Origin of the sequence: Citrobacter sp. 50677481, assembly GCF_001463265.1 — a bacterium.
In the GTDB taxonomy this organism is placed as follows: Bacteria; Pseudomonadota; Gammaproteobacteria; order Enterobacterales; family Enterobacteriaceae; genus Citrobacter_A; species Citrobacter_A sedlakii.
The window spans coordinates 1-57,671 of the sequence record NZ_LNHZ01000036.1 but is presented as its reverse complement, the minus strand read 5'-3'; the positions used below and the strand labels follow the sequence as shown (position 1 = coordinate 57,671).

50 protein-coding genes (1 of these 50 running past the window's edge) are annotated in these 57,671 nt (G+C 56.5%); 27 read left to right on the top strand and 23 right to left on the bottom strand.

The window, feature by feature from the left end:
- The 3 genes from potI to rlmC all read left to right on the top strand — a co-directional run.
- Positions 1-335, top strand: partial view of a putrescine ABC transporter permease PotI gene (gene potI / locus APU02_RS09120; RefSeq protein ID WP_060569881.1) — the end only. It extends 511 nt beyond the left edge of the window; 335 of the gene's 846 nt are visible here — the last part of the coding sequence; its start codon lies beyond the left edge, outside the window; the stop codon is at positions 333-335.
- A gap of 17 nt (positions 336-352) precedes the next feature.
- Entirely contained in the window at positions 353-874 is a 522-nt protein-coding gene (locus APU02_RS09115; protein ID WP_120714883.1) for a YbjO family protein, read from the top strand.
- A gap of 77 nt (positions 875-951) precedes the next feature.
- Positions 952-2,082, top strand: coding sequence for a 23S rRNA (uracil(747)-C(5))-methyltransferase RlmC (gene rlmC / locus APU02_RS09110; RefSeq protein ID WP_060569880.1), 1,131 nt, complete (start codon positions 952-954; stop codon positions 2,080-2,082).
- Between the two features lie 30 nt (positions 2,083-2,112).
- Here the strand turns inward: rlmC and artJ are convergent, their stop codons facing one another.
- From artJ to APU02_RS09080, 6 genes are all read right to left on the bottom strand, one after another.
- A complete protein-coding gene (gene artJ / locus APU02_RS09105; RefSeq protein ID WP_060569879.1) occupies positions 2,113-2,844 on the bottom strand; it encodes an arginine ABC transporter substrate-binding protein ArtJ in 732 nt (243 codons plus the stop codon).
- 172 nt (positions 2,845-3,016) lie between these two features.
- Positions 3,017-3,685, bottom strand: coding sequence for an arginine ABC transporter permease ArtM (artM, locus tag APU02_RS09100; protein WP_060569878.1), 669 nt, complete (start codon positions 3,683-3,685; stop codon positions 3,017-3,019).
- Positions 3,685-4,401, bottom strand: a complete 717-nt coding sequence (artQ, locus tag APU02_RS09095) for an arginine ABC transporter permease ArtQ (protein WP_042284934.1) — start codon at positions 4,399-4,401, stop codon at positions 3,685-3,687. Before artQ ends, artM begins: the two co-directional genes overlap by 1 nt.
- 6 nt (positions 4,402-4,407) lie before the next feature.
- Positions 4,408-5,139 (bottom strand): arginine ABC transporter substrate-binding protein ArtI, encoded by a 732-nt coding sequence (gene artI / locus APU02_RS09090; protein ID WP_060569877.1) that lies wholly within the window; start codon positions 5,137-5,139, stop codon positions 4,408-4,410.
- 17 nt (positions 5,140-5,156) lie between these two features.
- Entirely contained in the window at positions 5,157-5,885 is a 729-nt protein-coding gene (gene artP / locus APU02_RS09085; protein ID WP_042284928.1) for an arginine ABC transporter ATP-binding protein ArtP, read from the bottom strand.
- Positions 5,886-6,159: 274 nt separating this feature from the next.
- Complete coding sequence (locus tag APU02_RS09080) at positions 6,160-6,675, bottom strand: lipoprotein (RefSeq protein ID WP_060569876.1); 516 nt, start codon at positions 6,673-6,675, stop codon at positions 6,160-6,162.
- A gap of 155 nt (positions 6,676-6,830) precedes the next feature.
- Here APU02_RS09080 and APU02_RS09075 point away from each other — a divergent pair, with 155 nt between their 5' ends.
- From APU02_RS09075 to APU02_RS09065, 3 genes are all read left to right on the top strand, one after another.
- On the top strand, positions 6,831-7,154 hold the full coding sequence (locus APU02_RS09075; RefSeq protein ID WP_042284921.1) for a heavy metal-binding domain-containing protein: 324 nt from the start codon (positions 6,831-6,833) through the stop codon (positions 7,152-7,154).
- Positions 7,151-7,981, top strand: a complete 831-nt coding sequence (locus tag APU02_RS09070; RefSeq protein WP_060569875.1) for an N-acetylmuramoyl-L-alanine amidase — start codon at positions 7,151-7,153, stop codon at positions 7,979-7,981. Before APU02_RS09075 ends, APU02_RS09070 begins: the two co-directional genes overlap by 4 nt.
- 281 nt (positions 7,982-8,262) lie before the next feature.
- Positions 8,263-8,886, top strand: coding sequence for a helix-turn-helix domain-containing protein (locus APU02_RS09065; protein WP_042284916.1), 624 nt, complete (start codon positions 8,263-8,265; stop codon positions 8,884-8,886).
- Positions 8,887-8,972: 86 nt separating this feature from the next.
- Here the strand turns inward: APU02_RS09065 and APU02_RS09060 are convergent, their stop codons facing one another.
- Together APU02_RS09060 and APU02_RS09055 are read right to left on the bottom strand one after the other, a co-directional pair.
- Positions 8,973-9,566, bottom strand: coding sequence for a hypothetical protein (locus APU02_RS09060; protein ID WP_072197094.1), 594 nt, complete (start codon positions 9,564-9,566; stop codon positions 8,973-8,975).
- Positions 9,566-11,143, bottom strand: coding sequence for an ExeA family protein (locus APU02_RS09055; RefSeq protein WP_060569874.1), 1,578 nt, complete (start codon positions 11,141-11,143; stop codon positions 9,566-9,568). The genes APU02_RS09060 and APU02_RS09055 overlap by 1 nt, the downstream gene beginning before the upstream one ends.
- Before the next feature lie 302 nt (positions 11,144-11,445).
- Here APU02_RS09055 and gspC point away from each other — a divergent pair, with 302 nt between their 5' ends.
- From gspC to APU02_RS08980, 15 genes are all read left to right on the top strand, one after another.
- Positions 11,446-12,177, top strand: coding sequence for a type II secretion system protein GspC (gspC, locus tag APU02_RS09050; protein WP_042286188.1), 732 nt, complete (start codon positions 11,446-11,448; stop codon positions 12,175-12,177).
- Between the two features lie 13 nt (positions 12,178-12,190).
- A complete protein-coding gene (gene gspD, locus APU02_RS09045; RefSeq protein ID WP_060569873.1) occupies positions 12,191-14,119 on the top strand; it encodes a type II secretion system secretin GspD in 1,929 nt (642 codons plus the stop codon).
- A 12-nt stretch (positions 14,120-14,131) separates the two neighbouring features.
- Positions 14,132-15,610 carry a type II secretion system ATPase GspE gene (gspE, locus tag APU02_RS09040; protein WP_060569872.1) on the top strand — a complete coding sequence of 493 codons (1,479 nt, stop codon included), beginning with the start codon at positions 14,132-14,134 and terminating at the stop codon, positions 15,608-15,610.
- Entirely contained in the window at positions 15,610-16,818 is a 1,209-nt protein-coding gene (gene gspF, locus APU02_RS09035) for a type II secretion system inner membrane protein GspF (RefSeq protein ID WP_060569871.1), read from the top strand. Before gspE ends, gspF begins: the two co-directional genes overlap by 1 nt.
- A 2-nt stretch (positions 16,819-16,820) precedes the next feature.
- The gene (gene gspG / locus APU02_RS09030) at positions 16,821-17,270 is read left to right on the top strand and encodes a type II secretion system major pseudopilin GspG (RefSeq protein WP_082636807.1); all 450 of its coding nucleotides are present in this window, start codon (positions 16,821-16,823) and stop codon (positions 17,268-17,270) included.
- On the top strand, positions 17,270-17,755 hold the full coding sequence (gene gspH / locus APU02_RS09025; RefSeq protein ID WP_042284895.1) for a type II secretion system minor pseudopilin GspH: 486 nt from the start codon (positions 17,270-17,272) through the stop codon (positions 17,753-17,755). Before gspG ends, gspH begins: the two co-directional genes overlap by 1 nt.
- The gene (gspI, locus tag APU02_RS09020; RefSeq protein WP_060569869.1) at positions 17,748-18,128 is read left to right on the top strand and encodes a type II secretion system minor pseudopilin GspI; all 381 of its coding nucleotides are present in this window, start codon (positions 17,748-17,750) and stop codon (positions 18,126-18,128) included. The genes gspH and gspI overlap by 8 nt, the downstream gene beginning before the upstream one ends.
- On the top strand, positions 18,125-18,802 hold the full coding sequence (locus tag APU02_RS09015) for a type II secretion system protein GspJ (RefSeq protein WP_042284891.1): 678 nt from the start codon (positions 18,125-18,127) through the stop codon (positions 18,800-18,802). The genes gspI and APU02_RS09015 overlap by 4 nt, the downstream gene beginning before the upstream one ends.
- Positions 18,799-19,806, top strand: a complete 1,008-nt coding sequence (gene gspK / locus APU02_RS09010; RefSeq protein WP_060569868.1) for a type II secretion system minor pseudopilin GspK — start codon at positions 18,799-18,801, stop codon at positions 19,804-19,806. The genes APU02_RS09015 and gspK overlap by 4 nt, the downstream gene beginning before the upstream one ends.
- A gap of 15 nt (positions 19,807-19,821) precedes the next feature.
- The gene (gspL, locus tag APU02_RS09005; protein WP_060569867.1) at positions 19,822-20,958 is read left to right on the top strand and encodes a type II secretion system protein GspL; all 1,137 of its coding nucleotides are present in this window, start codon (positions 19,822-19,824) and stop codon (positions 20,956-20,958) included.
- On the top strand, positions 20,955-21,440 hold the full coding sequence (locus APU02_RS09000) for a type II secretion system protein M (RefSeq protein WP_042284884.1): 486 nt from the start codon (positions 20,955-20,957) through the stop codon (positions 21,438-21,440). Before gspL ends, APU02_RS09000 begins: the two co-directional genes overlap by 4 nt.
- Positions 21,437-22,234 carry an A24 family peptidase gene (locus APU02_RS08995; RefSeq protein ID WP_042284882.1) on the top strand — a complete coding sequence of 266 codons (798 nt, stop codon included), beginning with the start codon at positions 21,437-21,439 and terminating at the stop codon, positions 22,232-22,234. The genes APU02_RS09000 and APU02_RS08995 overlap by 4 nt, the downstream gene beginning before the upstream one ends.
- Positions 22,235-22,490: 256 nt before the next feature.
- A complete protein-coding gene (locus tag APU02_RS08990; RefSeq protein ID WP_060569866.1) occupies positions 22,491-25,211 on the top strand; it encodes a glycosyl hydrolase family 18 protein in 2,721 nt (906 codons plus the stop codon).
- A 124-nt stretch (positions 25,212-25,335) separates the two neighbouring features.
- Positions 25,336-25,776, top strand: a complete 441-nt coding sequence (gene iagB / locus APU02_RS08985; protein WP_060569865.1) for a type III secretion system invasion protein IagB — start codon at positions 25,336-25,338, stop codon at positions 25,774-25,776.
- Between the two features lie 133 nt (positions 25,777-25,909).
- Positions 25,910-27,751 carry a chitinase gene (locus APU02_RS08980; RefSeq protein WP_042284873.1) on the top strand — a complete coding sequence of 614 codons (1,842 nt, stop codon included), beginning with the start codon at positions 25,910-25,912 and terminating at the stop codon, positions 27,749-27,751.
- 83 nt (positions 27,752-27,834) lie between these two features.
- Here the strand turns inward: APU02_RS08980 and APU02_RS08975 are convergent, their stop codons facing one another.
- From APU02_RS08975 to aqpZ, 8 genes are all read right to left on the bottom strand, one after another.
- On the bottom strand, positions 27,835-28,848 hold the full coding sequence (locus tag APU02_RS08975; RefSeq protein WP_060569864.1) for an NAD(P)-dependent oxidoreductase: 1,014 nt from the start codon (positions 28,846-28,848) through the stop codon (positions 27,835-27,837).
- 91 nt (positions 28,849-28,939) lie between these two features.
- Positions 28,940-30,376 carry an SDR family oxidoreductase gene (locus APU02_RS08970; RefSeq protein ID WP_060569863.1) on the bottom strand — a complete coding sequence of 479 codons (1,437 nt, stop codon included), beginning with the start codon at positions 30,374-30,376 and terminating at the stop codon, positions 28,940-28,942.
- Between the two features lie 10 nt (positions 30,377-30,386).
- The gene (ltaE, locus tag APU02_RS08965) at positions 30,387-31,388 is read right to left on the bottom strand and encodes a low-specificity L-threonine aldolase (protein WP_060569862.1); all 1,002 of its coding nucleotides are present in this window, start codon (positions 31,386-31,388) and stop codon (positions 30,387-30,389) included.
- A gap of 38 nt (positions 31,389-31,426) precedes the next feature.
- The gene (gene poxB, locus APU02_RS08960; RefSeq protein WP_042284864.1) at positions 31,427-33,145 is read right to left on the bottom strand and encodes a ubiquinone-dependent pyruvate dehydrogenase; all 1,719 of its coding nucleotides are present in this window, start codon (positions 33,143-33,145) and stop codon (positions 31,427-31,429) included.
- Positions 33,146-33,276: 131 nt separating this feature from the next.
- Positions 33,277-34,245: an NADH oxidoreductase gene (gene hcr / locus APU02_RS08955; protein WP_060569861.1), complete on the bottom strand. Its 969-nt coding sequence runs from the start codon at positions 34,243-34,245 to the stop codon at positions 33,277-33,279.
- Between the two features lie 10 nt (positions 34,246-34,255).
- On the bottom strand, positions 34,256-35,908 hold the full coding sequence (gene hcp, locus APU02_RS08950; RefSeq protein ID WP_060569944.1) for a hydroxylamine reductase: 1,653 nt from the start codon (positions 35,906-35,908) through the stop codon (positions 34,256-34,258).
- Between the two features lie 142 nt (positions 35,909-36,050).
- Positions 36,051-36,950 (bottom strand): lysine exporter LysO family protein, encoded by a 900-nt coding sequence (locus tag APU02_RS08945; protein WP_060569860.1) that lies wholly within the window; start codon positions 36,948-36,950, stop codon positions 36,051-36,053.
- Positions 36,951-37,117: 167 nt separating this feature from the next.
- A complete protein-coding gene (aqpZ, locus tag APU02_RS08940; RefSeq protein ID WP_060569859.1) occupies positions 37,118-37,813 on the bottom strand; it encodes an aquaporin Z in 696 nt (231 codons plus the stop codon).
- Between the two features lie 403 nt (positions 37,814-38,216).
- Here aqpZ and APU02_RS08935 point away from each other — a divergent pair, with 403 nt between their 5' ends.
- Complete coding sequence (locus APU02_RS08935) at positions 38,217-39,875, top strand: ATP-dependent endonuclease (protein ID WP_060569858.1); 1,659 nt, start codon at positions 38,217-38,219, stop codon at positions 39,873-39,875.
- Here APU02_RS08935 and APU02_RS08930 read toward each other — a convergent pair.
- Positions 39,872-40,822 carry a VirK/YbjX family protein gene (locus APU02_RS08930; protein WP_042284854.1) on the bottom strand — a complete coding sequence of 317 codons (951 nt, stop codon included), beginning with the start codon at positions 40,820-40,822 and terminating at the stop codon, positions 39,872-39,874. The genes APU02_RS08935 and APU02_RS08930 overlap by 4 nt on opposite strands.
- Positions 40,823-40,967: 145 nt before the next feature.
- On the opposite strand from APU02_RS08930, the gene macA reads away from it, so the two are divergent.
- Both macA and macB read left to right on the top strand, forming a co-directional pair.
- Positions 40,968-42,086: a macrolide transporter subunit MacA gene (macA, locus tag APU02_RS08925; protein WP_060569857.1), complete on the top strand. Its 1,119-nt coding sequence runs from the start codon at positions 40,968-40,970 to the stop codon at positions 42,084-42,086.
- A complete protein-coding gene (macB, locus tag APU02_RS08920) occupies positions 42,083-44,029 on the top strand; it encodes a macrolide ABC transporter ATP-binding protein/permease MacB (RefSeq protein WP_042284850.1) in 1,947 nt (648 codons plus the stop codon). The genes macA and macB overlap by 4 nt, the downstream gene beginning before the upstream one ends.
- A 106-nt stretch (positions 44,030-44,135) precedes the next feature.
- Here macB and cspD read toward each other — a convergent pair whose 3' ends face one another.
- Positions 44,136-44,357 (bottom strand): cold shock-like protein CspD, encoded by a 222-nt coding sequence (gene cspD, locus APU02_RS08915; RefSeq protein ID WP_042284847.1) that lies wholly within the window; start codon positions 44,355-44,357, stop codon positions 44,136-44,138.
- 149 nt (positions 44,358-44,506) lie between these two features.
- Here cspD and APU02_RS26900 point away from each other — a divergent pair, with 149 nt between their 5' ends.
- From APU02_RS26900 to clpA, 3 genes are all read left to right on the top strand, one after another.
- The gene (locus APU02_RS26900; RefSeq protein ID WP_217968143.1) at positions 44,507-44,581 is read left to right on the top strand and encodes a hypothetical protein; all 75 of its coding nucleotides are present in this window, start codon (positions 44,507-44,509) and stop codon (positions 44,579-44,581) included.
- Between the two features lie 98 nt (positions 44,582-44,679).
- The gene (clpS, locus tag APU02_RS08910; protein ID WP_042284844.1) at positions 44,680-45,000 is read left to right on the top strand and encodes an ATP-dependent Clp protease adapter ClpS; all 321 of its coding nucleotides are present in this window, start codon (positions 44,680-44,682) and stop codon (positions 44,998-45,000) included.
- A gap of 30 nt (positions 45,001-45,030) precedes the next feature.
- Positions 45,031-47,307 (top strand): ATP-dependent Clp protease ATP-binding subunit ClpA, encoded by a 2,277-nt coding sequence (gene clpA / locus APU02_RS08905; protein WP_042284842.1) that lies wholly within the window; start codon positions 45,031-45,033, stop codon positions 47,305-47,307.
- Between the two features lie 72 nt (positions 47,308-47,379).
- Here the strand turns inward: clpA and APU02_RS08900 are convergent, their stop codons facing one another.
- The 5 genes from APU02_RS08900 to APU02_RS08880 form a co-directional block, all read right to left on the bottom strand.
- The gene (locus tag APU02_RS08900; RefSeq protein WP_060569856.1) at positions 47,380-48,564 is read right to left on the bottom strand and encodes an HlyD family type I secretion periplasmic adaptor subunit; all 1,185 of its coding nucleotides are present in this window, start codon (positions 48,562-48,564) and stop codon (positions 47,380-47,382) included.
- Entirely contained in the window at positions 48,564-50,738 is a 2,175-nt protein-coding gene (locus APU02_RS08895; RefSeq protein WP_060569855.1) for a type I secretion system permease/ATPase, read from the bottom strand. Before APU02_RS08895 ends, APU02_RS08900 begins: the two co-directional genes overlap by 1 nt.
- A 2-nt stretch (positions 50,739-50,740) precedes the next feature.
- Positions 50,741-52,198 carry a TolC family protein gene (locus APU02_RS08890; protein WP_239692859.1) on the bottom strand — a complete coding sequence of 486 codons (1,458 nt, stop codon included), beginning with the start codon at positions 52,196-52,198 and terminating at the stop codon, positions 50,741-50,743.
- Positions 52,199-52,305: 107 nt separating this feature from the next.
- Positions 52,306-55,251, bottom strand: a complete 2,946-nt coding sequence (locus tag APU02_RS08885) for a VCBS domain-containing protein (protein WP_060569853.1) — start codon at positions 55,249-55,251, stop codon at positions 52,306-52,308.
- 60 nt (positions 55,252-55,311) lie between these two features.
- The coding region (locus APU02_RS08880) for a BapA/Bap/LapF family large adhesin (protein ID WP_239692858.1) at positions 55,312-57,671 on the bottom strand (2,360 nt) is incomplete at its 5' end.

Below are 57,671 nucleotides of genomic sequence, written 5' to 3'. Positions count from 1 at the left end.
AAGAGGCGGCGATGGATCTCGGCGCGACGCCGCTGAAGGTGTTCTTCGTGATCACCTTACCGATGATCATGCCTGCCATCGTCTCCGGCTGGCTGTTGGCGTTTACGCTGTCGCTTGACGATCTGGTGATCGCCAGCTTTGTTTCCGGTCCCGGCGCGACGACCTTGCCGATGCTGGTGTTCTCCAGCGTGCGCATGGGAGTGAACCCGGAAATCAACGCTCTGGCTACGTTGATCCTCGGGGTGGTCGGAATTGTCGGATTTATCGCCTGGTATCTGATGGCGCGCACGGAAAAACAGCGAACCCGCGATATCCAGCGTGCAAGACGCGGCTGAAGCAATTAAAATTTCCAGTGAAGTGCCGCGCATGTCGCGGCACTGTTTTTCAGGGAAGTCACACATTGGGATTCTTCAAAAAAACGTCCTCATCACACGCCCGTTTAAATGTGCCCGCGCTGGTGCAGGTGGCGGCGCTCGCCATTATAATGATCCGTTGCCTCGACGTGCTGATGATATTCAATACGCTCGGCATTCGGGGGCTTGGCGAATTTATCCATCGCAGCGTGCAAACATGGAGTCTGACTCTGGTTTTTTTGAGCAGCCTGGTGCTGGTGTTTATTGAGATCTGGTGCGCATTTTCGCTGGTAAAAGGGCGCAACTGGGCGCGCTGGATTTATTTACTGACCCAGGTGACCGCCGCGGGCTATTTATGGGCAGCCTCATTAGGCTACGGGTATCCGGAGTTATTCAGCATCGCCGGTGAGTCAAAACGGGAAATTCTGCATACCCTGGTGATGCAAAAGCTGCCGGACATGTTGGTGCTTTGCCTGCTGTTTGTTCCGGCCACCAGCCGCCGGTTCTTCCAGCTCCAGTAAAAACGGCGTCCTGGCGCGACCTACAAATGCCCGAATAATGTGTATAATCGTCGCCCCGAACATCTGAAGGTTTCCGTATGTATTGCGCACTTTATGACGCCGGCCGCTGCCGCTCCTGCCCGTGGATCACGCAGCCGGTTGACGTTCAACTCTCCGCCAAAACAGCCGATCTCAACAATCTGCTTGCCGGTTTCCCGGTGGGGGAGTGGCGCGCGCCAGTCAGCGGGCCGGAACAAGGCTTTCGCAATAAAGCCAAGATGGTGGTCAGCGGCAGCGTGGAAAAACCGCTGCTCGGGATGCTACACCGCGACGGCACGCCGGAAGATCTCTGCGACTGTCCGCTTTATCCGCCGTCGTTTGCTGCCGTTTTCGCCGCCCTCAAGCCGTTTATTGCCCGGGCGGGCTTAACGCCCTACAACGTGGCGCGTAAGCGTGGCGAGCTGAAATATATATTGCTTACCGAAAGCCAGTACGATGGCGGCATGATGCTGCGCTTTGTGCTGCGTTCAGAAACCAAGCTGGCGCAACTGCGCGCCGCGTTGCCCTCGCTGCAGGCGCAACTGCCGCAGCTTAAGGTCATCAGCGTCAACCTGCAGCCTGTGCACATGGCGATTATGGAAGGGGAGACGGAGATCTTCCTGACTGAAACGTCGTCGCTGGCGGAGCGTTTCAACGACGTTCCGCTGTGGATCCGTCCACAAAGTTTTTTCCAGACCAACCCGACGGTGGCAAGCCTGCTCTATGCTACCGCCCGTGACTGGGTGCGTCAGCTCCCGGTAAACCATATGTGGGATCTGTTCTGCGGCGTCGGCGGCTTTGGGCTGCACTGCGCCACGCCTGAGATGCGGCTAACCGGGATTGAAATCTCCCCAGAGGCGATTGCCTGCGCGAAGCAGTCGGCGAAAGAGCTCGGTTTAACGAATCTGCATTTTCAGGCGCTGGACTCCACGCAGTTCGCTACCGCTCAGGAGAGCGCCCCGCAACTGGTGCTGGTGAATCCGCCGCGTCGCGGGATTGGCAAAGCGCTATGCGATTATCTCAGCGAGATGGCCCCGCCGTTTATCATCTACTCAAGTTGTAACGCCCGTACGATGGCAAAAGACATTGCGGATTTACCGGGTTATCGTCCCGAACGCGTGCAGCTTTTCGATATGTTCCCTCACACCGCCCATTATGAAGTGCTGACGCTGCTGGTGCGGAATGCATAAATAACGGCCCGCATTGCGGGCCGTAAATCATTATTGCGGGAACCACTGGTCGTTGATTTTCTGCCAGGTGCCGTCCGCCTTAATGGCGGTCAGCGCGGCGTTCAGTTTCTCTAACAGGGCTTTATTATCCGGGCGAACGGCGATGCCCAGACCGGTGCCGAAATACTGGGGATCGGTCACTTTTTCTGTTCCTGGCCCTAACTGCGGGTTGCTCTTCAGCCATTCGTTGACCACAGCGGTATCGCCGAATACGCCGTCGATACGGCCATTTTTCAGGTCGATAATCGCGTTCTGGTAGCTGTCATAGGCGACAGTTTTGACTTCCGGGTGCTTGTCCTGAAGGTATTTCTGATGCGTGGTGCCGTTTTCCATACCAATACGTTTGCCTTTCAGGTCGGCAAAGGTTTTATACGCATCTTTCCTGGCAATCACCAGCGCGGAGTTGGCGTAGTAAGGTTGGGTAAAGGCGACCTGTTTGCTCCGCTCCGGCGTAATATCCATACCGGAAATGACGGCATCATATTTTCTGAATTTCAGCGCCGGGATCAGGCTGTCAAAGGCATGATTGGTAAAGGTACATTCTGCCTGCATCTGCTTACATAAGGCTTTTGCCAGATCGAGATCGAAGCCGACAATTTGGTTATTGGCGTCCATGGATTCAAACGGGGGATAGGTGGCGGAAACCCCGAAGCTGATTTTTTCTGCGGCAGACGCGCCGACAGCGAAAGAGGCAAGCAATGCGGCCAGAATTAACTTTTTCATGGTTGAACTCCCGTTATGATGAAGCGCCGTTTCTGCGGCATGGAATTACAATGCCAGCATTTGAATTTGTATGCAATATAAATGATTAAATATTTTATACGGAAATAAAAAAAACGGACAGGTTAGCAACTTGTCCGTTTTCTGTATTCAGATTTATGCACTTTCTGAACGGTTAATTCCGGCGTTCAAACGCCAGCGCTTTACGTTCGATCAAGCGCATCATCAGCGTCAAAAGGCCATTAACGATGAGGTAAATGACGCCTGCCGCGCCAAATACCATCACGTCGTAGGTGCGCCCGTACATGAGCTGGCTGTAACCCATCACCTCCATCAGCGTAATGGTGTAAGCCAGCGAGGTGCTCTTAAACACCAGCACCACTTCGTTAGAATACGAGGAGAGGGCGCGTTTAAAGGCATAAGGCAGCAGAATCGCCAGCGTGTCTTTTTTGCTCATCCCCAGCGCGCCGCAGGACTGCCACTGGCCTTCCGGGATTGCGCGAATCGCACCGTAAAACAGCTGCGTGGTGTAAGCGGCGCTGTTCAGCGATAGCGCAATCAGCGCGCACAGCCACGGCTCGGACAGCAGATGCCAGAGAACCGGAAACTCCTGCAAAGACGGAAACTGCCCCGGTCCATAGTAGATCAGGAAGATCTGCACCAGCAGCGGCGTGCCGGTAAACAGCGTGATATAACCGCGCACCAGCCAGACCACCCCCGGCGTTTTCAGCGTCAGAACGATGGTGAAAATCAGCGACAGGAGCAGCGCAACGACAATGGATGCCACCGTCAGCGTCAGGCTGGTATGCAGCCCTTTTAACAGTTCAGGTAAATACTCAAACATCAGCCCGGTCTCCGCTCAAAACGTGTCGCGCGCAGGTCAATGCGTTTGAGAATGTACTGACTTATCAGGGTGATCACCAGATAGATCGCCGCGGCAATAATATACCAGTTAAACGGCTCCTGGGTGCGTGTCGCAATGCTCTTGGTTTGCAGCATCAGGTCATTGACGCTGATCAGACTGACCAGCGCGGTGTCCTTCAGCAGCACCAACCACTGGTTACCCAGACCAGGCAGGGCATGACGCCACATTTGCGGCATCACCAGGCGGAAGAAGATCGCCGCTTTCGACAGCCCCAGCGCCTGGCCGGACTCCCACTGCCCAATCGGTACCGCTTTCAGCGCGCCGCGCAGGGTTTGCGAAGCATACGCCGCATACAGCAGCGAAAGGGCAATTACGCCACACAGGAACGGGCTGACGTCGAAGTTTTCGATCTCCATTTGTATCGGGATCTGCACGACGCCCAGATTAACGGTAAAGCCGTCCGAGAGCGTCAGCAGCAGTTGAGAGGAGCCGAAATAAATAAACAGCACCACCAGAATTTCCGGCAGGCCGCGTAAAATCGTCACCAGCGCTGAGCCGGTCCACGCGACCGGACGCCATTTAACTGACTCCCAGACGGCGAAAAACATCGCCAACGCAAGGCCGAGGATCAGCGCGCAAACGGCAAGGCCGACGGTCATCCCGGCGGCGCTTGCTAACGGAAAAAATTCGTTCATCAAGGCTTACTTCTGGAACCATTTGTTATAGATGGTTTCGTAAGTGCCATCTTTTTTCACTTTTTCCAGCGCAGCGTTAAATTTCTGCTGCAGCTCGGTGTTGCCCTGACGGACAGCGATGCCGAGGCCGGTGCCGAAGTAATCTTTATCCGTCACTTTGTCGCCAACCGCCGCCAGCTTCGGATTATCCTTCAGCCATTCGGTAACCACCGCGGTGTCGCCGAATACGCCGTCAATACGTCCGTTTTGCAGATCCAGCTTCGCGTTCTGATAGCTGTCGTAAGGAACGGTCGTAATTTCCGGGTGCTTATCCATAATGAACTTCTGGTGAGTGGTGCCGTTCTGCACGCCCACTTTTTTGCCTTTCAACTGATCCACGCTGGAGAATTTACCCTGCTGGCCAATAAACAGCGCGGAGTTGTCATAATACGGCGTGGTGAACAGCACCTGTTTTTCGCGCTCCGGCGTGATGTCCATCCCGGCCATAACCGCATCGAAGCGGCGGAACTTCAGACTGGGGATCAGGCTGTCAAACGCCTGGTTGGTGAATGTACAGGTGGCGTCAATCTCTTTACACAGCGCATTGGCCAGGTCGACGTCGAAACCGACGATTTTGTTATTCGCATCCATCGACTCGAACGGAGGGTAGGATGCTTCGGTCGCAAAACGAATGGTCTGTGCTGCTGTTGCAGAAAGGCTAAAGCCAGCGATAAGCGCGGCAATCAGAACTTTTTTCATTGTCGTTGTCCCGAATCTTAGTGAGAGAGATAGTTTTTAAACGCATCGGTCTGCGGGTTGGCGAAGCACCCCGCATCACCCAGCTCGACGATGTGACCGTTTTCCATATACACCACGCGGCTGGCGGTTTTCCGCGCCACTTCCACTTCGTGCGTCACGATCACCTGAGTAATGTTCGTTTCCGCCAGTTCACGAATGATACTGACGATTTGCGCGGTGATTTCCGGATCCAGCGCGGCTGTGGGTTCGTCAAACAGCAACACCTGCGGTTCCATCATCAGCGCGCGGGCGATGGCGACGCGCTGTTGCTGGCCGCCAGAAAGGTGCAAGGGATAACGATCGCTGTAGGGCTTCAGACGCAGGCGTTCCAGCAGCTTCTCCGCACGGGCTAAGGCCTGATCTTTCGTCAGCCCGAGCACGCGGCAGGGCGCTTCGATAAGGTTCTGCTGTACGGTCAGATGCGGCCACAGATTGTACTGCTGAAAGACCATGCCGACATTCTGGCGCAGATCGCGAATGGCTTTGTCTGACGGCGTCTTGCGGAAGTCGAAATGGTTGCCCGCAATGTCCAGCGTACCGGACCGCGGCATCTCCAGAAGGTTGAGTACGCGCAGCAGCGAGCTTTTACCCGCCCCGCTTGGGCCAAGCAACACCAGCGTTTCGCCCTGCGGGCAATCCAGCGTGATATCGAACAGCGCCTGATGCGCGCCGTAGAAGCAGTTAATGCCGTTTAATTGAATACTCATTGATACTCGTATACTGGCCGTCTGATAGCTATTGAAGCCGCAGATAGTACCTTTGGCAGAATAGTTATGCAATATTTATGCTTTAAAAGTTAAATATAGCGCGCATTTCCCCTTAAACATAGCACAAAATAGCGGCGGCAAGATGGCGCAAGCACGATTGTCGGCATTCTGTGAGGAATGCCAGACAATTTACGCGAGAAAGGAAAAAATGATGTGGGACTGCGTGTAGGCCGGATAAAACAATGCGCAGCCATCCGGCCTGTAACGTCAAAAATTAACGGTTCTCAACCGACTGGCGCAGGGTTCCGGCTGGCGCATGGACGCTGCCGCCGAGGTAGCGCACATCGTCAATCACCCAGCACTGACCTTGGTGAATCATCAATACTTCATCCTGCCAGCGCTGCTCGCCCTGTTTCAGCTCTACGCGCAGCGGAATATTGCGCGCGTCCCGGTTCGGAATGGTCGACGCGCTGGCGACGTTTGCGCTGTCCGGCGGCGTTGTGCGGCTGGAGAAGGGATCGCTGCTCAAAAGCTGACGATGCTGGCCGTCGCGGCTGGCGTCAGACAGCAGTTTCGCCAGGTTATCGCTCAGGTATGGGCGCAGGGCGGTAAGGTCATTGCTGCGGTGCTGAATGCGATAGTCATAGAATTGTTGAGCCACATCGTCCGGGCCTCCCTCCACGCAGGCGCCTGCACGCGGTCCGTTATCTTTGTAGGCCGGCGTGACGGTGGTGCAGGCACTGAGAAGCAGCGCGCAGGGGATAAGCAGGGAGAGTTTCGAATAGCGCATAGTGATTTCCTTATAAGCTTCTGCTAATAGTCTTCTACATTATTCAGTTATAACCTTTCAATAATAGTGTATCGGTCTGATAATGCTTTTGCGATCGTGCGCTTATGCCCCGATCCCTTATGATTTTGCCAATGGCTGAGTAAAGGAGCGTAATTATGCAGTTTTCAACCACCCCCACTCTGGAAGGACAAAGCATCGTGGAATACTGCGGTGTGGTCACGGGCGAAGCCATTTTAGGCGCAAACATCTTCCGTGATTTTTTTGCCGGTATCCGCGATATCGTTGGCGGACGTTCCGGCGCTTATGAAAAAGAGCTGCGAAAAGCGCGGGAAATCGCCTTTGAAGAGCTGGGGGATCAGGCAAAAGCGCTGGGCGCCGATGCGGTGGTCGGTATTGATATCGACTATGAAACCGTGGGCAAAGACGGCAGTATGCTGATGGTCAGCGTGAGCGGCACGGCGGTAAAAACGCGTCGATGAGAGCGTTACTGTCGCTGGCGGCCGCCGCGCTGCTGCTGACCGGCTGCGCGAGCGAAAAAGGGATTGTCGACAAAGAAGGATACCAGCTCGACACGCGCCATCAGGCGCAGGCGGCTTATCCACGCATCAAGGTGCTGGTGATCCACTACACAGCGGATGACTTTGACGCCTCGCTGGCGACGCTGACGGACAAAAATGTCAGCTCGCATTACCTGATCCCGTCGGCGCCACCGCGGTACCGGGGGAAGCCGCGTATCTGGCAACTGGTGCCGGAACAGGAGTTGGCCTGGCATGCAGGCGTCAGTTTCTGGCGCGGCGCGACGCGCATCAACGACACCTCAATCGGTATCGAGCTGGAAAACCGCGGCTGGCGGATGTCGGCGGGCGAGAAATACTTTGCGCCATTTGAACCGGCGCAGATACAGGCGCTGATACCGCTGGCGAAAGAGATCGTCGCCCGTTACGACATTAAGCCGCAGAACGTGGTGGCGCACGCGGATATCGCGCCGCAGCGTAAGGACGATCCTGGCCCGCTGTTTCCCTGGCAGCAGCTTGCGGAGCAAGGGATAGGCGCCTGGCCGGACCCGCAGCGAGTGGAATTTTATCTTGCCGGACGTGCGCCGCATACGCCTGTCGATCCCGCAAGCGTGCTGGACCTACTGGCGCGCTATGGTTACGAAGTCACGCCTGATATGACCGGGCGCGAGCAGCGGCGGGTGATCATGGCCTTTCAGATGCATTTCCGCCCGTCGCTATGGAATGGCGTCGCGGATGCCCAAACCCAGGCGATTGCCGAGGCGCTGTTAGAGAAATACGGGCAGGGATAGGCGCAGACTGCGCGACAGAGCCGCCCCTCCTGGTTTTTCTGATGGGATTAATCCTAAGTTAAAAGTCAATTAATCTATGATTAATTGACTTTATATTGGTCTCATTTATGATTGATTTCGTCTTCAGGATGCTTTTCAAAATATTATAAATCTATTATTTCTTCTCTTTTTTATTTCTTTTACTTGCCTTTTTGGAACCAGGAACGATTCAGTTGTTTATAAGCCGCATTTCTGCGGTGGTTAAGCACACGTATTATCAATATTCTGCGTAAGGTATAACAATGTTAAGTATATACGGTAAAAAAACACGCCCCCATACCGAAATGGGGTGCATTATTTCCGCCACTGAAGGGTATGAAGAAAGAAAACTGAAAAAATGGCAGAAAATTACTACCGACGATCCGGATTATATTCATATTATTATTAGCGGGCAGGTTGAATTTCGCCGGGTCTCGGACGAACTGTGTATGTTTACGTTGCAGGGACAGTGCATTTTTGGCCTTTCCGCGATGTTCTATCAGTCTCCCCACATGTATGGTCTGGCGCGCTCTAACACGGTTGTTCGCTCCATCAGGAAAGAGGCGTTCTTCCAGCTTTTGACCGAAAATAATTTATGGCCAGAATTGACGAAAGTCTTATCCTGGTACATTTGTCTGTTAAGCAAACGCGATGATATGCTGGTCGCCCGCAATGCGTATTCCGTCATCCGTGAGTTCCTGATTGAAATCAATGCGCTGATCACCCACCATGATTATGATATTAACGTTTATGATTATATTCAGGAATACACCAACTTTGCCCGTAGCACGATCATCAAAATACTCTCCGATCTGAAAAAAGGTAATTATATTGTTATAGAAAAGGGACGCTTAATTACAATGAAAGCGTTGCCTGAAAAATACTAATATCCTCCCTGGAGTCTCCCTTCATGAAACGGAAGTGGAGGCTTTTTTAGTCCTTCTGCACTGTAAATCATTCATCATATCAATCATCAGGCGTCGTCAGGCAGCGGTTGGCCCCGGGCATTTTGGGGTGTCTGCGGCATCCTGCGCGTTTTCTGCATGGCGTCATAGTCGTTCAGCGTCTCATCCTCGGGGGGAGGCGGTACCTTTCCCTGCTGATAGTCCGCTTTTTGTTCCTGTAGCGCTTGCAGGAAGCGTTCCTGCAAAGACGACGTCTGGTTTTCTGTACCCGGCAGCGCCACAGCGGATAATTCGCCGTCAGGCGCCTGCCGCCAGTCGTCATCGGCTTGCCACAACGTATCGTCCTGAACAGGAGGACGTGCCTGCGCCGCCGGAAGCGGTTCAGGTTTTGGCGGTGGGAACGGCTTCGAAACGTACACATAATGCATATCAGACGGGTGTACGTCGGGGTTAACCACTTTCACTGGCTTTGGCGGCGGCGCAGGGTGTCGGCACTGCCAGTAAATATGCGCATACAGTCCGGCAACGACAAAAGCGAACAGCGTCATGAGCCAGAACAGGGTCTGAAAGACTTTTTTCCGGATAGTGGGCAGGCGGTAGGAAAAATAGACCGCCTCGCCGGTCGCAAAGCTGCGTTGAGCAGCAAGACAAATGGTGGACATTATTGCGGCTTCCCTTGCGTTTTCGCTGGCGGATTTACCGTTGCGGTTTGCGTCACGACGCCTGGCGTACTGTTGGCGGCACGCATCAGCTGCATCAGCGTCTCTTCGCCGACGATGCCGTCAACGTGCAGTCCCGTTTTCCCCTGAAATTCGCGGGTACGTCTGGCGAGATCGGCAGTCCAGCCCTGCGCGTGGGTGACGGGCTCGTGCAGCAACTGACTCAGTTCCTGATCCAGCCAGTTCAAATCCGTTTTGCCGCTGGCGGCGGTGATTTCATCTTTCCCCTGCGGCGTTAAGCGGTGCAGCAGGGTGTAATTGCCGGTGGCATGCTGATTAAACCAGCGTTTGCTCACCTGCCAGGTACGGTTGTTGACCAGCAGATCGAGAGTGTCTTTTTCTACCCGCGCCACGACGGCATAGTTCAGGTGATCGCCGGTTTTGAGCTCGCCGATCCACGGATATCCCGCTTTCTCCAGCGCCGCCAGCGACGCATTTCCCTGCCGGCACATCAGGTTTACCCGTCCGGCGTTCTGGCATAACGCATCGTTTGCCGAGGCGTCATATCCCCACATGGTGTACAGCTGATGCATGGCGTCCGGCAGATTCACCACATCGCGTTCAATCGTCGGTTCCCGGGGGCCGTCTGTCTTCGGTTGCGTTTTATGCCAGGCGACAGGCACCGGCAGGGGGACGGGAAGATGCGCCGTCAGCGCGGAAGAGAAATACCCGGCGCAGCAGGCGAACGCCACCGAGGTCAGCAGACCCATGGCGGCGAACCGGCGACCGCGCGGCCTGGCGGGAATGATTTCGCCTGCGGCTAAACGTAAATGACGCGGTGAAACGGTGGCCGCGCGTTCGGTCCAGGCCGCGAGCATCGCCAGGTGCGCCAGCTTGTTCAACTGGCTCACCTGGCCTCTGGTCAGCGCGTGCATCCGTCGCACACGGGCGGGCGTCAACGGCGACGTCTCCGCCTGATGCGCTTCGGTCTGCGCCTCGACGTAGGCATGGAATTCGCCGCAGGTTAGCGGGCGCAGCGTATGGCAGGTATGAACCCGTGAGCGCAGCCCGGAGTGGTTGAGCAGGCGTGACTCTTGTTCGGGGCTGCCGGTCAGCAGGATGGTCAGCGGGAAGCCGGACTCTTCGGCACGCACCAGCAGCATCGCCAGCACGTCCCAGCAGTTGTCCTTGATCGCTTCCGCCGTGGAGATCATCAGCAGCTTGCCTTTCTGGCGTCGCGAAGGCGATTCTTCCTGCCAGAGACGCAGCACAGCATCCACGGCGTGTAATTTATTCTTGCTCGTTTGCGTGGCCGGATTGAGCTTGTACAGCAGGGTATTGCCGCTCAGCTTCGGAAAGGCGTTGAGGGTTTGTGCGCACGGGTGCTGTTCGCGCAAATTTTCAATGAACGCACTGAGCAATTCCGGCTCGGCGGAAAACAGGCCCATCATGCCCGGAGTCTTTATTTTCGCCAGCAACAGACCAAAAATATCCTGGAGATACGGAATTAAAAACATCCCCGGACGTCGGGTCACGCTGCCATACGGCTGGCTGGTAAATTTAAAATGGTTCAGATACATGATGACTCACGGCGCACTTGGCTTTCAAAAACGTTGGCGAAAAAATAAAGGAAGGGCGATGGCTGAGCAAACTCTGTACAGGAGAAAATGAACCTCATTTTTTTCGGGTTAGCATCAACCTAAAAAAGCGTCAACGATTTTTTCCTGTAAAGTTGCTGATATTGCAGATGGTCGCTGTTCAATCTTCTCAGTAGTATTCATTTCACATATTGGCGCAGCCCGATGCTGCGAAATTCAGTGTTATTTAAGGCAGTTGAAGAATGAGGATGCAACTTTATTCCAGACTGATTGCACCCTGCGTGATGTTTCTCTTGCTAATATTTAGCGGGCATCAGGGGTATGTCGTCTATAAAGATTATAGAAAAGTTACGAATAAGTTAGATGCCGCCAAAAATAAAGTGCGGAATACGCGTGACACAGAAAAGGAATTTGCCCTGTTTCAGCCTGCCGTCTGGCAAGCGAATTCTCCCGTGGCAGTAAAAACCCCGTTGTCCGCAGAAATTGAGGGCATCGTCAGTAGCGATGAAAAATGGCTCTCTTTTGCCGTTATCAAAACACCGGCAGGACAAAAAAGTTATCGCGAAGGTGAAACGCTGGTGGGCTTTAATGATGCGTACCTTGAGGAAATTAACAATGATAATGTGGTGGTTAATTACGAAGGTACTACGCAAGTACTGGCGCTAAAAAAGCCGGACTACTTTAAAGGCGGCGTAGAGAGCGGACCGGTGGCAAAACCTACCGCGGACGCAGGCGCGGAAAGCCTGCATCTTAACGATCGGTTGGTGTTGAAACCGCATATTGAAAAAGGTCAGCTGGAAGGCTACGAAATTAATCCCCGCGACGCCTCGCCCTTTTTTCACGACATGGGGCTAAAAAAGGGCGATGTGGTTGTAAGAGTTAATTCTGTTGACATGACTCAGGCCGCACAGGCCAAAAGTATTATCGCCAACTGGTCAACAATGAAACAGGCGGCAATAGTGGTGAAACGGAATACGCACCTGGAAAATATTCAGGTTAATGTTTTAAATAATTAACAAGTGAACGATCATGAAGAAATTTCCCTGGGCGTGTATGACGCTGACAACCCTGGCTTTATACTCCGGATCGCTATTTGCTGCGAATTTTAGCGCCAGTTTTAAAAACACCGATATCCGTGAGTTTATCGATACGGTAGGTCGTAATCTGAATAAAACGATTCTTGTCGATCCTTCCGTACAGGGAAATGTATCGGTCCGTACGTATAACGTATTAACGGAAGAAGAATACTATCAGTTCTTTCTTAGCGTCCTGGACCTGTATGGCCTTTCCGTTATTCCGATGGATAACGGCATGATAAAAGTGGTGCGGTCTGCGGTGGCAAGAACCGCAGGCGCGCCGATTGCCGACAGCCAAAATCCGGGCAAAGGCGATGAAATAATTACCCGCGTTGTGCGCATGGAAAACGTGCCGGTACGCGAACTGGCGCCGCTGCTTCGCCAGCTTAATGATGCCACCGGGATCGGCAACGTGGTGCATTTCGAACCCTCTAACGTGCTGCTGCTGACCGGTAAAGCTTCGGTAGTGAACCGGCTGGTGGATCTGGTGCAGCGCGTGGATCGTTCCGGCGTGCAGCGCCGCGAAATCGTTCCGCTGCACTATGCTTCCGCCAAAGAACTTTCGGACATGTTGAATAACCTCAACAACGAAGAACAAAAAGGGCAGAACGCGCCGCAGCTGGCTACCAAAGTGGTCTCTGATGATGAAACCAACAGCCTGGTGATCAGCGGCAGCGAAGAGGCGCGCACGCGTACGCGCGCGCTGATCGCCCAGTTGGATCGCGAGCAAAGTAACGAAGGCAATACCCGTGTCTTTTATCTCAAATATGCTAACGCCGCGAAGGTGGTGCCTGTGCTCACCGGCATTGGCGAGCAGTTGAAGGACAAGCCGGGGGCCACGAAAAGTAAAACGGCCACCGCCAATAACGAACTGAACATTACCGCCGACGAGTCCACCAACTCGCTGGTGATTACCGCCCAGCCTAACGTAATGAACTCGCTGGAAAAAGTGATCGACAAGCTGGACATCCGCCGTCCACAGGTGCTGGTGGAAGCGATCATCGCCGAAGTGCAGGATGGCGCGGGAACCGATCTCGGCGTGCAGTGGACAGGGAAACACGGCGGGGTACAGTTTGGCGCAACCGGCCTGCCAATCAGTCAAATTAAAGACGGCAGTATGAAAGGGGTGAACTTCACCGGGATGGCGACCGGCTTCTTCAACGGCGATTTTGGCGCGCTGATGACCGCGCTGCCCACCAACGGTAAAAACGACATTCTGTCTACGCCGAGCGTGGTGACGCTGGATAACAAAGAAGCGTCATTTAACGTTGGACAGGACGTGCCGGTGCTGTCGGGATCGCAGACCACCACGGGTGACAATGTGTTTAACACCGTTGAGCGTAAAACCGTCGGTACCAAACTCAAGATCCTGCCGCAGATTAACGACGGCGACATGATTCACATGAAGATTGAGCAAGAAGTCTCCAGTGTGGATGCCAGCTCTACCGAGGATTCTTCGTTAGGCCCAACGTTTAATACCCGCACTATCAATAACGAAGTGATGGTGCACAGCGGACAAACAGTGGTACTGGGCGGCCTTATTGAGAACGTCACCAAGCAGAACGTTTCGAAGGTGCCGCTGCTGGGCGACATTCCGCTGGTTGGACAACTGTTCCGCTATACCTCCCAGGATACCTCTAAGCGTAACCTGATGGTGTTTATCCATACCACCGTGTTGCGCGACGACGACAACTACAGCGCGGCGTCGAAAGAGAAATACGACCAGGTTCGCGCCCGTCAGCTGCAGCGTATGGAAGAGAAAAAACTGGGTATTCTGGAGCCGGGCGACAACGCCGTTTTACCCGCGTTTCCGACTCCCGACGCCGCGCCAGTGAAAACCCGCGCCATGCCGTCCACCTCCCGCAACCCGTTTAAAGAATAAGGCGGAGGCGGCATGGACGAACTCAGCAAACAGTTATGCAGCAGCAGCTTCGCCAAAGATAACGGCGTGCTGATCCATAACAACACAGTGTATATCCGTGAAAACGCGCCTGCGTTTGCGTTGCTGGAAATGCGGCGGGCGCTGGGCCATGCCTTCACCCCAACGGTGGTGACGGCAGAGGCGTTCGACGAAATGTTGGCGAAAATCTGGCAGCAGAACAGCGGCGTGTCGCAGCAGTTGGTTGATGATATGGACGCGGATATCGATCTGATGGCGCTCACCGAGGAGATCCCGGACAACGAAGATCTGCTTGATAATGATGAAAATTCACCGGTGATCCGTCTGATCAACGCCATTCTTGGCGAAGCGGTGAAAGACGGCGCGTCGGATATCCATATCGAAACCTTCGAACGCACATTGAGCATCCGGTTTCGCGTCGACGGCGTCCTGCGCCCGGTGTTACAGCCCGCGCGCAAGCTGGCGCCGCTGCTGGTGTCACGTATCAAAGTCATGTCAAAGCTCGATATCGCCGAGAAACGTCTGCCGCAGGATGGCCGTATCTCTTTGCGGATCGGGCGTAAAGCGGTGGATGTGCGTGTTTCCACCATTCCATCGCAGTACGGCGAGCGCGTGGTGATGCGTTTGCTGGACAAAAGCAATCTTAAGCCGGATATCAACAAACTCGGGCTGATCGAGGAGGAACTGGTCAGGCTGAAAGGGCTGATCGCGCGTCCGCACGGCATTATCCTGGTCACCGGGCCGACGGGGTCCGGTAAAAGCACCACGTTGTACGCCATTTTGTCGGCGCTCAACGGTCATGAACGCAACATTCTGACCGTCGAAGACCCGATCGAATACGAGCTGGAAGGGGTGGGGCAGACCCAGGTCAACCCGCGCGTGGACATGACCTTTGCCCGCGGCCTGCGCGCAATCCTGCGTCAGGATCCGGATGTGGTGATGATCGGGGAAATTCGTGACGGCGAAACCGCGCAGATCGCGGTGCAGGCGTCGCTGACCGGTCATCTGGTCATGTCTACGCTGCACACCAACAGCGCGGCGGGGGCGATTACCCGTTTGCGCGATATGGGGCTGGAGTCGTTTTTAATTGGTTCATCGCTTCTTGGCGTCATTGCCCAGCGTCTGGTTCGTCGGTTGTGCCCCCACTGCCGGCAAAGCAGTCCGCTGGAAGACAATGAAAAAGCGCTGTTCACGTTTATGGAAAAACCACCGAAGGCGATTTATCGCGCAGTGGGCTGTGAACAGTGCCGCCAGAGCGGTTACCAGGGACGCGCCGGGATCCATGAATTTCTGGTGGTCGACAGCGCCATGCGTCGCGCTATCCACGAAGACCAGGATGAAATGTCCATCGAGACGCAGATGTTTAAAGAGGCCTGGAGTCTGCGCGAGAACGGTCTGCTGAAGGTGATTTCCGGCGTCACATCGCTGGAAGAGGTGATGCGCGTCACCGCCGAGCGCGGAGGAGACGAATAATGGCATGGTATGCCTGGACCGCCACCGACGCCGCCGGGAAAACCCGGCGCGGCACGCTGCAGGCCGACGGACCGAAACAGGTTCGCCAGACCCTGCGTGAGCAAAAGCTGATGCCGGTGACCATCGCCGTTACCCGCGAACAGGCAGCCGGGAATAGCGCCCGAAAAGGGGTGAAACTCGCCACGCCGGTGCTGTCGATGTTTACCCGTCAACTGTCGACGCTGGTGAACGCCGCGCTACCGCTGGAAAGCGCGTTGAAGGCGATTGCCAGGCAGACGGAAGACAAAAAGCTGGCGGCGATGGTCACTGACATCCGCGAAAAGGTGGTGGAAGGGCACACCTTGTTCGACGCGTTTAGCCAGTATTCCCGCACCTTTGACAAGCTTTACTGCACCCTGGTGATGGCGGGCGAAAAAACCGGCCATCTGGGTGATGTGCTGGAAAAGCTGGCGGAGTACAACGAACAACGACAAAAAATGAAAAGCAAGTTGTCGCAGGCAATGGTGTATCCCATCACCCTGACGGTGGTGGCGATTGCGGTCATCTCCATACTGCTGGTGGCGGTAGTGCCGCAGGTGATCGAACAGTTTGTCCACATGAAACAGCAATTGCCGATCACCACCCGCACGCTGATCGCGGTGAGCGACTTTTTGCAGGCTTACGGCATGGCGATCGGCGGCGGCTTGGTGGGCGGGGGTGTCGGTTTTAAGGCCTGGCTTAAAAAAGAGAGCAACCGCTTTGTTTATCACCGCTGGCTGGTGAACGGCTCGCCGCTGAAAAAACTGGTCTGCGCCATTAACAGCGCCCGCTACATCCGCACGCTGAGCATCCTTCAGGCCAGCAGCGTCCCGCTGCTGGAAGGGATGTATATCGCGATGGACGGGATTGAAAACCTGTATGCCCGGCAGGCGCTGGAGCAGGCGGCGGACACGGTACGCCAGGGCGCGTCGTTATATAACGCGCTGGAACAGGCGAAATTATTTCCGCCAACCATGTTGTACATGATCGCCTCCGGCGAAGAGAGCGGCGAACTCGGCGGATTAATGGATCGGGCAGCGGAAAACCAGGAATCTGCATTACAACATCGAATTACATTAACGCTGTCGGTATTTGAACCGGCACTGGTGGTGACAATGGCGACAGTGGTTTTATTTATCGTGCTGTCAATATTACAGCCGCTTCTTCAGCTCAATAATATGGTGGGTTAATTATGTCTGTAAAAAGAAAAAACCTGACGCGTCAGGCCGGGTTTACTTTGCTCGAATTAATGGTGGTGATCGTCATCCTTGGCGTTCTGGCAAGCATGGTGGTGCCAAACCTGATGGGAAATAAAGAGAAAGCCGATACCCAGAAGGCGACCAGCGACATTGTGGCGCTGGAGGGATCGCTGGATATGTACAAGCTGGATAACCACCGTTATCCCACCAGCGAACAGGGCCTGCAGGCACTGGTGACGAAGCCGGAAATCGCGCCAATTCCGAACGGCTATCGCACTGACGGTTATATTCGTCGCCTGCCGCAGGATCCGTGGGGCAATGATTATATTCTCGTCAGTCCGGGCGAGCACGGCGCGGTAGATATCTTTTCGCCGGGGCCGGATGCCGAAGCGAACACTGCCGATGATATTACGAACTGGTCGTTAGATAACAAAGATAAGTGATGAAAAAACAGCGTGGGTTTACATTGCTGGAAATTATTCTGGCGCTGGTGATATTTGCCAGCTGCGCCATGATGGTCGTGTCGACGATTCCATCGCGCAGTGGTGCGGATATATTTGGCCAGCAAATGAAATCTCTCGTTGAATACGGTTCCGACCGCGCGGTAATGGACGGCACTATTATCGGGCTGGTCATAACGCCATCGGAATATCAACTTGTCGCCCCGGCCGAAAAAAATGGCGAACGGCGCTGGGAACCGCTCACCGCCGGGCGTATTTACACTCACGGCCAGTTTCCGGAAACGATGCATATCTCCCTTTCGCCACAGCGTCTGGCGGCGACGGTAACGTCCGAACCGCAGGTAATATTTTTACCCGACGGGGAGATGTCCCGCTTTCGCCTGACCCTGCAAAGTGACGACAAACAGCACCATTTTAGCGTGGTGTCGCAGGGCGCCTCGCCGGTGTCGGTAGAGAATAATGACTAAACGTAGGATAAAAGAGCAGGGGATGACGCTGCTGGAAGTCATGGTGGCGTTAGTTATTTTCTCCACCGCGGCGCTGGCGCTTATGAATTCCGTTTCGCTGAACGTGCGCTTTACCCACGGCCTGGCGGACACGCTGCAGGCCAGTTGGGTGGCGGAAAATCAACTGGCCGAAGCGCAGCTGGAAAAGCGCCCGTTTCCTGATGCTGCTGAAAAAGGCGACGAAACGATGGGCGGACGCACCTGGACCTGGCAGATCCAGCGGGTGAAAAAAGACAACAAGGTGTTTGCCAACGACATTGCGGTTTATGCCGAAGGCGACGAAAGCCAGCCGGTGATCGTCCTGAGCATCATTCCGCCGGAGGACACGCCATGAGTAAGCGACTCCCGCGTCAGCAGGGCTTTACCCTGCTGGAGATCATGATTGCCCTGACCATTTTCGCGGTGATCAGCATCCTGGCATGGCAAATACTCGACGGCGCGATGCGCACCACGACGGCAACGGACACCGCGGCGACGAAGCTCAATCAGCTACAGCGCGCCTATAACCTGCTGGAGCGCGATTTCTTCCAGCTTCAGGCGCGCGCGCCGCGCAATGAACCGGAGGTGTTTCGCCAGGATGGGAACGCCGTTGAACTCAGTACCCTGAGCGCCTTGAGCGGCGATGTCCGGCTGGAGCGCGTGCGCTGGCGGCTGGAGGAGCACCGCCTGTGGCGCGACGTCTGGCCGGCGATCGACAGCCCTTCCAGCGTCAAACCGGAAGAGGTGCCCATTTTAAACGACGTAAAAGAGATGCGCTGGCGCTTCTGGCGTCAGGATTGGCAGGACGCCTGGACGGACGCCGCTCACCAGCCAGACGGCGTGGAGCTGACGCTGACGCTGACAAACGGCGAAACCTGGCGCTGGGTGTTTCTCACCCCCGGGGAGATGCCGGAAATTCAGTTAGCGAAAAAGCCGGAAGCGCCAGCGGACGTCGCATCGCCGCCAACCTCGCCCGCAGCGGAGGCCGCGACGCCTGCCGCCGCCGTACCGACCGGAGAGGCAAAATGAAAACAGACAAACAGCGCGGCGTCGCGCTGCTGGTGGTGCTGATCCTGTTGGTCATGATGTCCGCGCTGGCGGCAAAAATCAGCCAGCAGTTCTGTCGCAATTTGCAGAAAACCCGATATCAGGTGAGCCAGCAGCAGTTGCGCTGGGCGATACAACGCCAGGATGAGGTGATTAAAGATCGTCTGCAAACCCTCACCAGCGGTGAAAGCAAAGGGCTTTCACCAGAGGGCGAATGGCGCGAGCCGCTGGAAACCCAGGGGGAATACTACACGGTGGTCAGCCAGATTGAGGACGCCCGGCGCTGCTTCAATGTCAACAGCCTGCTGGCGGAAGAAAAAGCGGCGACGGCCACAGATGCTGCCGCGTTGCCGACGAAACCGGTCAAAGAGCAAATTATTGAACAACTGCTGGCCGACAGTGGTGTCAGCACTGTGGCCGCAGAAGAGGTGTATCAACAACTGGTGGATTACCTCGACGGTGACAGTATCACGGCGAAAGAGGGGCAGGAGAATGATGCGTGGGCCGGCGCGCTGCCGGAGCGGCTTCCTGCGAACCAGATGATGCGTACTATCGGTGAGATCACACAGCTGCCGGCGTTTCCGCCAGCGGCCTGGCCCAAAGCCAGCACCCTGCTGTGCGCCCTGCCGGACGCCGATGGCACGGTCGATGTGAACACCCTTAAGCCTGAGCAGGCAACGCTATTGTCGGCGCTGTTCCTCGGAAAACTGAGTGAAGATGACGCGTCGCGCTTGCTTGCTTCCCGTCCGCAAGAGGGGTGGGAGTCGGTCGAGGCTTTCAGCAAGGAATTAGAAACAAACTACCCGCAGAGCAAAGAAGTTCTGACCCAGGTTCAGGAATTTATCGCGGTGAACAGCAACGATTTCCGGGTAAACAGCACCGGAAATACCGATGATTTAACGCTGCGCGTTGTCAGCCAACTGCACGTTGATAAGGAAGCCGGGAAGGTTACGACCTGGCAACGCCGCTACCGAATAATGGAATAAGAAGAGTCATAGTCAATGAAACAGGTACTTTTTATTCGTCCCGACGCGAATGAGGACGGGAAAATTGCGTGGTGTATTTCCGGCCAGCAGCACGTGAACGTTCTGGATAATCGCGCCGCCTTAAGCACGCTGGCAGACAGTCCGCTGGCAACGCGCGTCTGCCTGCTGTTGCCCGCCAGCGAACTGGTCTTTCGCCAGTTTACACTGCCAAAAAAAGGGCTTTCCATCCAGTCGGCGCCGTTCTCGTGGCTGGCGGAAGAAACGCTGATTGGCGATGTGGACACGTTGCACTGGACGGTACTGCGCAAAAAAGGCCGTGAGGTGGACGCGGTGGCGATTGACGCAGAACGTCTGCGCTTCTGGCTTTCGCTTTGTGAAAAAGCGGGGCTGAACGTGATTCAGGTTCTGCCGGATGCCATTTTACTGCCCGTCAGCGAAGGCGGCGCGACCCTGGTTTCCTGCGGCGACAGCTGGTGGCTGCGCGCCGCGCCGTTTAGCGCCTGTGAGGCAGATGCCGCCCTGATGCCGTTTTTGACCCGCGATCTCGATGGCGACATTTGCTGCTACGGCGACGTCCCGTCCGGCGTCGTCATTACTGAACAGCGGGCGTGGCAGCATCCTCTGACGCTGATTCAGCCGCAGTGGAAAACCTGCCGCGCCAATATGTTGCACGGTCCCTTTTTAGCCTCCGGCACGCACGGCTTCCGGCATGGGAAAGCGATGCTGGCCGCCGCCGTGGCGCTTTCCGTGGGGCTGATGATTGGCCCGCGGATCGCCATGTCCTGGATGCTGGTGCAACAGGAAAACCAGGCGCAGGACGAGATCGTTCAGGTGGCGCAACACTATTTCCCCAGCCTGCGCCAGCAGACCAACATTAAGTATCATTTTGGTCAGAATCTCAAAAAACAGCCGAAAGGGGTCTTTTTACAACTTGACGCCTTGGCGCAAATTAAAAAAAACGTGCCCGCCGTGGAATTAAGCCAACTGGAATATAACGAGGCGCAAAATCAGCTTACCCTGAGCCTGTCGTCACCGGACCCGCAGGCGATCCAGTCATTTGTGAACCAGGCCCGCGGCAGTTTTGATTTTACCCTGCAACCCGTCTCCACCCAGGCGCCCTTTACGGCGATAGTCACCGGGAAATATAAATGAAAGAGCGTATTGCCCAACTGAAAGCGCGTTACCAGAATTACAGTCCGCGCGAGCGTAACCTGTTTACGCTGTGCGCCGCGGCGCTGTGCTGTGCCGCGGTCTATTACGGCGGCATCATCCCGCTGGACACTATGATTAAAAACAGCGAATCGACATTATTACGGCAAAAAGAGACTCTGCGCTGGATGCGCGAAGAGATCGATAAAAATCATTTGCAGGCGAAGGTATTAAAAACCAGTAATCCGCGCCAGGTGATCGAAGAGAGCGCGAAAGAGATCCATTTGCCGCTGACGGATATTCGCCAGCATGAGCAGTCTCTCGAACTTGTTGTTGAGAAGGTGAACGTTGTTGAACTGAAAAACTGGCTGCGTGAACTGAATCTTTCCTCAGGCGTGCGTCTGGAAAAAATGGCGTTAATGCCGGTCGACCGCGCCAGCAGCGTCAAGGCGACGCTGGTACTGAGCTGGAAAAAAGCCGCATGAATGCCCTGACCGCCTTCAGAGAGGGCTATCCGCTGGGGTTTTGCGTTATGAGCGGCGTGTTCGGCAGTATCATCGGCAGCTTTTTGGGCGTGGTGGTCGAGCGCCTTCCGCCGATGCTGCTGGAGGAAGAAGACGCAGGGAATTTGCTGTTTCCCGCCTCGCACTGTCCGGCATGCGGACATGTGTTGGCCTGGTGGGAAAATATTCCTCTGTTGAGCTGGTGCTGTCTGCGGGGACGCTGCAGCCACTGCCGGGTCGCTATCCCGCTTCGTCTGTTAATGGTCGAATGCCTCAGCGCGCTCTTCTTTGCGCTGACCGCCGCTTTCGCGCCTTCGTTGCCTGCGCTGATCGCGCTGTGGATCTTGTGGACCGGCCTGTTGCCGCTCACCTTCATCGACGCCCGTTATCTTCTGCTACCGGACTCTTTAACCCAGCCTCTGTTGTGGGCCGGGTTGTTGTTCCACGCCTGTGTTCATACGCTACCGTTAACCGACGCCCTTTATGGCGCGATAGCCGGTTATCTGTCGTTGTGGCTGGTGTATTGGGGATGCCGCCTGTTGACCGGGCGCGAGGGACTGGGTCAGGGGGATGGTAAACTGTTTGCCGCGCTGGGGGCCTGGTGCGGCTGGCAACCGTTGCCGTACATTCTGCTGCTTGCCGCGCTCACTGGCATCGTTATCTATGTGTTGTTATATAAATCCACTGGCAACGACCGACAAATTCCTTTTGGCCCCGCCCTTTCATTGGCGGGAGTAATTATTTTTATTATTCAATCCTGGCAATTCACATTCTAAGTGCCGCTGCAAGTATTTTTTCATCTATTTTCGCCGAGGGAATGAAAGGACGAAGGGTGTTTCCCGGATTATTATGCAAGGGTAAAAAAAAGGATGGTTTGCAAATAAATAGGGAGGATGTCCATAATTAATAATCTTTAATGAGCCGTCCTGGTTCATACCGTTATTCATTTATTAGTACTTCTCATTGTCGTTCATGCTTTAAGGAAGGCATGGTTATTTTCATATTCACAAATAAAGTTATCGGGAATTAATAATGAAATTTATGAAGCCAAAATATCTGGCGTTGTTTGTCGCTGCGGCAACAAGCTCTGTATTTGCAGCGGCGCCAGGGACGCCGTCTATTTCCAGCGGTAATGATAAATTTGCCCTCGTGGAAGTGGATCAGGCTGCTCAGGATTATAACAACCTCGTTAAAGTGCATAACGACGGCGTTGACGTGAAAGTGGAGTGGAACGTGTGGAGCGGCGATGCGCCGACTTCCGCAAAAGTACTGCTGGACGGTAAAACCGTCTGGACCGGTGCTGGCAGCGCGTCTGGCTCTGCGACCTTTAAAGTAAAAAAAGGCGGGCGCTATCAGGAACAGGTGGAATTGTGTAACGACAGCGGTTGCACCAAGAGCGCCAGTAAGCTGATTATCGTGGCGGATACTGACGGTAGCCATCTGCTGCCGCTGAATACCCCGCTGCTGGAAAATAACAAAACCTTCGCGCAGCATACCGACAAAGTGGTGGGCGCCTACTTCCCGGAGTGGGGCGTCTATGACCGCAACTTCTCCGCCGATAAAATCCCGGTGGCGAACATCAACCACCTGCTGTATGGCTTTATTCCAATGTGCGGCGGCGACGGTATTAACGACAGCGCCAAATCGTCTGGTGCGCTGGAATCCCTGAAACGCGCGTGCCAGGGACGTCAGGATTACACCGTGGCGATCCACGATCCATGGGCGGCGCTGCAGAAACCGCAGCAGGGCGTAAGCAACTGGGATGACCCGTACAAAGGTAACTACGGTCAGCTGATGGCGATGAAAAAAGCGCATCCTGACCTGAAAATTCTGCCGTCCGTCGGCGGGTGGACGCTGTCCGATCCGTTTTTCCAGATGGACAATAAAGTCCTGCGCGATCGCTTCGTCGCCTCTGTAAAAGAGTTCCTGAAAACCTGGAAAGTGTTCGACGGTGTGGATATTGACTGGGAATTCCCGGGCGGCGGCGGTGAGAACGCCAAACTCGGCAATCCGCAGACCGATAAGGCCACGTACACCGCGCTGATGCACGATCTGCGTCAGATGCTGAACGAACTGTCGGCTGAAACGGGCCGTACCTACGAGCTGACCACCGCAATCGGCGCGGGCAAAGATAAGATTGAAGACGTTGACTACAACACGGCGCAGCAGTACCTCGATCATATCTTCCTGATGAGCTATGACTTCTACGGCGCGTGGAGCAACACCGATCTCGGCCACCAGACCGCACTTTATGGCGCGTCTTGGAAACCGGACACCAACTACACCACCGATAACGCAGTGAAAGCGATGCTGGAGCAGGGCGTACAGCCTGGCAAGATCGTCGTCGGCGCGGCGATGTACGGACGCGGCTGGACCGGCGTTCACGGCTACACTGGCGACAACCCGTTCACCGGCACGGCTACCGGTCCGGTGAAAGGCACCTGGGAAAGCGGCATTGTTGACTACCGTCAGATCGTCAACCAGATGCTGGGCAAACCGGGTTGGGAATACAAATACGATACCGCTGCAGAAGCGCCGTATGTATTCAACAAGTCTACCGGCGAGCTGGTGACCTACGACAATGCCCGCTCCGTTGAAGCGAAAGGCAAATATGTCCTGAACAACAACCTCGGCGGTCTGTTCGCGTGGTCTATCGAGTCCGATAACGGCGATATCCTGAACGCCATGAACGAAGGTCTGATGGGCGGCAGCTCCACGCCGGTTGAGCCGGTAAACACCAACCACGCGCCGGTCGCTTCTGCGGTTGACCAGAGCGTAACTGGCCCGGCGACCGTGATGCTCGACGGTTCGGCTTCCCGCGATCAGGACGGCGACGCGCTGACCTACAAGTGGACGCAGATTTCCGGCGCCACCGTAGCGATTGCCAACAGCACCAGCGCTAAAGCCAGCATCAACCTGCCAGCGGTTACCCTCGATCAAACTCTGGCATTCCGTCTGACGGTCACTGATGCGAAAGGCCTGAGCAATGCGGTGGATGTCCAGGTAGTGAATAAAGCGCCGAAAGCCAACCAGGCTCCGGTAATCAACGCCATGGAAGCCGTGAGCGTGACCGCGGGCGAGTCTCTGTCTCTGCATGCGCAGGCAACCGACCCGGATGGCGATGCGCTGACCTACAGCTGGAGCGTACCGGCAGATATGAACGCAACCGGTACGGATACGGCGAACGTGCGTATCACTGCGCCAGACGTGGCAAACGCCTCCACCTTCACCCTGAGCGTGATCGTGTCCGACGGTAAGACCAGCGTACAGTCTAACGTGCAGGTGACTGTGAATCCGAAAGCGGTACCGACTCCGGCAGAGGAAGACACCCATCCGTCTGATGAAGGCAACACCCCTTCAGACGAAGGTACTACCCCGTCTGATGAAGGCAACACGCCGTCTGATGAAGGTAGCGCAACAGATTCCTGCGACAACCCGGTTGACGCTAACGCCAGCAAATACGCGGCATGGGAATCCAGCAAAATCTACAACGGCGGCGATACCGTGAGCTTCGACCATCTGGTATGGAAAGCGAAGTACTGGACGCAGGGTAACCAGCCGGGCTTCGGTGCGGAAGCCTGGGAACTGGTCAGCCAGGTGAAATTCAACTGGCGTTCCGATGTGGTCTACAACGGTGGCGATACCACAACGTATGAAGGGTCTGTGTACCGTGCGAAGTGGTGGACCATGGGCGACAACCCGGCAAACAGCGATGTATGGGTGAAGGAAGGCGCAGCAACCGACTGCAAATAATTTCACCGCAGGTCGCGGGGAGTACGCTCCCCGCACCTCTGGACCACACCCCGCTTCGGGTGTGGTTCTTCTCACCTGACAGGATGTAAAAAGGAGCCAATTAACCCGTTTATCAGGAGAAAAAATGAAACGTATCATATTTTTGCTGCTGATTATCAGTCAGAGCGTATTCGCTAACTGTTGGGATAACGCCGCGCATTATTACCATGTGGATCCTTATCTCTTATATGCAATAGCAAAAGTTGAATCCGGGATGAATCCCTATGCCGTAGGGGTAAATCACGATGGCACCCGGGATGTCGGTTTGATGCAAATTAACAGCTCGCATTTTACAGAACTGCAACGACACGGGATTGATGAATACCGGCTGATTGCCGAGCCGTGTACCTCAATTATGGTGGGGGCTTCGATTCTTTCCGACATGATTAAAGTCTATGGCAATAACTGGGAAGCCGTTGGCGCTTATAACGCTGGGCTGAAAAAAGAAAACTACCCTCAACGCATGATCTACGCGCGCAAGGTATGGAATAAATATCAACAGTTAAAAAAACCTTACCGCGGATGACTTTTATTTTTTGAAGAATACCCACGCGTGTTCTTCTAAAAGTGAATGTCGCACTGGAGGGCTTATTTATTGACGGATTAATAAATAAACCAGGGGATTAATTATCTTATTGTACTCTTCAAGGAAAACTGAAATGAACAAACGGACATTATTAAGTGTACTTATTGCCGGCGCGTGTGTGGCGCCGTTTATGGCGCAGGCCAGCAATCTGCAGGCGACCAGCGGTGAGCCTTATACCATGAAGGCCAGCGACCTGGCGAAAAAAGAGCAGGAGCTGACCAACTTTCCGCTGATGCAGTCGGTAAAAGAGACTATTCGCACCCTCGATAACGCCTCAGTTGAACTGATCGAGCCGGGTCGCGCCGCCAATCCGGAAAACGTCAAGCGCGTGGAAGGCATCGTGAAAGCGTCGGACTGGGAATACCTGTTCCCGCTGCGCGCGCAGGCGTACACCTACAGCAACTTCCTGAAAGCGGTCGGTAAATTCCCGGCGCTGTGCCAGACCTATAACGACGGTCGCGACAGCGACGCGATCTGCCGTAAAGAACTGGCGACTATGTTCGCGCACTTCGCCCAGGAAACTGGCGGCCATGAAAGCTGGCGTCCGGAGGCCGAATGGCGCCAGGCGCTGGTTCACGTCCGCGAGATGGGCTGGAGCGAAGGCCAGAAGGGCGGCTATAACGGTGAATGTAACCCGGACGTATGGCAGGGGCAGACCTGGCCGTGCGGTAAAGACAAAGACGGCGACTTCCTGAGCTACTTTGGTCGCGGCGCGAAGCAGTTGTCCTATAACTACAACTACGGTCCATTCTCGGAAGCGATGTATGGCGACGTGCGTGTACTGCTCGACAAACCGGAGCTGGTGGCGGACACCTGGCTGAACCTGGCGAGCGCGATCTTCTTCTTCGCTTACCCGCAGCCGCCGAAGCCGAGCATGTTGCAGGTGATCGACGGCACCTGGCAGCCGAACGAACACGATAAAGCCAACGGTCTGGTGCCGGGCTTCGGTGTGACCACCCAGATCATCAACGGCGGCGTGGAATGCGGCGGCCCGACGGAGATCGCCCAGTCACAGAACCGTATCAAGTACTACAAAGAGTTCGCCAATTACCTGAAAGTACCTGTTCCGGCTGATGAAGTGCTGGGTTGCGCCAACATGAAACAGTTCGACGAATACGGCGCGGGCGCGCTGAAGATTTACTGGGAGCAGGACTGGGGGTGGAGCGCGGACACGCCAGACGGTAAAACCTATGCTTGCCAGTTGGTGGGCTACCAGACGCCGTTCAGCGCCTTTAAAGACGGCGACTACACCAAATGCGTGCAGAAGTTCTATAACGTGAACATTGTGAATGACGACGGTACGCCGGTCACACCTGCCGATACCACACCGGCGGACACCACGCCGTCTGAGGATACGCCTGCCGATACCACTCCGCCAGATGACACGACCCCGGCGGATACCACGCCGGCAGACGATACCGCGCCAGTGGTGGTCAACCACGCGCCGGTGGCGATTATTTCAGGGCCGGTTGGCGCGGTTGAAGCGGGGGCGCAGGTTTCGCTGAGCGCGGAAAGCTCTACCGATGAAGACGGTAATAAACTGACCTATACCTGGCGTTCGCAGGACGGTCAGACCCTTTCCGGCGAAGACAAAGCGGTGGTGACCTTTACCGCGCCGGAAGCCGCTACGGCGAAGCAGTACGAAGTGAGCCTGACCGTCAGCGATGGCGAACTGAGCAGCACCGCATCCTATCTGCTGAACGTGAAAGCAAAGGCCTCGACGCCGTCTGAAGATGAAGGCGCTTACCCAGGCTGGAGCGCTAACAGCACGTACAACGCAGGGGACATCGTGAACAACCACGGTAAACTGTTCCAGTGCAAACCGTTCCCGTACAGCGGCTGGTGCAACAACGCGCCAACCTACTATGAACCCGGCGTGGGTCTGGCATGGTCCGACGCATGGACCGCGCTGTAAGGTAAACGCAAAGCGGCAACCAGAGGTTGCCGCTTTTTTGCGATTTTGCCGCCCGGAAAAGTCACCTTCCGGCGGTGAGCGGTTTAGCGATGTAATTTCCCGTGATCGCGCAGCCAGGCTGCGGTTCTGATAATTCCGTCATCAAGCGTCACCACCGGTTTATATCCCAACTCGTCCCCGGCGCGGCTGATATCCAGCGTAAAATCAAAATTCAGCTTTGACACGCCATAGTGGGTAAGTGCGGGCTCTTTTGCGGATTTGTTGCCGAAACGCTCCATGCTGCGGGCGATCATGTCCAGCATCGGGTAGGGAACAGAGCGGATCCGACAGTGGATATTCAGTTCATCAATCAGCTTTTGCACAATGCTGCGCAGGGTTCTCGGCTCGCCGTTAGTGATGTTATACACCCGGCCAGAGGGCAGGCTGTCGCACTGCGCCTGGCTGGCCAGCCACATCGCGTGAATCGCATTTTCATAGTAGGTCATATCCACCAGCGCGCTGCCGCCGTGGGGCAACAGCACGCTGCCGTACTGGTGCATCATGTGCGCCAGTCGCGGGATAAACACTTTGTCATGGGGGCCAAACAGACTTTGCGGACGCAGCACCGTAAATCGCGTCTGCGGGTTAGCCTGCGCCAGCAGATTAATCACGTCTTCACCGGCGGCTTTACTGCGGGCAAACTCGTTGGCGAAACGGTGAGGGCGAAAATCCTCTTTAATACCGCGATGATGGTGGTAATCGAAATAGAGCGAAGGGGAGGAGATATGAATGAAATTACGCACGCCCCACGCCACCGACCATTCGCCAAGACGACGGGTTGCGCGGACGTTGGCCAGATCAAAGGCTTCCTGGGTTCCCCACGGCGAGGTGAAGCTTGAGCAGTGCCACAGCGTGTCGATGCCCGCGAGCATGACCTTCGCCTGTGACGAAACCAACTCGGTCAGATCCGCATGGACAAATTCCGCGCCCATCTTCTCGAGCAGTTTTCCCATCGCCTCATTGCGACCGGTGGCTCTGACGCTGATGCCTTTGTTGCGCAAAAACTCAACCGCGTTTCGTCCCAAGCCGCTGGTTGCGCCGGTAACCAGTACCTTCATATCAATCCACTGTGTTTTAAAAACGTCGTGCGCATTCTTCCGTGAATTACGTCGGTATGCAATGGGAAACGTGAAACAATACAGTCTCTTTTTACTTATTTTCTGTGATTTGTTCTGCAAGTCGGGCAATTTTCTTTGCCATTCCCCGGAAGATAAACAGGTGCGCCGGAATCATCAACAGCCAGTAAAAAAGGCCCGGCATCCCGTGCGGATGCCACCAGGCGCGCACGTCAATCTGTCGGTGATCCCCTTTATCCTCAAGAGTAAAACTGAGGCGGCCCAGCCCCGGCGCCTTCATACCGAACAGCAGGGTCAGCTGTTTTTCCGGCTCGACAATAATCACCTTCCAGCTGTCCACCGTATCGCCGGGCTGTAAAAGCGCATGTTCGGGGCGACCTTTCGCCAGCCGATGGCCGACCAGCAGATCCATCGCCGCGCGGGTTTTCCACAACGCATTGCCGAAGAAATATCCCTCTTTGCCACCGAGACGGTTCACGACCTGCCACAGCGCCTGCAGACTGGCAGAGGTGCTGACGGTAAAGCCAGCCTGTTTGGCGAAAAAACCGTACTCAGGCCGCCAGCGGGCAAATGCCTGCGCGTCGTAACCCCAGTCGCTGGAGTTAACCAGCTTCTCTTCTTCTTTCAGCGTCCTGCGCACCGCGTCGTCGAAGGCAATCAGCTTTTGCGGGATCAACGCGCGTAGCGCCCTGTCGTCAGCCAGCAGGTCGTGCTTCAGTCCCTGGATCAGCGCTTTCGCGGTCGTGGGGGGAACAGAGGTGATCACGTTAAGAAACCAGACGGAAATCCAACGGGTCGGAAAGGGGATGGGAAGGAGCGGACGGCGTTTGCCGCTGACCGTCATGAAATGTTCAAACTGCGCCTGATAGCTCAGCACTTGCGGCCCGGCAGCTTCCAGCACCCGATGTTCGCGGGTGGGATGGTTGAGCAGTTCCACCAGGTAATGCAGCAGGTTCTCCAGCGCGATGGGGGTGGTGCGCGAGCGCACCCAGCGCGGCGGCGTGAGAATCGGCAGGTTGTAGACCATATCGCGCATCACTTCAAACGCGGCGGAGCCTGCGCCGACGATGATCCCGGCGCGCAGTTCGGTGACCGGCACGCCGGACTCGCGCAACGTGTCTGCCGTCAGTTGCCGCGCGCGCAGGTGGTCCGACTGCTCATGTTCGGGCGCCTGTAGCGAGCTGAGAAAAATCAGCTGATTAACCGGCGTTTCGCGCAGGGCGTCACGCACGTTCAGCGCCACCTGCCGTTCATGGGCGATAAAGTCGCCGCCTTCGCCCATGCCGTGAACCAGATAGTACAGGGTATCGATGTTTTTCAGCAGGGCGGGCAGCGCGCGCGGCCAGTTCAGATCGATGTTATGGCAGCTGACGTTCGACAGCTGCATTTTTTCCAGCCGTTCGGTGCGACGTGCCGCCGCCAGCACCTGATGCCCGTGCGCGCTGAGCGCCTGCACCAGATGTTGACCGATGTATCCGCTGGCGCCAAGCACCAGAATGCGTTGCGGCACGGTTGTCTCCTTAGCGGTTCAGAAAGGCGCGCCAGTGGGCGACAACGTCGGCAAGCTGCTCGCGCGAGACGTCCAGATGCGTGACCAGACGTACCACGGGCGAGGCATTGATCAGCACACCGTGGTCTTTCATATACGCGCCCAGCGCCGCCGCGCGTTCTTCGCCTACGCGAACGAACAGCATGTTGGTGTCATGACGCGTCACTTCCGCGCCAGCGTCACGCAGCTGTTCCGCCAGCCACGCGGCGTTGTCGTGATCGTCCTGCAGGCGAGCGACATTGTTTTTCAGCGCATACAGCCCGGCGGCGGCCAGAATCCCCGCCTGACGCATACCGCCGCCGGTCATTTTGCGCCAGCGCGTGGCGCGCTTGATGTAATCATGGCTGCCGACCAGCAGCGACCCGACCGGCGTACCCAGCCCTTTCGACAGGCAGATAGTGAACGAGTCGCAATATTGGGTGATCTCTTTCAGCGCGCAGCCGTAAGCGACCACGGCGTTAAAGATGCGCGCGCCGTCGACATGCAGCGCCAGACCGCGCTCACGGGTAAACTCCCACGCGGCTTTCAGGTATTCGCGCGGCAACACTTTGCCGTTGTGGGTGTTTTCAAGACTGAGTAGCTTCGTGCGGGCGAAATGAATATCGTCCGGCTTAATTTTCGCCGCCACCTTATCCAGCGGTAATGAACCGTCTGCCGCTGCGTCAATGGGCTGCGGCTGGATGCTACCGAGCACTGCCGCGCCGCCCGCTTCAAAGAGATAGTTATGCGCGCCCTGACCGACGATATACTCTTCACCGCGTTCACAGTGGCTGAGCAAGGCGACCAGATTGGCCTGGGTGCCGGTGGGTAAAAACAGCGCGGCCTCTTTGCCGCTGAGTTCCGCGGCGTAGCGCTGAAGTTCGTTAACGGTAGGGTCATCTCCGTACACGTCATCGCCAACCGGGGCGGCCATCATGGCTTCCAGCATGGCGCGGCCCGGTCGGCTGACGGTATCACTGCGTAGATCGATCACGGCATTTCCTCTGTAAAGTTAGGGTAATGCCTTCTGTTTTACCTGAGCCAGTTGGTTTTTGCCAGTTCGATCACTTCGTCGCCGCGCCCGCTGATGATCGCCCGCAGCATATACAGGCTGAACCCTTTGGCCTGCTCCAGTTTGATCTGCGGCGGGATCGCCAGCTCTTCTTTGGCGACCACTACGTCCACCAGTACCGGACCGTCGATAGCGAAAGCACGCTGTAGGGCTTCATCCACCTCTGAGGCTTTTTCAACGCGAATACCGGTGATGCCGCAGGCTTCGGCGATGCGGGCGAAATGGGTGTCATGCAGCTCGGTGCCGTCGGTCAGGTAACCGCCGGCCTTCATCTCCATCGCCACGAAGCCCAGCACGCTGTTGTTAAAGACCACGATTTTGACCGGCAGCTTCATCTGTACCACCGAGAGGAAATCGCCCATCAGCATGCTGAACCCGCCGTCGCCACACATCGCCACGACCTGGCGCTCCGGCGCGGTAGCCTGCGCGCCCAGCGCCTGCGGCATGGCGTTCGCCATTGAGCCGTGGTTAAACGAGCCGAGCAGTCGGCGCTTGCCGTTCATTTTCAGGTAACGCGCCGCCCATACCGTCGGCGTACCGACGTCGCAGGTAAAGATGGCGTCATCGGCGGCAAAACGGCTGATCTGTTGCGCCAGGTACTGCGGGTGGATGGCTTTGTCGCTCGGTTTCGCCAGATCGTCGAGTCCTTTGCGGGCGTCGCGGTAATCGTTCAATGCTTTATCAAGGAATTTTCGATCGGTTTTTTCTTCCACCAGCGGCAGTAGCGCCGTCAGGGTCGCTTTGATGTCGCCGACCAGCGCCATATCAACCTTACTGTGCGCCCCGATGCTCCCCGGATTGATGTCGATCTGGATAATTTTGGCGTCGGTGGGGTAGAAGGCGCGGTAGGGGAACTGCGTGCCGAGCAGCACCAGGGTGTCGGCGTTCATCATGGTATGGAAACCGGACGAGAAGCCGATAAGCCCGGTCATGCCCACGTCATAAGGATTGTCGTATTCGACGTGCTCTTTGCCGCGCAGGGCGTGCACGACAGGCGCTTTGATTTTGGCGGCAAACTCAACCAGCTCGTGATGGGCGCCCGCGCAGCCGCTGCCGCACATCAGCGCGATATTGCTGGAGTAACGCAGCAGTTGCGCCAGTTTGCGCAGCTCTTCTTCCGCGGGGGTGACGACCGGCATCGGCGCATGATACCAGTGGCTGCTGGCGCCTTCCGGCGCGGGTTTCAGCGCTACGTCGCCCGGGAGCACCACGACCGACACGCCGCGATTCAGTACCGCTTTGCGCATGGCGATCGCCAGGACCTGGGGGATCTGCTCAGGGCTGGAAACCAGCTCGCAATAGTGGCTGCATTCACGGAACAACTCTTGCGGGTGGGTCTCCTGGAAGTAACCGCTGCCGATCTCGCTGGAGGGAATATGGGCGGCAATCGCCAGTACCGGAACATGGTTACGGTGGCAGTCAAACAGGCCATTGATTAAATGCAGGTTGCCGGGGCCGCAGGAGCCTGCGCACACCGCCAGATTGCCGGTAAGCTGGGCCTCCGCGCCAGCGGCAAACGCCGCGACCTCTTCGTGACGGGTCGACATCCACTCAATCGTTCCCATGCGATTGAGACTGTCGCTCAGGCCGTTCAGGGAATCGCCCGTTACGCCCCAGATGCGTTGCACTCCGGCCTGTTCCAGCGTTTTTGCAATAAAAGCGGCAACCGTTTGTTTCATGGTTCTCCATCTCCTTCAATGTGATAACGGTTACAAGTTTAGTTGAAGATGGCAAAAAGGCCGGATGGCGTCAGCGCATCCGGCCTGAAGGGGGAGACCGGATAAGCGCAACGCTTTCCGGCAAGGTATCACTACGCGAGGACCAGATCGCCCTGTGGATGGCAGGAGCAGGCCAGCACGTAGCCTTCGGCGATTTCCGCGTCGGACAGCGTCATGGTACTGCTGACCGTATACTCACCGGAAACCACTTTGGTTTTACAACAGCCGCAGACGCCAGCACGACAGGCGACAGTAACCGGCACTTTGTTGCTTTCCAGCGCGTCCAGCAGTGTGGTGCCGACGGGCGCGTAAAACGTTTTTGCCGGTTGCAGTTTGGTAAATTTCAGACCGCTGGTAGCGGCTTCTGCCACCGGCGTAAAGAACTTCTCTTTGAAAAAGCGCGTCACGCCAAGCGCTTTCACTTCCTGTTCGACCCAATCCATATACGGCGCCGGGCCGCAGGTCATTACGGTACGCGAGGTAAGATCGGGTACCTGCTGCAACAGTGCAGGGGTCAGGCGACCGGCGACAAAACCATGAGTGGCGTTATTTTCTGCCACCAGCGTGACCGGGTACTGCTGCCACTCTTCGGCGAAAATCACGTCCTGCGGCGAGCGTACGTTAAAAATTACCTGCACGTCGGCCTGTGGGCGATACTTCGCCAACCAGCGGCGCATTGACATGATCGGCGTGACGCCGCAACCGGCGGCGAGCATCAGGAATTTATCGTCTGCTTTATCGTCGCAGGTAAATTCGCCCATCGCGTCGGACAGCCAAATGTAGTCGCCGCGCTTCACGTCGCGGGTTAACCACTGCGAACCTGCCCCGCCGTCAATCCGGCGAACGGTCAGCGTAATATACTCGCTGACGCCCGGCGTGGAAGACAGCGTGTAGGCACGCAGCGTGTCCGCAGCGTTACGCACGCTCACCAGTGCATACTGCCCGGCGCGATACGGATAATAGTCGTGGCACAGCAGGGCTATTGTCCAGACATCCGGCGTTTCCTGATGGATGTGATGGACCTGCATCCGCCATGGGCACTGATTGGTTGGCATCGTCATCTTTTACTCCTTACGCGCTCAGCAACTGCTTCATATCGTCTTCAACGGTGGTGACGGAACGCAGACCGAATTTTTCGTTGAGCACCGCCAGCAGATCCGGGGTGAAGAAGCCCGGCGCGGTCGGTCCGGTGACGATATTTTTCACGCCAAGCGACAGTAGGGTCAGCAGAATAACGATCGCTTTCTGTTCGAACCAGGAGAGCACCAGGGAGAGCGGCAGATCGTTGACGCCACAGCCCAGTTTTTCCGCCAGCGTGACCGCCAGAATGATAGCGGAGTAAGCGTCGTTACACTGCCCGGCATCCACCAGACGCGGCAGCCCTTCGATATCGCCAAACTCGAGCTTGTTGAAGCGGTATTTGCCGCAGGCGAGGGTGAGGATCAGGCAGTCATCCGGCACGCTGGTGGCGAAGTCGGTGAAATAGTTACGTTCGCCGCGCGCTCCGTCGCAACCGCCGACAAGGAAGATGTGACGCAGTTTTTCCCGGCTGACCAGGTCGATCAGCGTATCTGCCGCCCCAAGCAGAGTCTGACGGCCAAAGCCGACGGTGATCAGGTGCGGAATCTCGCTGTACGGGAAGCCTGCCATCTGCTGCGCTTGTGCAATCACCGGACCGAAATCGTCGCCTTCGAGATGACTGACGCCCGGCCAGCCGACGATGCTGCGGGTCCAGATACGGTCGTCATAAGTGCCCACGGTCGGATCGATGATGCAGTTTGAGGTCATCACGATAGGCCCAGGGAAGCGGGCGAACTCGACCTGCTGGTTCTGCCAGCCGCTGCCGTAGTTACCGACCAGATGTTTGAATTTACGCAGTTCCGGGTAACCGTGAGCGGGCAGCATTTCGCCGTGGGTGTAGACGTTAACGCCGGTACCTTCGGTCTGCTCCAGCAGATTATAGAGATCTTTCAGATCGTGACCTGAAATCAGAATACATTTGCCTTCAGTGGCTTTCACGTTGACCTGAGTTGGCGTGGGGTGACCGTATTTTGTCGTCTCACCGGCGTCGAGAATGCTCATGACCTTAAAGTTCATCTGGCCGATTTCCATCGAGCATTCCAGCAGCGCGTTCATGTCGGCAGGCCAGGTGCCCAGCCACGCCATGATTTTATGGTACTGCGCGTAGATGTCGTTGTCGTATTGACCGAGCACATGGGCATGCTCCATATACGCCGCCGCGCCTTTCAGGCCGTACAGGCAGAGCAGACGCAGGCCGAGAATGTTGTCGCCAATCGCCGCTTTGTCTTTGTTCGGGGTAAATTCTGCCGCCTGGCGCTGCAGGTCACCGAGATCGTCGCTGACCAGTTGCAGTTCCGCCATCGGATTGTCGCAATGGGCGCTGGCGTCTACGCTCAGGCACTGGGCTTTTAGCGCTTCACGCATGGCGATGGCGTCACGGGCATAGCCCACGATACGCGGGGAATCGAAGTTAACGTTAGTCAGCGTAGAGAAAAACGCGCGCGGCGCGAAACTGTCAACGTCATGATTAATGATGCCGTATTCACGGGCTTTCACCGCCCATGCAGACAGACCCTGTAGGGCAGCGATCAGCAGATCCTGCAAATCGGAGGTTTCAGCCGTTTTACCGCACATACCCTGCGCGTAAGAGCAGCCGTTTCCTGCCGGAGTACGGATAGTTTGTTCACATTGCACACAAAACATGGTCACACCCTTAAAGTTATATTTAATATACATGTTTAAGATTATGCCTGAGCACGAAAGGAGAAAAGGGATTTCTGATACAACTTACAGGGAGATTGATTTAGCGCAATTTTGGCGGCAGAGACCTACCGCCATCGGGGTATTACGCAGAGAAAAACGCCATCAGGATCGGCACCAGCAGGCTGAGGATAAAGCCATGTACAATGGCGGCTGGCACCATCTCCAGTCCGCCCGTGCGCTGTAAAACCGGCAGGGTGAAGTCCATCGATGTCGCCCCGCACAGCCCCAGCGCGGTGGAGCGGCTGCGGCGCACCAGGCCCGGAATCAGCATAATGGCGATCAATTCGCGCGCCAGATCGTTAAAGAACGCGGCGCTGCCAATCACCGGACCATAGGATTCCGTCAGCAAAATACCGGACAGGGAGTACCAGCCAAACCCGGACGCCATCGCCAGCGCGGTTTTGATCGGCAGATCGAGAATAAAAGCATTGATTAAGCCGCCGAACAGGGAACTGGCGACCACCACGACGGCGACAATCATGCCCCGGCGATTAAGAATAATTTGCCTTAACGTCATGCCGCTATTGCGCAGTTGGATCCCCACCAGCAGTAACAGAAGAATCAGGGTATATTCGCTGGCTTCGGTCGCATGCTGCAAAAGAGAGAAACCGCTGAGTCCCAGCAGAAAACCCGCCACCACCACGCCGCATAATTTTAGCGACTCCAGCGCCATGGCAATACGCGACGGCAGTTTCTCCTGCTGATGATGGTGTCGCCAGGGTAATGAACGTTCCAGCCACAGCAAGGCCACAATATTACAGAGTAAAATAACGCTAATACTGACTGCGGAATAATGAAAAATAGCGAGCAGATTACTCGCCAGATTATCCAGAAAGGCCAGGCTAATACCCATAAAAAAGAGAATCAGATAAACCATCCAGCTTAACAGGCGATTAATGAGTTTTAATGCCGCGTTGTGCCGCAGCGGAATGAGATAACCTGCAATCAGCGGAAGCAGAATAATGAGAAGTCCAGAAAACATGAACAGCCGGTCCTTGTAAGAATCGTTTAGCGTCAACGACACTACCCAATAAAGTCTGTCCCGTAAAGCGGCAAAAAGAAAGCCGGGCGACGCTGGCGCTCACCCGGTTCACAATCGAACGTATTTGCAGGCCAGGAGAAGCATCGCGCTTACCCGGCCTGTTATCATTAATCGCGTTTTTCCAGCAGGGTGCGATAAATAAGCCCACCGAGGATCCCGCCGATAATCGGCATCACCCAGAACAGCCACAGCTGTTCCAGCGCCCAACCCCCCTGGAAGATCGCGACTGCGGTACTGCGCGCCGGGTTCACAGAGGTATTGGTCACCGGAATGCTGATCAGGTGAATCAGGGTTAACGCCAGGCCAATCGCGATGGGCGCGAAACCGGCAGGGGCGTATTTATCCGTTGCGCCATGAATGACCAACAGGAAACCGGCTGTCAGGACAATCTCAATGACAATGGCGGACAGCATGGAATAGCCGCCCGGTGAATGTTCGCCATAGCCGTTAGAAGCAAACCCGCTGGCTGCCGCGTCGAAGCCCGTTTTACCGCTGGCAATAAGGTACAATACGGCCGCCGCAATAATCCCGCCGATCACCTGGGCAATAATATAGCCAATGACCTCTTTCGCCGGAAAACGGCCGCCAGCCCATAAGCCTAATGTTACCGCTGGATTAAAATGACCGCCGGAAATATGCCCCACAGCGAACGCCATCGTTAATACGGTAAGACCAAATGCCAGCGCGACACCCGCAAAACCGATGCCTAATTCCGGAAAGGCTGCTGCCAGCACAGCGCTCCCACAGCCACCAAAAACAAGCCAGAATGTACCAAAACATTCAGCCGCTAATTTTCTGAACATATCCACCTCAATAAGAAATAACCACAAACGTGGTGTCAGTAATATTCGTCTACAGGACGACGAAACAATAAATAGCGCGCTATTTTAAAAACGAACGTCGTCCATTCTCTAGCTAAATAAATCCAGATCGTTTGATGTAGGGCAATGAGGCGTCATTCCTTGCTCAGATTAATCTTATTTGAAGTGTAGCGTATGTTCGGATGAAAGTGAGCGAACAAAATCTGAATTTATACGGCGAAAAATCCGGCTATTTAAATTTGGCAGTGAGCATAATTCATCTTCTTAATTGTTCATAAATCAGTCTATTAGCACGCTTAATTTTACCCGGGTCACGTCAGCGACGCGCATTTGCCGTTATACTGCGAGAAGCTAAAGGGAAAAGTGACATTTGTCTGGAGGAAGCATGATTCTCGAACGCGTTGAGATTGTTGGGTTTCGCGGTATCAATCGGCTGTCGTTAATGCTGGAGCAAAACAATGTGCTGATTGGCGAAAACGCCTGGGGTAAATCCAGTCTCCTTGACGCGCTGACGCTGCTGCTTTCGCCTGAGTCAGAGCTGTATCACTTTGACCGCGACGATTTCTGGTTCCCGCCTGGCGATGTCAATGGCCGTGAGCGGCATTTGCACATTGTCCTGACCTTTCGCGAATCACAACCGGGACGCCACCGGGTGCGGCGTTATCGACCGCTTGAAGCCTGCTGGTCGCCGTGTCGCGACGGCTATCAGCGCATCTTTTATCGCCTGGAAGGCGAAAGCGCCGATGACGGCAGCGTGATGACGCTGCGCAGTTTCCTTGACGGCGACGGTCATCCTCTGTCGGTGGACAATATTAATGACCAGGCGCGGCATCTGGTGCGTTTAATGCCGGTGCTGCGCCTGCGCGACGCACGGTTTATGCGCCGCATCCGTAACGGTACGGTGCCTGACGTCAAAGATGTCGAGATCACCGCTCGTCAGCTCGATTTTCTGGCTCGCGAACTGGCGACGCGTCCGCAAAACCTGACCGATGGCCAGATCCGCCAGGGGCTGTCAGCAATGGTGCAACTGCTGGAGCATTACTTTACCGAGCAGGGAACGTCCCAGTCGCGGCACCGGTTAATGCGCCGTCGTTCGAGCAACGAACAGCGCAGCTGGCGCTATCTCGACATTATTAACCGGATGATCGACAGACCCGGCGGGCGGACCCACCGGGTGATTCTGCTGGGACTGTTCTCGACGCTGCTGCAGGCGAAGGGCACCGTCAGACTGCATAAAGACGCCAGGCCGCTGCTGCTGGTGGAAGATCCGGAAACCCGCCTGCATCCCATCATGCTCTCAGTGGCCTGGCAACTGCTCAACCTGCTGCCGCTGCAGCGAATCACCACCACCAACTCCGGTGAACTGCTGTCGCTGACGCCCGTTGAGCACGTCTGCCGCCTGGTGCGTGAATCTTCCCGCGTGGCGGCCTGGCGTTTAGGGCCAGGTGGTCTTAGCCCCGAAGACGGGCGTCGTATTGCGTTCCACATTCGTTTTAACCGCGCCTCCTCGCTGTTTGCCCGCTGCTGGTTGCTGGTGGAAGGGGAAACCGAAACCTGGGTGATCAACGAACTGGCCCGTCAGTGCGGCTACCATTTTGACGCTGAAGGGATCAAGGTGATCGAGTTTGCTCAGTCCGGGCTGAAGCCGCTGGTGAAGTTTGCCCGGCGGATGGGGATCGAGTGGCACGTGCTGGTGGACGGCGATGAGGCCGGGAAGAAATATGCGGCGACGGTCCGCGGTCTGCTGAATAACGACAAAGAGGAAGAGCGCGAGCACTTAACGGCGCTGCCAGCCCTTGATATGGAACATTTTATGTATCGCCAGGGCTTCTCGGACGTTTTTCACCGGGTGGCGCAGATCCCGGAAAACGTGCCAATGAATATCCGTAAAATCATTTCGAAGGCGATCCATCGCTCATCGAAACCGGATCTAGCCATCGAAGTGGCGATAGAGGCCGGACGGCGCGGCGTTGACGCGGTGCCGGTGCTACTGCGCAAAATGTTTTCGCGCGTCTTGTGGCTGGCGCGCGGCCGGGCGGATTAATGGCTAAAGCGGCGGGGCACCTGTTCGACAACGCTGTCGAGCAGGGCGTAGCGGCGACGGTATTCGGCCCGTTTTTTACTGGCGATATCCGCCTCGCTTTTGCGTGCAATGGTTAAGGGCAGGGCGTAATAGCCGGCGTCGGTCATTTCACCGCCCAGCGATGACCAGAACGCGTCATAGTCGGCATGCATCTGGGTTTTTTTATCCATGTAGCGCCAGCTGCGATAGACATGTACAGCGTTGCTGACCGCCAGAATCTGCTCGACCTGCGCAACCCGGGCAAACTGGCACAGCGCTTCCATCACGATCCTTTTCGGAAAGAGGCCATAACAGGCTTTGGTCGCCTGCTGTATAACCTCATGCGGAACATCGTTTGCCGCCCCCTGCAAGCCACCGATAAACAGGGTACGTTTTCCGTTTAAGTAGCAGAAGGTAAACGTGATTTCTGCCAGAATACGTTTCTGCGCGTCACGAATCACGACCGTACTTTCTCCCTCTTTATCCAGGGAGACGAGGCTGACTAAATCCAGCTGGAATGGCGCATCGTCTTTCGCGGTTATTTGTGCCAGACCGAGGCCGTAATGGCTTAAATAACCGATCTGCTGCTCGCGGGTGAGCAAGTTACGCATCATCTCATAGTGCGTGCAAAGCGCGTTCAGCGCAGTGTGCCGTTTAATATTCACCGCCATATACGGTCGGTGCAGACGGATCGGCAGGCGCGGCTGGCGTGTTAACAGCGTGTCCAGCTCCGGCCATTGCGTCAGATTGTCTAACAACTGACTGGTTGCCCGCGGCATTAATAGCGAGCGAATAAGAAATTTCCGCCGAAAACTGGCTTTCCGCCAGAATTTACCCGGCAGTAATTGTCCGCGCGTCAGGCGCATAAATAATTGTAAAGGGGACGCGACGTCGGAAGGGTAGAAGGTATTATCAGTAATCTGTGACATGATCGAAATCCGCAACATGATGTATGCGAAAATTGAAACATGCTGAATCTTAACCAATCGTCAATGCCCGCCGCGCGCGCCTTTGCGTTTGCGGGTTGTTTAGATAAGGTTGATATTCGCAGGCAAAACTACCATCAGGATTAATATGGGTATTAAGGGAAAAAAAATTAAAAAGCGCTATCTGCTGCTGATATTCATTCTTATCCTGGGGGCGATTGCCCTCTGGCGGACGCTTAATGCGCCAGTGCCAACGTATCAGACGCTGATCGTCCGTCCGGGCGATCTTCAGCAGAGTGTGCTCGCCACCGGTAAACTGGATGCGCTGCGTAAAGTTGACGTCGGCGCCCAGGTGAGCGGGCAGTTGAAAACGTTGTCGGTGGCGATTGGCGATAAGGTGAAAAAAGATCAACTGCTGGGGGTTATCGACCCGGAGCAAGCGGAAAACCAGATCAAAGAAGTGGAAGCGACGCTGATGGAGCTTCGCGCCCAGCGCCAGCAGGCTGAAGCCGAGCTGAAGCTGGCGCGGGTCACGCTCTCCCGACAACAGCAGTTGGCAAAAACCCAGGCCGTCTCGCAGCAGGATCTCGACACCGCCGCGACGGAAATGGCCGTTAAGCAGGCGCAGATCGGCACCATCGATGCCCAAATCAAGCGTAATCAGGCCTCCCTGGATACCGCTAAAACCAATCTCGACTATACGCGTATCGTCGCGCCAATGGCCGGCGAAGTGACCCAAATCACCACCCTGCAGGGGCAGACGGTTATCGCGGCGCAGCAGGCGCCAAATATCCTGACGCTGGCGGATATGAGCACCATGCTGGTGAAGGCGCAGGTGTCTGAGGCGGACGTGATTCACCTCAGGCCGGGACAAAAGGCATGGTTTACCGTACTGGGCGATCCGCAAACCCGTTATGAAGGGGTGCTGAAAGACGTTCTGCCGACACCGGAAAAAGTTAACGACGCGATTTTCTATTACGCCCGGTTTGAAGTACCGAACCCAAAAGGCATTCTGCGGCTGGATATGACCGCCCAGGTGCATATCCAGCTCACCGACGTGAAAAATGTGCTGACTATACCGCTCTCCGCGCTGGGCGACCCGGTGGGCGATAACCGTTACAAAATCACCTTGCTGCGTAACGGCGAAACCCGCGAGCGGGAAGTGTCAATTGGCGCGCGTAATGACACCGATGTCGAGATTATCAAAGGGCTGGAAGCGGGTGAGGAAGTGGTTATCGGCGAAGGCAAGCCAGGAGCGGCGCAATGACGGCGCTGCTTGAGCTGAGCAATATCCGTCGCAGTTATCCCTCCGGTGAGGAGCAGGTGGAGGTGCTCAAAGGCATCACTCTGCAAATCAACGCCGGGGAGATGGTCGCGATTGTCGGCGCGTCCGGCTCCGGTAAATCGACGTTGATGAATATTCTTGGCTGCCTCGATAAGCCCACCAGCGGCACCTACCGGGTGGCGGGGCGCGACGTGTCGACCTTAGACAGCGATGCGTTGGCGCAGCTGCGCCGCGAGCATTTTGGCTTTATCTTCCAGCGTTACCACCTGTTGTCGCACCTGACGGCGGCGCAAAATGTCGAAGTGCCCGCCGTCTATGCCGGTACCGAGCGTAAGCAACGTCTGGCCCGCGCTCAGGAACTGCTCCAGCGGCTCGGGCTGGGCGATCGCCTGGACTACCAGCCTTCGCAGCTGTCCGGCGGACAACAGCAGCGTGTCAGTATCGCGCGTGCGTTGATGAATGGCGGGCAGGTGATCCTGGCTGACGAACCGACCGGCGCGCTCGACAGTCGCTCCGGCGAAGAGGTGATGGCGATCCTGCACCAGTTGCGCGATCGCGGGCACACGGTGATTATCGTCACCCACGATCCGCAGGTTGCCGCACAGGCTGAGCGGGTGATTGAAATTCATGACGGCGAAATTGTGCGTAATCCCCCGTCGCAGTCCCCCCGGCAGGGAAAAGGCATCCAGGAGCCGACGGTGAAAACGGCATCCGGGTGGAGCCAGTTTGTCAGCGGATTTCGCGAAGCGCTCACCATGTCCTGGCGGGCGTTAGCGGCGAATAAAATGCGCACCTTGCTGACCATGCTCGGGATTATTATCGGCATCGCGTCAGTGGTGTCGATTGTGGTGGTCGGCGACGCGGCGAAACAGCTGGTGCTGGCCGATATCCGCGCCATTGGCACCAACACCATTGATATCTATCCCGGCAAAGATTTTGGCGACGACGACCCGCAATACCAGCAGTCGCTGAAGTATGACGATCTCAGCGCCATCCAGAAGCAGCCGTGGGTGACCTCGGCGACGCCTGCCGTGTCGCAGAATTTACGTCTGCGCTATGGCAATACCGATGTGGCGGCCAGCGCTAACGGCGTCAGCGGCGACTACTTTAACGTATACGGGATGACCTTCAGCGAGGGGAATACCTTCAACCGTGAACAGCTTAACGGTCGGGCGCAGGTGGTGGTGCTGGACAGCAATACCCGGCGTCAGTTATTTCCGCATAAAGCGAGCGTGGTGGGCGAAGTGATTCTGGTAGGCAATATGCCCGCGACGGTTATTGGCGTGGCGGAAGAAAAACAGTCGATGTTCGGCAGCAGTAAAATTCTTCGCGTCTGGCTGCCCTACAGCACCATGTCCGGGCGCATTATGGGACAGTCGTGGCTGAACTCGATCACCGTGCGGGTGAAGGACGGGTTTGACAGCGCGCAGGCCGAGCAGCAACTCACCCGACTGCTGACCTTGCGGCATGGGAAAAAAGATTTCTTCACCTGGAACATGGACGGCGTCTTGAAAACCGCTGAAAAGACCACACGTACTCTTCAGTTGTTCCTGACGCTGGTAGCGGTCATTTCGCTGGTGGTTGGCGGGATCGGCGTGATGAACATTATGCTGGTGTCGGTGACCGAACGGACGCGGGAGATAGGCATTCGCATGGCGGTTGGCGCGCGCGCCAGCGACGTGCTGCAACAGTTTTTGATTGAGGCGGTTCTGGTCTGCCTGGTCGGCGGGGCGCTCGGGATTACCCTGTCGATGCTGATTGCCTTTACGCTGCAACTGTTCCTGCCGGGCTGGGAGATTGGTTTCTCGCCGGTGGCGCTGTTGACGGCATTTATGTGCTCGACCGTGACCGGCATCCTGTTCGGTTGGCTGCCTGCGCGAAACGCGGCGCGGCTGGATCCGGTAGATGCGCTGGCGCGGGAATAAACGGCATCGTAGGGCGGTTAACCCCGCGTTGCCTGACGCAAAATAAAAATGCCAGCCGATCGGGCTGGCATTTTATCTGCGGGATGTACACAATGAGACAGTAGAGCTATGCAACAGCTTCTGCCTCGATGGGCACGATGACGCTGGCGTGATTGCCTTTTGGCCCCTGGTGTACATCAAACTGGACAGACTGTCCGGCTTTTAGCGTTCTGTAACCATCCATCTGAATGGTGGAATAATGAGCGAAAATATCTTCGCCGCCGCCTTCAGGGCAGATGAATCCAAACCCTTTGGCATTGTTGAACCACTTAACAGTACCCGTTTCCATGCTTCGACATCCTTCGTGAATCTTTATAAGTAAGATGGAATGAACCGGTGGTGGAGTGGGGGCTGTATAAAACCTCGCCAACTCTCAAAACTACAATTTAGAGAAATCAGGCCAGGCGTCAAGCGTTTGACAGGGTAGTTTGGGTAAAAATGAATCAAAAATTTGAAGCAGTTAACGCTATTTGCCGTAATGTGACAGATGTCGCGGATGCCAGTGATAGATGATAGTTATCTGTTACTTGAGGTAGATTGATAGTGCAAATCCGCTCCCGTCAGCGGCAGTCCAGACTGCCGGTAACCGTAACCGAAGATGACGACTGACAATGGGTAAGACGAACGACTGGCTGGATTTCGACCAGCTGGCGGCAGATAAAGTGCGCGACGCGCTAAAACCGCCATCTATGTATAAAGTGATATTAGTCAATGATGATTATACTCCAATGGAGTTTGTTATTGACGTGTTACAGAAATTCTTTTCTTATGATGTAGAACGTGCAACGCAACTGATGCTTGCGGTTCACTATCAGGGCAAAGCCATCTGCGGCGTGTTTACCGCAGAGGTCGCGGAGACCAAAGTAGCGATGGTGAACAAATATGCAAGGGAGAACGAGCATCCGTTGCTGTGTACGCTGGAAAAAGCCTGAATGCAGGCATAAAAATTGGGGGAGGTGCCTATGCTCAATCAAGAACTGGAACTCAGTTTAAACATGGCTTTCGCCAGAGCGCGCGAGCACCGTCATGAGTTTATGACCGTCGAGCACTTGTTACTGGCGCTGCTCAGTAACCCCTCGGCCCGCGAAGCGCTGGAAGCGTGTTCCGTGGACCTTGTGGCGCTCCGTCAGGAACTCGAAGCCTTCATTGAACAAACCACACCCGTTCTGCCTGCCAGTGAAGAAGAACGCGATACGCAGCCGACGTTGAGTTTTCAGCGCGTGTTGCAGCGCGCGGTTTTCCACGTACAGTCTTCCGGACGCAGCGAAGTGACTGGCGCCAATGTACTGGTTGCCATCTTTAGTGAACAGGAGTCTCAGGCGGCCTATCTGCTGCGCAAGCACGAGGTGAGCCGTCTCGATGTGGTCAACTTTATTTCTCACGGTACGCGTAAAGATGAACCGGGTCAGACTTCTGACCCTGGTAATCAGCCGAATAGCGATGAACAAGCTGGCGGGGAGGAACGTATGGAGAACTTCACCACTAACCTTAACCAGCTTGCACGCGTTGGCGGTATCGATCCGCTGATTGGCCGTGAAAAAGAGCTTGAGCGCGCCATTCAGGTGCTGTGCCGTCGTCGTAAAAACAACCCGCTGCTGGTGGGGGAGTCTGGCGTCGGTAAAACAGCCATTGCCGAAGGACTCGCCTGGCGTATCGTCCAGGGCGACGTGCCGGAAGTGATGGCTGATTGCACTCTCTACTCGCTGGATATCGGTTCGTTGCTGGCGGGCACCAAATACCGCGGCGACTTTGAAAAACGCTTTAAAGCGCTTCTTAAGCAGTTAGAACAGGACACCAACAGCATCCTGTTTATCGATGAGATCCACACCATTATCGGCGCCGGCGCGGCATCGGGTGGCCAGGTGGATGCGGCAAACCTGATCAAACCGCTGCTGTCCAGCGGCAAAATCCGCGTGATTGGCTCGACCACCTATCAGGAGTTCAGCAATATTTTCGAGAAAGACCGCGCCCTGGCGCGTCGCTTCCAGAAAATCGATATTACTGAGCCGTCTGTGGACGAAACGGTACAGATCATCAATGGCCTGAAGCCGAAGTACGAAGCACATCACGACGTTCGCTACACCGCGAAAGCGGTACGCGCAGCGGTGGAGCTGGCGGTGAAATACATCAACGACCGTCATCTGCCGGATAAGGCGATTGACGTTATTGATGAAGCCGGCGCGCGTGCGCGACTGATGCCCGTCAGCAAGCGTAAGAAAACCGTCAACGTGGCGGATATCGAATCGGTGGTGGCGCGCATTGCGCGTATTCCGGAGAAAAGCGTTTCGCAGAGCGATCGCGATACGCTGAAAAATCTTGGCGATCGCCTGAAAATGCTGGTCTTTGGTCAGGACAAAGCCATTGAGGCGCTGACCGAAGCCATCAAGATGAGCCGCGCGGGTCTGGGACACGAGCATAAGCCAGTTGGTTCCTTCCTGTTCGCCGGTCCGACCGGGGTGGGGAAAACCGAGGTGACGGTGCAGCTCTCTAAAGCGCTGGGGATTGAACTGCTGCGCTTTGATATGTCCGAGTATATGGAGCGCCACACCGTTAGCCGTCTGATTGGTGCGCCTCCGGGATACGTTGGCTTTGATCAGGGCGGTCTGCTGACGGATGCGGTGATCAAGCATCCTCATGCGGTGCTGCTGCTCGATGAGATCGAGAAAGCGCACCCGGACGTCTTTAACCTGTTGTTACAGGTGATGGACAACGGCACGTTAACGGACAACAACGGGCGTAAAGCGGATTTTCGCAACGTGGTGCTGGTGATGACCACCAACGCTGGCGTGCGGGAAACCGAGCGTAAATCGATTGGCCTGATTCATCAGGACAACAGCACCGACGCGATGAGTGAAATCAAGAAGGTGTTTACGCCGGAGTTCCGTAACCGTCTCGATAATATTATCTGGTTCGAGCACCTCTCTACCGAGGTGATCCATCAGGTGGTCGATAAGTTCATTGTCGAGTTGCAGGTTCAGTTGGATCAGAAAGGCGTTTCTCTGGAAGTGAGTCAGGACGCGCGTAACTGGTTGGCTGAGAAGGGCTACGACCGGGCGATGGGCGCACGTCCAATGGCGCGCGTGATTCAGGACAACCTGAAAAAACCGCTGGCTAACGAGCTGCTGTTTGGCTCGCTGGTGGATGGCGGCCAGGTGACCGTCGAACTGGATAAAGAGAAAAATGAGCTAACCTACGGCTTCCAGAGTGCGCAGAAGCACAAGCCGGAAGCAGCGCATTAATCTCTTTTGCATAATGAATAAACCGGGCGTGAAAAAGCCCGGTTTTTTTTCGTCTGCCTGATGGCTTGCGGATTACCGTTCGCGCAACGCCTCGCGGGCGCGGTTCAACGGTTTAATTAAGTACTCCATGATGGTCTTGCTACCGGTATGGATATCAGCGGTAGCGATCATGCCCGGATAGAGCGGAAAATGTTTGCCCAACTGGTTGGTCAGATAATCCTTCTCGGTTCTGACGTAAACCCGGTAATAGTACCTGTCGCGGTGCACCTCATCCTGAATCGTATCCGGTGAGATAAAGACCACTTTACCTTCAAGTCCGCCGTAAATGTGGTAGTCATAGGCGGTAAGCTTCACCTTCGCTCTCTGGCCCGGCGTAATGAAGGCCACGTCGCGCGGCGAGATCTCCACCTCCACCAGCAGGCGATCGTCGATCGGCACGATCTCCATCACGTTGCCGCGCGGCTGTACCACGCCGCCGATGGTGTTGACCTCAATGTTTTTGACGATCCCCTTCACCGGCGCGTACAGCGTGGTGCGCTTAAGCGAGTCGGCGCGACCGCGGATCACCGACTTCTGTTCTTCCACCTCGGCGGCGGCCTTCGCCAGCTCCTCGCGCGCCTTGACGATATACTGATTACGCGTGTCGTCAATCTTCGACTGCAGATCGTTGGCCTGGCGCCGCAGACGCAGTACCTCCACATCGCTCGCCGCCCCTTTAGCGACCAGCGATGCCGTCAGGCGCAGCTCTTTATTGACCAGCGCCAGCCCGTCCTGCAGGCCGCTCAGCGACGCCTTCAGGTTATTCTGCCGTGAATGGTACAGCGACGTTTCATCCTCCAGCAACTGAGGAAATCCCTTCAGCTCCGGTGGAAACGTCAGCGGCGTGCCATCCACCTCGGCGTGCAGCCGGGCGAGCATCGCCAGCGCCGCGCGCAGCTTTCCTTGCGCCTCATCCACTCCCGCGCCTGCGATGGTCGGATCGAGCCGCGCCAGCACCTGGCCTGCCAGCACGATATCGCCTTCCTGTACCTTCATCTCGGTGAGGAGCCCGCCTTCCAGCGACTGAATCAGCTGCTCGCGGGCGCTGGGGATAATTTTACCGGTGCCGGTGGTAACCTCATCGAGACGAAACATGCAGGCCCACAGCCAGAACAGCCCCAGCAGCAGTACGCATAGCCAGATAACGCTCTGTCCCATGCCGAAAAAGTGTCGTCGCAGCCAGCGCAGTCCGCTGCCTGCTTTTTCGAATCCGTTCATCACGCCACCTCCTGGGATTTCACCGTCGCCGGACGCGGCGATGGGCGCAGAATCTCCTCTCTACTGCCGTCGCGCATGATTTTGCCGTTTTCAATAAACAGCACGCGCTCCGTCAGTTGCAGCACCGCCGGGCGATGAGTGGCGACAATCAGCGTGCGTTGTCCCAGCCATTGCTTCAATCCGTCAACGATGTGTTTCTCCATGCCATCGTCAAGCCAGGCGGTCGGCTCGTCCAGAATCAGAATCTGCGGATCGCGCAGCAGGGTACGGGCCAGAAACAGCTGCTGGCGCTGGCCGCCGGACAAGCCGCGTCCCCCTTCCATCAGCAGGTAGTCGAGCCCTTCCGGCAGGCTGCGCACGCAGTGGATAGCGCCGCTCAGCTCCAGCGCGGCGAGGATCTGCTCATCGCTGGCGGTGGGGGCGCCGAGCAGCAGGTTCTGCTTGACGGTGCCGTAGAACAGCGCCGACTGTTGGCTGAGGTACGCCACGTCGCGGCGTATGCACTGCGGATCGACGGAAGCCATTTTTACCCCGTCGAGCAGCAGCGTGCCTTCGCGTGGGTGCAGCAGGCCGCAGAGCAGTTGCAGCAGCGTCGATTTGCCGGAACCGTTGCGTCCGAGAACCGCCACCTTTTCACCGGGGCGGATGGTCAGCGAGGCGATATCCAGCACGCTGGCCGACGACTCTTCGTCGTAGCGATAGCGCATATCGTTGATGACAAACTCGCCATGAATTTTGCTCAGGGCGATCTGACTGCCGTTTTCCGGCGCGTCCACTTCGCTTTTCAGCAGACTTTCGACGCCTTCGCGGGCGACCTTCGCCTGCTGCCAGCGGGTCATCACCATCGCCAGTTGGGTGAGGGGAGCCATAATGCGCGACGCCAGCATGGAGCAGCCGATCAGCACCCCGGTGGAGATCTCCCCCTCCATCGCGAAAAAGGCGCCAATCAGGATCACCGTGACATAGGCGAGGGTCTGGACTTCGGCAGTCCAGTTGATCAACAGGCCGCTGACGAAGCGCTGGCGGCGGGCGGTATCGCCAATGGTTGCGGTCAGGTGATTCCACTGGTTCTGAAAGTAGGGTTCAGCGCGCAGGGATTTAATGTCGTCCAGCGCCTGCGCCGACTCGACCAGAATCGCGTTACGCAGCGCCGACTCGCGCATGGTTTCCCGTGACAGCTTCGCCAGCGTCGGCTGTAGCAGTTGTCCCGGCAGCACGATCAAGGGGATCGCCACCAGCGGCACCAGCGCCAGCCAGCCGCCCATCATCCACAGCAGGGCGAGGAACAGCAGGGAAAAGGGCAGATCGGCTATCGCCCCGATGGTGGTGGAGGTAATAAGCTCGCGGATCTGCTCCAGTTCGCGGATCTGGGCAATAAAGGAGCCGGTGGATTTAGGCCGCGCTTCGCTGCGCAGCCGCAGGGCGTGGCCGAAGACGCGATCCGAGATGCGCACGTCGGCGCGCTTACCGAGGGTATCGGAGATCCACGTCCGCGCCATGCGCATGACGTAGACGAAGGTCATCGCTATCGCCACGCCGCTGAACAGCACCCACAGCGTCGGCGTCGACTGGGCCGGGATCACCCGATCGTACACCTGCATCGAGAACAGCATCGCCGACAGGGTCAGTACGTTCGCCACCAGCGAAGCCGCCATCACGTTGATGTAGCCGGGCCACTCCTGAAGGATGGTGCGCCGCAGCCAGTTCTCTTCGTAAGGCTTAATGTAATCGTCGACGCGAGCATCCGGCACCGCCTTTTCCGGCTTGACCCGCACCACCCGTTTTGCCGCTTCGCAGACCTGCTGGCGGGTAAGGCGGGTCGCCAGCGGCGTTTCGCCGCTGAAGCGCACTTCGACCTCGCCATCGGCGGAGATCGCCTCAATCACGCCCAGTCCCCGCTCGCCGAAATCGACGATCATCGGCAGCCGCCACGGGTCGAGTAGCCCATCATCAAAGCGATCAAAGATGGCGCATAACCCAAGATGGCGAGCCATCATTTCCACCAGCGCCTCTTCCTTCATCTGCGTGTGCCGCCATTCGGCCTCATTGCGCACCCGCTCGGCGGAGCCGTCGATACGGTAGAAACGGGCGATAAGGATGAGTAGCGCCAGCCAGTCGTTATAGTGGCGCGGCGGCGCGCCGCCAGCGTCCGTGTCTGCCTGTTTGTCCGTCATATTTATTTCCTTTCTGACTGAGCGGCTTCAATGGTAAAACCACCGAGGCTGCTGTTTTCCAGGCCGAAATAGCGCCTGGCTAATCCTGACGACGCCAGGTAGCCGATCGCCGCGCTCCACAGATCGTGGCGGGCATTGATCAGATCCTGCTGCGAGCGGCTGATTTCCTGCTCCGCATTAAGCAGATCCAGCACGTTGCGCGTGCCGAGCGACAGGTACTGCATTTTGTAAAGCTCACGGGTGCGAATAATGGTCTCCAGTCGCCCGCTGAGGATTTCGATATTGCGCTGGAGTCCGTCAATGCGGGTCAGGTAGCCGCGCTGCTCGTCGGCGATACTGAGACGGACCTTCTCAATGTTGGTTTTCGCGGCGGCCAGCGCGCTGGCGCTGGCGTTCTGCTGCGCCTGCAGCGCGCCGCCCTGGTACAGTTTGCCGCTGACCGATACGTAGACGTTGTTATAGTGGTCGTGGCTCTGGTAGTGAGAGATATCGCCCAGATAGCGGTTGGAGTTCATCTCCAGCGAGACGGTGGGGTAGTTCTGCGCTTTGGCGTTACGCAGTCCCGCCTGCGCCACCGCCAGTCCGGCCTGCGCCTTAAGCAGCGTTGGGTTGAGCGAGGCGTCAACATCGGTCGGCAGCGCGCGGGTAAAGACCTCTGCTGGCGAGGGAATGGCTTGCGCCGGCTGGCGATAGCCGAGCAGAAACGCCAGTTGCTCCTCCTGTTGTTGCAGCTTAATGGCCGCGTTGTGCGCTCCGGCCTGCGCCTCTTTCACTCGCGCGTCGGCCTGGATCGGGTCGATACTTGAGCTGGCGCCCGCTTCGGCGCGCAGTTGGGTCAATTGCCAGACGTCATTTACCGCGAGCACGTGCTGTTCGGCAATGTCCAGCAACTGGCGGTAGCGGTGCGCTTCGTTCAGCGTCAGCGCAGTCTTACGCACGATGTCATCGATTTGCTCCAGCACGCCGCTCTTTTGCTCAATGTATTTCGCCGTGGCCTCATCAACGGTACTGCCGGTTTTTCCGAAGTCATAGAGCATTTGCGACAGGCCGACGGTGGCGATATGGCCGGAGGCCTCGTCTTGCTGGCGGCCGGAGGTGACGCCAGCGCTGAGCGTCGGCAAGTAACCGGCGGCGGCCACGTCAATATTAAATCCCGCCGCGTCAAGGGTGGCGATTTCGCTGCGAATTGACGGGTGGTACATCACCGCATCGTGGATCATGCTCCACCATGCGTTGTCATTCATGCCGTTATGCTGGTTGCCGATCCGGCGAGTTGCCGGAGTACTGACCAGACCGTCGTTATCCGGCGCGGCGACGGCTTTGCCGCCATCAGGCTGATAGTTATTAAACGCGCCCCAGAATCCGCTGGCGCCTTCGTTGGTACTGTTGATGCCCTGACTATATGCGCTGACGGAAAGCGTCAGCAAAGCGGCGATAAGCGTTATTTTATTTTTATTCATCACATCCACATTTAATGAGTGCACCGTGGCGCTTAAGACCACGGCGCTCGGTCAATACTCACGCTGAAAGAGGCTGGCCCGCAGGCCAGCCTTCTCAGGATTAACGCTTAGCTAATGCCAACATCGTCGTTTACGTACAGTTGCACCAGCAAACCGTCGGTGGCGGTCGCGGTGTAGAGGTTGTAGCTGATGCCATTGACCAGCTGTACCCCCGACGACTGCCAGCTTCCGTTCAGCGTTACCGTGTCGCCGTTTCCACCGTCCACATAGAGGGTGTTTTGGCTGTCGGTTACGTTGAGCACGCTCTGGACGCTGAGGTTCAGCGAATCGTTCTCGCTGTTGTTCAGCAGGTCGATCTTCTCGATATTTTTCACCTTCGCGGAGATGGTGCTGAGATCGAGAGGCTGACTGCTGTGCCAGCTCAGCGTGTCGCTGCCGTTATCGCCGTTGAGCATCACGAAGTCGGTGTCATAGACGTCGAACACATCGTCAGCCCGGGAGCCGTTGAAGACCAACTCGCCGCCTTCGCTACCGTCGACATTGATGCCGGTGGTGAATGTCAGGGTCGACGTCGTCCCGTTGGAAAGCGTGTAGCTGTAGCTTTCTGATACGCCAGCGTGCTGTGCGGACGCGTTAGGGATCCAGGCGTAATTACCGTCGCCGTCGATGGTGAAGGTGCCCCCGTTACCGATGATGGTGGCGCCGTCGTTGCCGACGACGGTCTCTGCGCCGTTAAAGCTGACGGAGGTAACCGTGACATCGCTGCTGTCCGGCGTGACGTCGCCGGTGACGGCGTTAGCCACCTCGACGAAGGTCACGCCCCTCTCGACGTACAGGTTCACCACCGTGCCGTCCGGCTGGATGTGGGTCCACTGCACGTAGTCGATGTTGTTCAGCGTCGTTTCGCCGTTGCGTTCCCAGACGCCCTGCAGAGCGATGGTGTCTTCGCTGCCGCCGCGCACATACAGCGTGTTGACGTCATCGGTCACTCTGATGATGTCTTCCGCCGTCAGAGAGAGCGTGGCCGCGCTGTCGTTGTGCTGCAGATTAATCACCTCAATGTCATGCACCCGGCTGGCAACCGCGTCGAGATTAAGATTACCGCTGCCGTTCCACACCAGCGCGTCGTGACCATCACCCCCGTTTACCACCCGGAAGTCGGTGTCGTAGACCGTAAAGCTGTCGTCGCCGACGGTGCCTTCAAGGATCAGCTCGCCGCCCTGTTTGCCGTCTACCGCCACGCCCATCGTCAGCGTCAGGGTGTGGGAGCTGTTGTCAGACAGTACGTAGGTGAAGGTGTCCTGGCTGCCGCTCAGCTTAATGGTCGAGTCGGCTTTCAGGGCGTAGGTGTAGGTGCCGTCGTTATGCAACGTCAGCGTGCCGTAGGTACCTTCCACGGAGGCGCCGGCCGCGGTGACGATCACGTAGCTGGCCGCACCGGTGACGATGCCTGCCGCCATCGATTTCACCAGCAGAGAGTTGTCCGTGGCGTTGTCCAACACGCTACCGCCGATGCTGGAACTGCTGGTTACCGTGTAGGCAGTGGTGCTGACAATGTTCGCCGAGACGTTGTAGCTCAGAGCGTTATAGCCTATCCACAATATGTTGTTAACGCCGCTCTGGGTGGCATCCAGCACGACCCGGTATTCGCCCGCATTCAGTCCGTGCAGGCTGACTGACAGGTCATTGCCGTCGGCGATCGCCTGCGTGCCGTTCTGCACTGTCTCCCACTGATAGGTGACGGTGTTGTAATGCTGCAGGGACCAACTGACATTAACGCTGTTGGCGGCGGCGTTGACGCCGCTGCCGCTGACATGGATGGTGATATCCTGCAGATCGCTCGTCGCGCCAACCGTAAAGGTATCGCTGGTGAACGAGCTGGTTGCCGCTGTGGCCAGCGTCCCGGTGTTAGCCATTTCGTCATGTTGCAGCGTCACCTGGGCGGTGATGTCGGCATCGTTGGATTCCGATGCGCTTTCGCTTCCGGTCGTTGTCAGTCGTCCCGATACAATTGCGGCATCGACATACAGATTGACCGTTGTACCGTCCGGCGTGGTGCTGGTGTAGTGTGCGTAAGCGACGGTATCGACAATCTCAACGCCCACCGCAAGCCATGTTCCGGAGAGCGTGATGGCGTCTGCGCTTTCGCCTTTCAGCCAGAGCGTGTTCTGCGCGTTGGTGATTGCCGCGACTGACGCCGCATCAATAATCACCTTATCCGCCGCGCCGTCCTGGCCAAAATCCAGCACCTCGATGTTCGACACCTTACCGGCGATATCCGCCAGCGTCAGGGTATCGCTGCCTTTCCATACCAGCGTATCCTGACCATCGCCGCCGTCGATCTGCTTAAAGGCGGTATTGTTGGCGTTAAAGACGTCGTTAAGCTCGCTGCCAACGGAGATGGCGTCGGTCACGACGTCAATATCCCCCGTCACGGTCTGCGGCGAATACATGAACGAGACGTCTTTCGGAATATTCAGCCAGACCTGCGTGCCGTCCTCGGTAGTGCTGACGTAGCGGTTGTAGAACACGCTGTCAATCACCTCCGTCGAGACAAAGGTCCAGTGACCGACCGTCGTCACGGTATCGTTGCGCTGGCCGCTAATATACAGGCTGTTACTCTCGTTGGTGACTGCCGCGATCGACGCCGCGTCAACCACTACGTTACGGGCGACGCCGTCCAGGCCGAGATCGATAGCTTCAATATTGCTGACCTTTTGCGCAACGTCGCTCAGTGTCAGAACCGTGCTGCCTTTCCACGCCAGGGTGTCATATCCGTCTTTACCGTCCAGTGACGTAAAGGCGGTGTCATACACCTCAAACACATCGTCAGCAATGTTGCCATCGAACACCAGCGGGCCGCCGCTGACGCCCTCAATAGACACACCGAGGTTAATGGTAACGGTTGCTGTCACCACTACGCCGTTAGCGCCTTTCAGGGCATAGGTAAAGACATCCTGCGCGCCTTCAGACACCTGGGTCGCCGTCGGCTGATAGACATATTCGCCGTTGTTATAGATAGTCAGCGTACCGTACTGACCCTCCACCTTCACGCCGCTCTCTGTGACCAGCGTGTAGTCCGTGAGGCTGGTATTGGCGCTGGTGTCGCCCGCCTAGACGTACATCAGCGTATAGATCGAGCTCAGATGGTCGATGGTACCGTCGGTTCCTTCATCGCTTAATACGTTTCCGGTAGCTTCGGTGTAGCTCTGTATTACATAGTCGGTGGAGCTGACCACGGTGGCGTTCATGGCTACGTTGAGGCTCACCGTTGCGCCAAGCACTCCCCCTGCCTGCTCAGTAGAGATTGAGTAGCGGTAGGTACCTTCGCCCAGGGTCAGCGTCGACAGATCGATCGCGAAGATTTGTTTACCGTCCATCGTGATGGCCGGGATCACTACGCTGTCAGAGTGGTACGTGCTCCAGCTGCCATCCGGATTCTGTTGTTGCAGAACATAGTGGATGGTCATGGCGTTACCGCTGACGGTGATCCACTCCGGGGTAGTCGACAGGGTCAGCGAACCGGTCACAAAGTCGCCTTCCCCCACGGTAAAGGCGTCAGTCGTTGTCGGCGTCCCAACGCTGACTGTACCGGTAGTGTTGGTCGTTTCTGATTCAAAGGCCAGGTTGATGTTCGCATCCGCCTGGTTGCTGGATGCGGTATCCAGCACTGCGTTATCAGACGGTTCGAGGTTATCCCACACCACGTCCAGATCGGCATTGTCGCTATTGATATGGATGTAGAGGTTGGCCGAGTCGGTGTTGCCGGTGGCGGCATCGGTCAGCGTATAGGTAAAGCTGTCCGATTTACCGATGGCGGATATCGCATAGTTCGGCTCATAAACGTAGTCACCGTTCGCCGAGAGGGTTAGCTTACCGTACAGTCCATCAATCACCGTAGCGCCCGAGGCGTTAACTGCATAGCTGACGACGCTGCCGTCGGCGCCGGTAACCGAAACCGAAGTTACCAGGGTCTGCGCCGGATGCGGAACGCCGTCCTGGCCGGAGAGGGCGTCAACGTCATTCATCACATTGCCAGCGGCGGTTTTGTAAGAGGTAATAGTCGGTTCAGCCGCCAGCTGGTAAATCGTCTCCTGGGTGGCGATACTCATATTGGTGCCGAGGTTCAGGCCGCCAATGCTAAGTTCCAGACGGTAGTCGCCCGCCGTCAGGCCCGGCAGCGTAATGTCCGAAGTCTGCACGCCGAGTCCGAACATGCCGAACAGGTTGCTGGCGCCGTTGGAGGTGAGCGCCTCCCACTGACCGGTGCTGGAGTTGTACTTGCTCAGGGTCAGCGTGGTTGAGCTGAACAGGTTCAGTACTGCGGAGCTGGTTGCCGTTACGCTGAGATCGACAACGGTGCCGTCATTGACGTGGAAGGTGTGGGTACCGCTGTTAACCACGTTACCGTCCGCGCCTTGCTCCGTTGGCCAGGTGAAGCCGATCGCTGCTTCGGTATTGATGTTATCCGCTGCGGCAAAGGTTACCGAGGCCACTTCCAGTGTCAGGGATTCCGATGGGGCGCTGGTGTTGCCAGCGGCATCAGAAACGGTGAAGTGAATGTCGTGTCCGCCATCGCTTAACCCTTCCTCAGTGGTGAAGCGCCAGTCGCCGTTCGCGTCGACGGTCGTTTGACCAATCACCCGATTGCCGTCGTAAACGGTAACCGTGGTGTCGGCTTCCAGTTTGCTGCCGCTGAAGGTCAGTACGCTGTCGGTCTGAGTCGCGCTGGCGGTGACATTTTCGCCTGCTTCGTTGGTAATGACCACGCTGGAGAGATCGACGCCGCCTGGCGCAACGGTATCAACCGTTACTGCTACCGGTGTCGATTCTCCTCTGCTGTTGCTGGCGGAATCAGCCACTTCATAAGTCAGGCTGTGTTCACCTTCTGCCAGCGGTTTTGCCGGGGTGACGGTCCAGTTGCCCTGATCGTCCACTGTCGCTCTGGCGATCTCGCTGCCTTTATCACGTACGATCACCGTACTGCCCGGCTCTGCGCCGCTGCCGCTAAGCGTCGGCGTGGCGTCGTTAATTGGGCTACCGATATCAAGCGTCTCGCCCGCATCGTTAGTGACCACGACGTTGGCCGGGTCGATCGCCTCTGGCGCATCGCTGTCGACCGTCAGCATAACCGCTTCGGACTCGCCGCTACCGTTGCCAGCCGCATCCACCGCTTCCCAGGTCAGGCTATGTTCGCCATCGACCAGAGGTTGTTCTGCGGTGACAGACCAGTTGCCCTGGTCATCGACGACGGCTTCGCCGATGACGGTGTCGCCGTCCCGGATAACCACCTGCGCACCCGGCTGCTCGCCGCTGCCGCCGAAGGTCGGGGTGTTGTCACTGGTGGTGGCGCCGTCGGCGATGGGGTTGCCCTCATCGTCGGTCATAAATGGCGGGGTGCCCGGCTGCGGTTCGGGTTCTGGCTGTGGCTCCGGTTCCGGTTCTGGTTCAGGTTGCGGTTCAGCGCTGGTAT

Bases quoted from the DNA above. Each gene is read 5' to 3' on its own strand.
- rlmC (WP_060569880.1), top strand. From the start codon at position 952: ATGTATTGCGCACTTTATGACGCCGGCCGCTGCCGCTCCTGCCCGTGG.
- artJ (WP_060569879.1), bottom strand. From the start codon at position 2,844: ATGAAAAAGTTAATTCTGGCCGCATTGCTTGCCTCTTTCGCTGTCGGC.
- artM (WP_060569878.1), bottom strand. From the start codon at position 3,685: ATGTTTGAGTATTTACCTGAACTGTTAAAAGGGCTGCATACCAGCCTG.
- artQ (WP_042284934.1), bottom strand. From the start codon at position 4,401: ATGAACGAATTTTTTCCGTTAGCAAGCGCCGCCGGGATGACCGTCGGC.
- artI (WP_060569877.1), bottom strand. From the start codon at position 5,139: ATGAAAAAAGTTCTGATTGCCGCGCTTATCGCTGGCTTTAGCCTTTCT.
- artP (WP_042284928.1), bottom strand. From the start codon at position 5,885: ATGAGTATTCAATTAAACGGCATTAACTGCTTCTACGGCGCGCATCAG.
- APU02_RS09080 (WP_060569876.1), bottom strand. From the start codon at position 6,675: ATGCGCTATTCGAAACTCTCCCTGCTTATCCCCTGCGCGCTGCTTCTC.
- APU02_RS09075 (WP_042284921.1), top strand. From the start codon at position 6,831: ATGCAGTTTTCAACCACCCCCACTCTGGAAGGACAAAGCATCGTGGAA.
- APU02_RS09070 (WP_060569875.1), top strand. From the start codon at position 7,151: ATGAGAGCGTTACTGTCGCTGGCGGCCGCCGCGCTGCTGCTGACCGGC.
- APU02_RS09065 (WP_042284916.1), top strand. From the start codon at position 8,263: ATGTTAAGTATATACGGTAAAAAAACACGCCCCCATACCGAAATGGGG.
- APU02_RS09060 (WP_072197094.1), bottom strand. From the start codon at position 9,566: ATGTCCACCATTTGTCTTGCTGCTCAACGCAGCTTTGCGACCGGCGAG.
- APU02_RS09055 (WP_060569874.1), bottom strand. From the start codon at position 11,143: ATGTATCTGAACCATTTTAAATTTACCAGCCAGCCGTATGGCAGCGTG.
- gspC (WP_042286188.1), top strand. From the start codon at position 11,446: ATGTTTCTCTTGCTAATATTTAGCGGGCATCAGGGGTATGTCGTCTAT.
- gspD (WP_060569873.1), top strand. From the start codon at position 12,191: ATGAAGAAATTTCCCTGGGCGTGTATGACGCTGACAACCCTGGCTTTA.
- gspE (WP_060569872.1), top strand. From the start codon at position 14,132: ATGGACGAACTCAGCAAACAGTTATGCAGCAGCAGCTTCGCCAAAGAT.
- gspF (WP_060569871.1), top strand. From the start codon at position 15,610: ATGGCATGGTATGCCTGGACCGCCACCGACGCCGCCGGGAAAACCCGG.
- gspG (WP_082636807.1), top strand. From the start codon at position 16,821: ATGTCTGTAAAAAGAAAAAACCTGACGCGTCAGGCCGGGTTTACTTTG.
- gspH (WP_042284895.1), top strand. From the start codon at position 17,270: ATGAAAAAACAGCGTGGGTTTACATTGCTGGAAATTATTCTGGCGCTG.
- gspI (WP_060569869.1), top strand. From the start codon at position 17,748: ATGACTAAACGTAGGATAAAAGAGCAGGGGATGACGCTGCTGGAAGTC.
- APU02_RS09015 (WP_042284891.1), top strand. From the start codon at position 18,125: ATGAGTAAGCGACTCCCGCGTCAGCAGGGCTTTACCCTGCTGGAGATC.
- gspK (WP_060569868.1), top strand. From the start codon at position 18,799: ATGAAAACAGACAAACAGCGCGGCGTCGCGCTGCTGGTGGTGCTGATC.
- gspL (WP_060569867.1), top strand. From the start codon at position 19,822: ATGAAACAGGTACTTTTTATTCGTCCCGACGCGAATGAGGACGGGAAA.
- APU02_RS09000 (WP_042284884.1), top strand. From the start codon at position 20,955: ATGAAAGAGCGTATTGCCCAACTGAAAGCGCGTTACCAGAATTACAGT.
- APU02_RS08995 (WP_042284882.1), top strand. From the start codon at position 21,437: ATGAATGCCCTGACCGCCTTCAGAGAGGGCTATCCGCTGGGGTTTTGC.
- APU02_RS08990 (WP_060569866.1), top strand. From the start codon at position 22,491: ATGAAATTTATGAAGCCAAAATATCTGGCGTTGTTTGTCGCTGCGGCA.
- iagB (WP_060569865.1), top strand. From the start codon at position 25,336: ATGAAACGTATCATATTTTTGCTGCTGATTATCAGTCAGAGCGTATTC.
- APU02_RS08980 (WP_042284873.1), top strand. From the start codon at position 25,910: ATGAACAAACGGACATTATTAAGTGTACTTATTGCCGGCGCGTGTGTG.
- APU02_RS08975 (WP_060569864.1), bottom strand. From the start codon at position 28,848: ATGAAGGTACTGGTTACCGGCGCAACCAGCGGCTTGGGACGAAACGCG.
- poxB (WP_042284864.1), bottom strand. From the start codon at position 33,145: ATGAAACAAACGGTTGCCGCTTTTATTGCAAAAACGCTGGAACAGGCC.
- hcr (WP_060569861.1), bottom strand. From the start codon at position 34,245: ATGACGATGCCAACCAATCAGTGCCCATGGCGGATGCAGGTCCATCAC.
- hcp (WP_060569944.1), bottom strand. From the start codon at position 35,908: ATGTTTTGTGTGCAATGTGAACAAACTATCCGTACTCCGGCAGGAAAC.
- APU02_RS08945 (WP_060569860.1), bottom strand. From the start codon at position 36,950: ATGTTTTCTGGACTTCTCATTATTCTGCTTCCGCTGATTGCAGGTTAT.
- aqpZ (WP_060569859.1), bottom strand. From the start codon at position 37,813: ATGTTCAGAAAATTAGCGGCTGAATGTTTTGGTACATTCTGGCTTGTT.
- APU02_RS08935 (WP_060569858.1), top strand. From the start codon at position 38,217: ATGATTCTCGAACGCGTTGAGATTGTTGGGTTTCGCGGTATCAATCGG.
- APU02_RS08930 (WP_042284854.1), bottom strand. From the start codon at position 40,822: ATGTCACAGATTACTGATAATACCTTCTACCCTTCCGACGTCGCGTCC.
- macA (WP_060569857.1), top strand. From the start codon at position 40,968: ATGGGTATTAAGGGAAAAAAAATTAAAAAGCGCTATCTGCTGCTGATA.
- macB (WP_042284850.1), top strand. From the start codon at position 42,083: ATGACGGCGCTGCTTGAGCTGAGCAATATCCGTCGCAGTTATCCCTCC.
- cspD (WP_042284847.1), bottom strand. From the start codon at position 44,357: ATGGAAACGGGTACTGTTAAGTGGTTCAACAATGCCAAAGGGTTTGGA.
- clpS (WP_042284844.1), top strand. From the start codon at position 44,680: ATGGGTAAGACGAACGACTGGCTGGATTTCGACCAGCTGGCGGCAGAT.
- clpA (WP_042284842.1), top strand. From the start codon at position 45,031: ATGCTCAATCAAGAACTGGAACTCAGTTTAAACATGGCTTTCGCCAGA.
- APU02_RS08900 (WP_060569856.1), bottom strand. From the start codon at position 48,564: ATGAACGGATTCGAAAAAGCAGGCAGCGGACTGCGCTGGCTGCGACGA.
- APU02_RS08895 (WP_060569855.1), bottom strand. From the start codon at position 50,738: ATGACGGACAAACAGGCAGACACGGACGCTGGCGGCGCGCCGCCGCGC.
- APU02_RS08890 (WP_239692859.1), bottom strand. From the start codon at position 52,198: ATGAATAAAAATAAAATAACGCTTATCGCCGCTTTGCTGACGCTTTCC.